The 57,671-nt window shown below is 71.8% G+C and carries 45 protein-coding genes, 1 tRNA gene and 6 pseudogenes (2 of these 52 cut by a window edge); 33 read left to right on the top strand and 19 right to left on the bottom strand.

Going from position 1 to position 57,671, the window contains the following annotated elements:
* The 9 genes from HJD23_RS05265 to HJD23_RS05225 all read left to right on the top strand — a co-directional run.
* Positions 1 to 1,370, top strand: the 3' end of a protein-coding gene (locus HJD23_RS05265) for a ThuA domain-containing protein (RefSeq protein WP_171109496.1). The gene continues 2,353 nt to the left of window position 1, outside the view; the window shows 1,370 of its 3,723 coding nt (coding positions 2,354-3,723); the start codon falls outside the window, past its left edge; its stop codon occupies positions 1,368 to 1,370.
* Between the two features lie 84 nt (positions 1,371 to 1,454).
* On the top strand, positions 1,455 to 2,726 hold the full coding sequence (locus HJD23_RS05260) for an inositol-3-phosphate synthase (RefSeq protein WP_232107953.1): 1,272 nt from the start codon (positions 1,455 to 1,457) through the stop codon (positions 2,724 to 2,726).
* Positions 2,723 to 3,748 carry an SCO3242 family prenyltransferase gene (locus HJD23_RS05255; protein ID WP_171109497.1) on the top strand — a complete coding sequence of 342 codons (1,026 nt, stop codon included), beginning with the start codon at positions 2,723 to 2,725 and terminating at the stop codon, positions 3,746 to 3,748. The genes HJD23_RS05260 and HJD23_RS05255 overlap by 4 nt, the downstream gene beginning before the upstream one ends.
* The gene (locus tag HJD23_RS05250) at positions 3,745 to 4,719 is read left to right on the top strand and encodes a sugar phosphate isomerase/epimerase family protein (protein WP_171109498.1); all 975 of its coding nucleotides are present in this window, start codon (positions 3,745 to 3,747) and stop codon (positions 4,717 to 4,719) included. The genes HJD23_RS05255 and HJD23_RS05250 overlap by 4 nt, the downstream gene beginning before the upstream one ends.
* Positions 4,716 to 5,531: an EboA domain-containing protein gene (locus tag HJD23_RS05245; protein WP_171109499.1), complete on the top strand. Its 816-nt coding sequence runs from the start codon at positions 4,716 to 4,718 to the stop codon at positions 5,529 to 5,531. Before HJD23_RS05250 ends, HJD23_RS05245 begins: the two co-directional genes overlap by 4 nt.
* Entirely contained in the window at positions 5,531 to 6,379 is an 849-nt protein-coding gene (locus HJD23_RS05240) for a TatD family hydrolase (RefSeq protein WP_171109500.1), read from the top strand. The genes HJD23_RS05245 and HJD23_RS05240 overlap by 1 nt, the downstream gene beginning before the upstream one ends.
* Before the next feature lie 3 nt (positions 6,380 to 6,382).
* Positions 6,383 to 7,552 carry a metabolite traffic protein EboE gene (gene eboE / locus HJD23_RS05235; RefSeq protein ID WP_171109501.1) on the top strand — a complete coding sequence of 390 codons (1,170 nt, stop codon included), beginning with the start codon at positions 6,383 to 6,385 and terminating at the stop codon, positions 7,550 to 7,552.
* On the top strand, positions 7,549 to 8,943 hold the full coding sequence (locus HJD23_RS05230; protein WP_171109502.1) for a nucleotide pyrophosphatase/phosphodiesterase family protein: 1,395 nt from the start codon (positions 7,549 to 7,551) through the stop codon (positions 8,941 to 8,943). The genes eboE and HJD23_RS05230 overlap by 4 nt, the downstream gene beginning before the upstream one ends.
* 114 nt (positions 8,944 to 9,057) lie before the next feature.
* Positions 9,058 to 10,257: a sugar phosphate isomerase/epimerase family protein gene (locus HJD23_RS05225; protein ID WP_171109503.1), complete on the top strand. Its 1,200-nt coding sequence runs from the start codon at positions 9,058 to 9,060 to the stop codon at positions 10,255 to 10,257.
* Positions 10,258 to 10,384: 127 nt separating this feature from the next.
* On the opposite strand, the gene HJD23_RS05220 is transcribed toward HJD23_RS05225, so the two are convergent.
* From HJD23_RS05220 to HJD23_RS05205, 4 genes are all read right to left on the bottom strand, one after another.
* The gene (locus tag HJD23_RS05220) at positions 10,385 to 11,773 is read right to left on the bottom strand and encodes an OFA family MFS transporter (RefSeq protein WP_171109504.1); all 1,389 of its coding nucleotides are present in this window, start codon (positions 11,771 to 11,773) and stop codon (positions 10,385 to 10,387) included.
* A gap of 122 nt (positions 11,774 to 11,895) precedes the next feature.
* Positions 11,896 to 14,040, bottom strand: coding sequence for an acetate--CoA ligase family protein (locus tag HJD23_RS05215; protein ID WP_171111553.1), 2,145 nt, complete (start codon positions 14,038 to 14,040; stop codon positions 11,896 to 11,898).
* A 4-nt stretch (positions 14,041 to 14,044) separates the two neighbouring features.
* A complete protein-coding gene (gene frc / locus HJD23_RS05210; protein ID WP_171109505.1) occupies positions 14,045 to 15,277 on the bottom strand; it encodes a formyl-CoA transferase in 1,233 nt (410 codons plus the stop codon).
* Positions 15,278 to 15,286: 9 nt separating this feature from the next.
* Complete coding sequence (locus tag HJD23_RS05205) at positions 15,287 to 16,969, bottom strand: thiamine pyrophosphate-binding protein (protein ID WP_171109506.1); 1,683 nt, start codon at positions 16,967 to 16,969, stop codon at positions 15,287 to 15,289.
* Between the two features lie 176 nt (positions 16,970 to 17,145).
* Between HJD23_RS05205 and sucC the strand changes: the two genes are divergently transcribed.
* The 5 genes from sucC (at position 17,146) to HJD23_RS05180 (ending at position 21,968) form a co-directional block, all read left to right on the top strand.
* Positions 17,146 to 18,276, top strand: a complete 1,131-nt coding sequence (sucC, locus tag HJD23_RS05200) for an ADP-forming succinate--CoA ligase subunit beta (RefSeq protein ID WP_171109507.1) — start codon at positions 17,146 to 17,148, stop codon at positions 18,274 to 18,276.
* A gap of 10 nt (positions 18,277 to 18,286) precedes the next feature.
* A complete protein-coding gene (sucD, locus tag HJD23_RS05195; protein WP_171109508.1) occupies positions 18,287 to 19,171 on the top strand; it encodes a succinate--CoA ligase subunit alpha in 885 nt (294 codons plus the stop codon).
* Between the two features lie 151 nt (positions 19,172 to 19,322).
* Positions 19,323 to 20,864, top strand: coding sequence for an aldehyde dehydrogenase family protein (locus HJD23_RS05190; RefSeq protein WP_171109509.1), 1,542 nt, complete (start codon positions 19,323 to 19,325; stop codon positions 20,862 to 20,864).
* 189 nt (positions 20,865 to 21,053) lie between these two features.
* Positions 21,054 to 21,138 (top strand) — tRNA-Leu (locus HJD23_RS05185).
* Positions 21,139 to 21,251: 113 nt separating this feature from the next.
* Positions 21,252 to 21,968 (top strand): hypothetical protein, encoded by a 717-nt coding sequence (locus HJD23_RS05180; RefSeq protein WP_171109510.1) that lies wholly within the window; start codon positions 21,252 to 21,254, stop codon positions 21,966 to 21,968.
* Here the strand turns inward: HJD23_RS05180 and HJD23_RS05175 are convergent.
* A complete protein-coding gene (locus HJD23_RS05175) occupies positions 21,943 to 22,809 on the bottom strand; it encodes an endonuclease/exonuclease/phosphatase family protein (RefSeq protein ID WP_240980633.1) in 867 nt (288 codons plus the stop codon). The genes HJD23_RS05180 and HJD23_RS05175 overlap by 26 nt on opposite strands.
* A 462-nt stretch (positions 22,810 to 23,271) precedes the next feature.
* The gene (locus HJD23_RS05170) at positions 23,272 to 24,342 is read right to left on the bottom strand and encodes a glycerophosphodiester phosphodiesterase family protein (RefSeq protein ID WP_171109512.1); all 1,071 of its coding nucleotides are present in this window, start codon (positions 24,340 to 24,342) and stop codon (positions 23,272 to 23,274) included.
* 200 nt (positions 24,343 to 24,542) lie between these two features.
* Here HJD23_RS05170 and HJD23_RS05165 point away from each other — a divergent pair, with 200 nt between their 5' ends.
* From HJD23_RS05165 to HJD23_RS05140, 6 genes and pseudogenes are all read left to right on the top strand, one after another.
* Complete coding sequence (locus HJD23_RS05165; RefSeq protein WP_171109513.1) at positions 24,543 to 25,244, top strand: nucleotidyltransferase domain-containing protein; 702 nt, start codon at positions 24,543 to 24,545, stop codon at positions 25,242 to 25,244.
* A gap of 319 nt (positions 25,245 to 25,563) precedes the next feature.
* Entirely contained in the window at positions 25,564 to 27,603 is a 2,040-nt protein-coding gene (fusA, locus tag HJD23_RS05160) for an elongation factor G (protein WP_171109514.1), read from the top strand.
* 129 nt (positions 27,604 to 27,732) lie between these two features.
* Positions 27,733 to 28,269 (top strand): GNAT family N-acetyltransferase, encoded by a 537-nt coding sequence (locus tag HJD23_RS05155; RefSeq protein ID WP_171109515.1) that lies wholly within the window; start codon positions 27,733 to 27,735, stop codon positions 28,267 to 28,269.
* A gap of 3 nt (positions 28,270 to 28,272) precedes the next feature.
* A pseudogene (locus HJD23_RS05150) lies at positions 28,273 to 29,774 on the top strand (ABC transporter substrate-binding protein).
* Between the two features lie 3 nt (positions 29,775 to 29,777).
* Positions 29,778 to 31,591 (top strand): annotated as a pseudogene (locus tag HJD23_RS05145) (ABC transporter permease subunit).
* Positions 31,588 to 32,802, top strand: a complete 1,215-nt coding sequence (locus HJD23_RS05140) for an MFS transporter (RefSeq protein ID WP_171109516.1) — start codon at positions 31,588 to 31,590, stop codon at positions 32,800 to 32,802. The pseudogene HJD23_RS05145 and the gene HJD23_RS05140 overlap by 4 nt, the downstream one beginning before the upstream one ends.
* A 691-nt stretch (positions 32,803 to 33,493) precedes the next feature.
* Here the strand turns inward: HJD23_RS05140 and HJD23_RS05135 are convergent.
* Positions 33,494 to 34,204, bottom strand: a pseudogene (locus HJD23_RS05135) (CDP-alcohol phosphatidyltransferase family protein); the annotation flags it as partial.
* Between the two features lie 109 nt (positions 34,205 to 34,313).
* Here HJD23_RS05135 and HJD23_RS05130 point away from each other — a divergent pair.
* From HJD23_RS05130 to HJD23_RS43450, 5 genes and pseudogenes are all read left to right on the top strand, one after another.
* Complete coding sequence (locus tag HJD23_RS05130; RefSeq protein ID WP_171109517.1) at positions 34,314 to 35,294, top strand: zinc-binding alcohol dehydrogenase; 981 nt, start codon at positions 34,314 to 34,316, stop codon at positions 35,292 to 35,294.
* A 125-nt stretch (positions 35,295 to 35,419) separates the two neighbouring features.
* Positions 35,420 to 35,818 carry a 6-carboxytetrahydropterin synthase gene (locus HJD23_RS05125; RefSeq protein ID WP_171109518.1) on the top strand — a complete coding sequence of 133 codons (399 nt, stop codon included), beginning with the start codon at positions 35,420 to 35,422 and terminating at the stop codon, positions 35,816 to 35,818.
* The gene (locus HJD23_RS05120; RefSeq protein ID WP_240980632.1) at positions 35,815 to 36,987 is read left to right on the top strand and encodes a glycosyltransferase family 4 protein; all 1,173 of its coding nucleotides are present in this window, start codon (positions 35,815 to 35,817) and stop codon (positions 36,985 to 36,987) included. The genes HJD23_RS05125 and HJD23_RS05120 overlap by 4 nt, the downstream gene beginning before the upstream one ends.
* Positions 36,984 to 38,267: a hypothetical protein gene (locus HJD23_RS05115; RefSeq protein WP_232107952.1), complete on the top strand. Its 1,284-nt coding sequence runs from the start codon at positions 36,984 to 36,986 to the stop codon at positions 38,265 to 38,267. Before HJD23_RS05120 ends, HJD23_RS05115 begins: the two co-directional genes overlap by 4 nt.
* A pseudogene (locus HJD23_RS43450) lies at positions 38,264 to 39,193 on the top strand (lysylphosphatidylglycerol synthase transmembrane domain-containing protein); the annotation flags it as partial. The gene HJD23_RS05115 and the pseudogene HJD23_RS43450, both read left to right, overlap by 4 nt.
* 173 nt (positions 39,194 to 39,366) lie before the next feature.
* On the opposite strand, the gene HJD23_RS05110 reads toward HJD23_RS43450, so the two are convergent.
* Positions 39,367 to 40,155: a creatininase family protein gene (locus tag HJD23_RS05110; RefSeq protein WP_171109519.1), complete on the bottom strand. Its 789-nt coding sequence runs from the start codon at positions 40,153 to 40,155 to the stop codon at positions 39,367 to 39,369.
* A 38-nt stretch (positions 40,156 to 40,193) separates the two neighbouring features.
* On the opposite strand from HJD23_RS05110, the gene ribA reads away from it, so the two are divergent.
* From ribA to HJD23_RS05085, 5 genes and pseudogenes are all read left to right on the top strand, one after another.
* Positions 40,194 to 40,853: a GTP cyclohydrolase II gene (gene ribA, locus HJD23_RS05105; protein WP_171109520.1), complete on the top strand. Its 660-nt coding sequence runs from the start codon at positions 40,194 to 40,196 to the stop codon at positions 40,851 to 40,853.
* 98 nt (positions 40,854 to 40,951) lie between these two features.
* A pseudogene (locus HJD23_RS05100) lies at positions 40,952 to 41,338 on the top strand (FAD-dependent oxidoreductase); the annotation flags it as partial.
* A 298-nt stretch (positions 41,339 to 41,636) separates the two neighbouring features.
* Positions 41,637 to 42,041: pseudogene (locus HJD23_RS05095) on the top strand (FAD-binding oxidoreductase); the annotation flags it as partial.
* Positions 42,038 to 43,099, top strand: a complete 1,062-nt coding sequence (locus tag HJD23_RS05090) for a saccharopine dehydrogenase (protein WP_171111556.1) — start codon at positions 42,038 to 42,040, stop codon at positions 43,097 to 43,099. The pseudogene HJD23_RS05095 and the gene HJD23_RS05090, both read left to right, overlap by 4 nt.
* A complete protein-coding gene (locus HJD23_RS05085) occupies positions 43,092 to 44,240 on the top strand; it encodes a saccharopine dehydrogenase family protein (protein WP_171109521.1) in 1,149 nt (382 codons plus the stop codon). The genes HJD23_RS05090 and HJD23_RS05085 overlap by 8 nt, the downstream gene beginning before the upstream one ends.
* Here the strand turns inward: HJD23_RS05085 and HJD23_RS05080 are convergent.
* From HJD23_RS05080 to HJD23_RS05070, 3 genes are read right to left on the bottom strand one after another with little or no spacing between them, the layout of a single operon-like run.
* Positions 44,227 to 45,462 (bottom strand): serine hydrolase domain-containing protein, encoded by a 1,236-nt coding sequence (locus HJD23_RS05080; RefSeq protein WP_171109522.1) that lies wholly within the window; start codon positions 45,460 to 45,462, stop codon positions 44,227 to 44,229. The genes HJD23_RS05085 and HJD23_RS05080 overlap by 14 nt on opposite strands.
* A gap of 60 nt (positions 45,463 to 45,522) precedes the next feature.
* Positions 45,523 to 46,875: an MFS transporter gene (locus HJD23_RS05075; RefSeq protein ID WP_171109523.1), complete on the bottom strand. Its 1,353-nt coding sequence runs from the start codon at positions 46,873 to 46,875 to the stop codon at positions 45,523 to 45,525.
* Complete coding sequence (locus HJD23_RS05070) at positions 46,872 to 47,474, bottom strand: TetR/AcrR family transcriptional regulator (protein WP_171109524.1); 603 nt, start codon at positions 47,472 to 47,474, stop codon at positions 46,872 to 46,874. The genes HJD23_RS05075 and HJD23_RS05070 overlap by 4 nt, the downstream gene beginning before the upstream one ends.
* An 86-nt stretch (positions 47,475 to 47,560) precedes the next feature.
* Here HJD23_RS05070 and HJD23_RS05065 point away from each other — a divergent pair, with 86 nt between their 5' ends.
* The gene (locus HJD23_RS05065; protein ID WP_171109525.1) at positions 47,561 to 47,986 is read left to right on the top strand and encodes a PPOX class F420-dependent oxidoreductase; all 426 of its coding nucleotides are present in this window, start codon (positions 47,561 to 47,563) and stop codon (positions 47,984 to 47,986) included.
* Here HJD23_RS05065 and HJD23_RS05060 read toward each other — a convergent pair whose 3' ends face one another.
* From HJD23_RS05060 to ctaD, 4 genes are all read right to left on the bottom strand, one after another.
* Positions 47,987 to 48,577, bottom strand: coding sequence for a hemerythrin domain-containing protein (locus tag HJD23_RS05060; protein ID WP_171109526.1), 591 nt, complete (start codon positions 48,575 to 48,577; stop codon positions 47,987 to 47,989). It abuts the gene before it with no gap.
* 11 nt (positions 48,578 to 48,588) lie between these two features.
* Positions 48,589 to 49,788, bottom strand: a complete 1,200-nt coding sequence (locus HJD23_RS05055; RefSeq protein WP_171109527.1) for a hypothetical protein — start codon at positions 49,786 to 49,788, stop codon at positions 48,589 to 48,591.
* A gap of 201 nt (positions 49,789 to 49,989) precedes the next feature.
* Complete coding sequence (locus HJD23_RS05050) at positions 49,990 to 50,340, bottom strand: hypothetical protein (RefSeq protein WP_232107950.1); 351 nt, start codon at positions 50,338 to 50,340, stop codon at positions 49,990 to 49,992.
* 30 nt (positions 50,341 to 50,370) lie between these two features.
* Complete coding sequence (ctaD, locus tag HJD23_RS05045) at positions 50,371 to 52,083, bottom strand: cytochrome c oxidase subunit I (protein WP_171133987.1); 1,713 nt, start codon at positions 52,081 to 52,083, stop codon at positions 50,371 to 50,373.
* A 182-nt stretch (positions 52,084 to 52,265) separates the two neighbouring features.
* Between ctaD and HJD23_RS05040 the strand changes: the two genes are divergently transcribed.
* A complete protein-coding gene (locus tag HJD23_RS05040; RefSeq protein WP_171113903.1) occupies positions 52,266 to 52,754 on the top strand; it encodes a DUF1360 domain-containing protein in 489 nt (162 codons plus the stop codon).
* A 58-nt stretch (positions 52,755 to 52,812) separates the two neighbouring features.
* On the opposite strand, the gene HJD23_RS05035 is transcribed toward HJD23_RS05040, so the two are convergent.
* Positions 52,813 to 54,327 carry an MFS transporter gene (locus HJD23_RS05035; RefSeq protein WP_171113902.1) on the bottom strand — a complete coding sequence of 505 codons (1,515 nt, stop codon included), beginning with the start codon at positions 54,325 to 54,327 and terminating at the stop codon, positions 52,813 to 52,815.
* A 133-nt stretch (positions 54,328 to 54,460) separates the two neighbouring features.
* Positions 54,461 to 54,763, bottom strand: a complete 303-nt coding sequence (locus HJD23_RS05030; RefSeq protein WP_232107949.1) for a hypothetical protein — start codon at positions 54,761 to 54,763, stop codon at positions 54,461 to 54,463.
* A 248-nt stretch (positions 54,764 to 55,011) separates the two neighbouring features.
* On the opposite strand from HJD23_RS05030, the gene HJD23_RS05025 reads away from it, so the two are divergent.
* Complete coding sequence (locus tag HJD23_RS05025; RefSeq protein WP_171113901.1) at positions 55,012 to 55,743, top strand: DUF1775 domain-containing protein; 732 nt, start codon at positions 55,012 to 55,014, stop codon at positions 55,741 to 55,743.
* Between the two features lie 124 nt (positions 55,744 to 55,867).
* Here the strand turns inward: HJD23_RS05025 and HJD23_RS05020 are convergent, their stop codons facing one another.
* Positions 55,868 to 57,214: an MFS transporter gene (locus HJD23_RS05020; RefSeq protein ID WP_171113900.1), complete on the bottom strand. Its 1,347-nt coding sequence runs from the start codon at positions 57,212 to 57,214 to the stop codon at positions 55,868 to 55,870.
* 148 nt (positions 57,215 to 57,362) lie between these two features.
* On the bottom strand, positions 57,363 to 57,671 hold the 3' portion of the coding sequence (locus HJD23_RS05015; protein WP_171113899.1) for a TetR/AcrR family transcriptional regulator. It continues 357 nt past the right edge of the window; the window shows 309 of its 666 coding nt (coding positions 358-666); the start codon falls outside the window, past its right edge; it ends in the stop codon at positions 57,363 to 57,365.

The raw sequence follows: 57,671 nt of genomic DNA, 5'->3' as shown, positions 1-57,671 counted from the left end.
AGACCTTCCAGAACGTCGACGTGCCGCTGCGGTCGCTGCCCAAGCGCACCACGAAGATCTACCTGGTCTTCAAGGGCGGCGAGGGCGCGCTGTACGACGTGGACGACTTCGAGTTCTCCAAGCAGCCGTTCAAGGACGGCAAGAGGGTCCTGGTCTTCTCCAAGACCGCCGGTTTCCGGCACGACTCCATCCCGGCCGGCATCGCGGCCCTGAAGGAACTCGGCGCCCCGGCCGGCATCACGGTCGACGCGACCGAGGAGGCCCGGCAGTTCACCACGACCAACCTGGCCAAGTACGACGCGGTGGTCTTCCTGTCCACCACCGGTGACGTGCTCAACGCCGAGCAGCAGACGGCGTTCGAGAACTACGTCAAGAACGGTGGCGGCTACATGGGCGTCCACGCCGCCGCCGACACCGAGTACGACTGGGAGTTCTACGGCGGCCTCGTCGGCGCCTACTTCGACTCGCACCCGGCCACCCAGCAGGCCACCGTCCGCGTCGAGGACCACGACCACCCGTCCACCGCGCATCTGGACGACACCTGGGAGCGCACCGACGAGTGGTACAACTACCGCACCAACCCGCGTGAGCAGGTCAAGGTCCTCGCCACCCTGGACGAGACGACCTACCAGGGCGGCACCATGAAGGGCGACCACCCGATCGCCTGGTGCCAGGACTACGGCGGCGGCCGGTCCTTCTACACCGGTCTCGGCCACACCAAGGAGTCCTACGCCGAGGAGGCCTTCCGGGCCCATCTGCTCGGCGGTCTGCAGTACGCCACCGGCCAGGTCAAGGCCGACTGCAAGCCGAGCAAGGGCTACCGGAAGATCTTCAACGGCCAGACCCTGGACGGCTGGAAGCAGGCCGGCCCCGGCACGTTCAACGTCAAGGACGGCACCCTGGAGTCCGAGGGCGGCATGGGGCTGCTCTGGTACCAGGCCAAGGAGCTGACGTCGTACTCCCTGAAGCTCGACTGGAAGATGCAGGGCGACGACAACTCCGGGATCTTCGTGGGCTTCCCCGCCTCCGACGACCCCTGGTCCGCGGTGAACAGGGGCTACGAGATCCAGATCGACGCCACGGACGCGCCCGACCGCACCACGGGCTCCGTCTACTCGTTCAAGTCGGCGAACATCAAGGCCCGTGACCAGGTCCTGCGGCCGCCCGGCCAGTGGAACTCCTACGAGATCAAGGTCCGGGGCGAACGTCTCCAGGTGTTCCTCAACGGAGTCAAGATCAACGACTTCACCAACAAGGACCCCCGGCGGAGCCTGACCGACGGCTACATCGGCCTGCAGAACCACGGCGCCGACGACCAGGTCTCCTTCCGCAACATCCAGTTGAAGGAACTGCCCGTCAAGGGCGACTGAACGGCGGCGGGCGGGGGACGCCGGACCCCCGCCCGCCGTCTCCGTCCCTCCCCCCCGGTTTCGCGCACGACCAGGAGGCTGCCCATGTCCGCGTCCCTCTCCCGACCGCGTGTGGGGGTGTGGCTGATCGGTGCCCGAGGCTCCGTCGCCACCACCGTCGTCACGGGGTGCGCCGCCGTCACCGCGGGACTGCACCCGCCCACCGGCATGGTGACCGAGACCCCGGCGTTCACCGACAGCGGCCTGCCCGCGCTGTCCGACCTCGTCTTCGGCGGCCATGACACCGTCGACTGCCCCCTGCCCAAACGCGCCGAGGCCCTGACCGCCGGCGGCGTCCTCCCGCCCGGCGTCGCCACCGCCGTCGCCGCCGAACTCGCCGCCGCCGACCGGGAGATCAGGCCCGGCGGCTCCACTCCGGGGGACACCAGGAGCGAGGCCGAACTGATCACGGCCTTCGCCGACGACATACGCGACTTCGTGCACCGCCACGACCTGGAGCGGGCCGTCGTGGTGAACGTCGCCTCCACCGAACCCGCGTCCCAGGGGCCCGACGCCCCGCTGCCGGCCAGCACCCTGTACGCGCTGGCCGCCCTGCGCGCGGGCTGCCCCTACGTAAACTTCACCCCGTCCGAGGGCATGCACCACCCCGTCGCCGCCCGCGAGGCCGAGCGGAGCGGACTGCCGTACGCAGGCCGGGACGGCAAGACCGGACAGACGTTGCTGCGGGCCGTGCTGGGCCCGATGTTCGCGCAGCGGGCGCTGAACGTGCGGGCCTGGTCCGGCACCAACCTGCTCGGCGGCGGGGACGGCGCGGCCCTCGCCGACCCGGCCGCCGCGGCGGCGAAGAACGCCGGCAAGGAACGCGTCCTCGCCGACACCCTCGGCACCGTTCCCGAGGGCGAGGTGCACATCGACGACGTCCCGGCCCTCGGCGACTGGAAGACCGCCTGGGACCACATCGCCTTCGACGGCTTCCTCGGCACCCGCATGATCCTCCAGACCATCTGGCAGGGCTGCGACTCGGCCCTGGCGGCACCCCTGGTCCTGGACCTGGCCCGCCTGACCGCCCGGTCCCACGAGGCAGGCCTGACCGGTCCGCTCGGCGACCTGGGCTTCTACTTCAAGGACCCGGTGGGGGACGGACCGGCGGGCCTGGCCGAGCAGTACGCGGCGCTGGGCCGGCTGGCGGAACGGCTCGCAGGTGCGGCTGCCTCCGCCGACCTGGGTACGGGTGACGGTGCGGTGGCGGGCGGCGCCGGTGCGAAGACGGGTGGTGCAGGCGCGGACGCGGTTGCCGGGGCGGAGACGTCCGCGCAGTCGGTCCAGGACGACGCACCCCGGGGAGAGCGGCCATGAGCCGTAGCCGCGCCTGGGCCGAACTGCTGCGGCTTCCCGCCCTGTTCACCGTCCCCGGCGACGCCCTGAGCGGTGCCGTCGCCACGGGTGCCCGCCCCAACCCGCGCACCGTCCTCGCCATTGGTTCCTCCCTGTGTCTCTACGAGGCCGGTATGGCCCTCAACGACTGGGCGGACCGGGAGGAGGACGCCGCCGAGCGTCCCCAGCGGCCCCTGCCCTCCGGGCGGATCCGGCCGTCTTCCGCCCTCACTGCGGCCTGCGCCCTCACCGCAGCCGGACTGGCCCTCGCGGCCCGCGCCGGCCGCCCGGCCCTGGCCGTGGCCACCCCCCTCGCGGCCACGGTCTGGGCGTACGATCTCGCGCTGAAGCACACCCCCGCCGGTCCCGTGGCCATGGCCGCCGCGCGTGGCCTCGACCACCTCCTCGGCGCCACCGCCACCACCGGCCGTCCGTGGGAGGCGCTGCCCTCCGCCGCCCTCCTCGGCACCCACACGCTCGCCGTGACGGCGGTCTCCCGCCGGGAGACCCAGGGCGGCTCGGTACTGGCACCGCTGGCCGCCCTCACCGCGACGGCCGTCCTCACCGGGCTCGTGGCACGCGGCACGAACGGCACGAACGGCACGAAGGACGCTACGTCGACGGGCACCGGGATCGGCACCGGCACTGGCACTGGCACCAGGATCGGCACCGGCGTCGGGTCCGGCACCGGCATCAGGACCGGCACCGGCATCGGCACCGGGCGCCGGAGGTCCGCGCGCGACCGCGCAGGCTCCGCCTTCGACGCCGCCCTGCGCACCGCCCTCGCCACCACCTACGCCGCGACGGCAGGCCGTCCCTACACCCACGCCGCCCTCAACCCCTCACCTCCCCTCACCCAACGAGCCGTCGGCGGCGGCATCCGCGCCCTGATCCCGCTTCAGGCCGCGCTCGCCGCCCGCGCCGGAGCCGGCGTCACCGCCCTCGTCATCGCGGCGCTCGCCCCGATCGGCCGGAAGTACGCGAGGAAGGTGAGCATCACATGAGCCCCCAGCCCAACCCGGCACCGGAACTCGGCCAACCGACCCCGCCGCACCGCTCCCTCCGCTTCGGCTACGGCACCAACGGCCTCGCCGACCTCCGGCTCGACGACGCCCTCGTCCTGCTCGCCGACCTCGGCTACGACGGCGTCGGTCTGACCCTCGACCACATGCACCTCGACCCCCTCGCCCCGGACCTGCCCGCCCGCACCCGCCGAGTCGCCCAGCGCCTCGGCGCGCTGGGACTGACGGCCACCGTCGAGACGGGCGCCCGCTATGTGCTCGACCCGCGCCGCAAACACGGTCCCTCCCTTCTGGACCCGGACCCCGGCGACCGCGCCCGCCGCGTCGACCTGCTGCTCCGGGCCGTCCGTGTCGCCGCCGACCTGGGCGCCCACGCCGTGCACTGCTTCAGCGGCACCCTCCCGCCCGGCACGGACGAGGACACGGCGTGGAAACGCCTGGCCGACAGCCTCACTCCCGTCCTGGACGCCGCGACCGCCGCCGGTGTCCCGCTCGCCGTCGAACCCGAGCCCGGCCACCTCCTCGCCACCCTTGCCGACTTCCACCGTCTGCGCCGCACCCTCGGCGACCCCGACCTCCTCGGTCTCACCCTCGACATCGGCCACTGTCAGTGCCTCGAACCCCTCCCTCCCGCCGACTGCGTACGCGCCGCCGCGCCCTGGCTGCGCCACGTCCAGATCGAGGACATGCGGCGCGGCGTCCATGAACATCTCCCGTTCGGCGAGGGGGAGATCGACTTCCCGCCCGTCCTGGCGGCCCTCGCCGCCACCGGCTACCAGGGCCTGACCGTCGTCGAACTGCCCCGCCACTCCCACGCGGGCCCTCACTGCGCCGAACTGTCCCTCCCGTTCCTCCGTACCGCCGCGCCACCCAACGGGCCGGTCCCACCCCCGACTCCGCCCGTCGCACCCCTCGGCGAGCCCTCCGCCACCCCTGAAGGGAGCACCCCGTGAAGCACCCCCACGCCACCCCGGCGACCCCGGCGGCGAGATCCGACAACGCGACGACGCCCACCGAGGCGGACGACAACACGACGGTCACGAACGCGGCCACGGGCAGGCACAGCCCCACCGCGTCGGTCACCGATGCCGACACAACGACCGAGCACCCCAACCCTGCCCGCACCCGCCTCACCTCCCTCCACGCCCACCTCAACACCCACCTCCCCGGAGCCGTCCGCGCCTGGCTCGACCAGGCCCTCGCCGAGGCCGCCGCCCACCCCGGTGCGCATGGCCCCATCTCCGTGTGGGAGCTGCGCATCGCCGAGGCGGGCCGCCGCTGCGGGGACGAGTACGCCGACGCCGCCCGCGTGCTGATCCTCCATGCCGCCGGGGCCGACCCGGCCGCGCTCAGCCGTGTCTACCGGCAGGGCACCGCCGCCGAGCGCCGCGCCGTCCTGCACGCCCTGCCCCACCTCGTGCCCGGCCCGGACGTCCTCCCGCTGATCGAGGACGCCCTGCGCACCAACGACACCCGGCTCCTCGCCGCCGCCGTCGGCCCGTACGCCGCCCGGCACCTCGACCCGCACAACTGGCGGCACGCCGTACTGAAGTGCCTGTTCACCGGCGTCCCCGTCGACAACGTGGCCGATCTGGAGCGGCGCGCCCACGCTGATGCCGAACTCGCCCGCATGCTCGGCGACTACGCCGCCGAACGCACCGCCGCGGGCCGTCCCGTACCGGAGGACCTGTCCCGCGTCCTGGCCCTGACCGACTCCGCACCAGCACCGCACGGATCGGACACCCCCCACGGCAAGGAGTCCTGATGCGCATCTTCGACCCCCACATCCACATGACGTCCAGGACCACCGACGACTACGAGGCCATGCACGCCGCCGGCGTCCGCGCCGTCGTCGAGCCCTCCTTCTGGCTCGGTCAGCCGCGCACCTCGCCCGCCACCTTCCTCGACTACTTCGACTCCCTCCTCGGCTGGGAACCCTTCCGCGCCGCCCAGTACGGCATCGCCCACCACTGCACGATCGCCCTGAACCCCAAGGAGGCGAACGACCCGCGCTGCCGTCCCGTCCTCGACGAACTGCCCCGGTATCTCGTCAAGGACCAGGTCGTCGCCGTCGGTGAGATCGGCTACGACTCGATGACCCCCGCCGAGGACACCGCCCTCGCCGCCCAGCTCCAGCTCGCCGCCGACCACGAGCTGCCCGCCCTCGTGCACACTCCCCACCGCGACAAGCTGGCCGGCCTGCGCCGCACCCTCGACCTCGTGCGGGAGTCCGCCCTGCCGCCGGACCGCGTCCTGCTCGACCACCTCAACGAGACCACCGTCAAGGAAGCCAAGGACAGCGGTTGCTGGCTGGGCTTCTCCGTCTATCCGGACACCAAGATGGACGAGGACCGGATGGTCGCGATCCTGCGCACCTACGGGACCGAGCAGGCGCTGGTGAACTCCGCCGCCGACTGGGGACGCAGCGACCCCCTGAAGACCCGCAAGGTCGGCGACCTGATGCTCGCCGAGGGCTTCACCGAGGACGACGTCGACCAGGTCCTGTGGCGCAACCCCGTCGCCTTCTACGGGCTCAGCGGCCGGCTGAACCTCGACATCGCCGCGAACGAGGCCACCCACGAAGGCAACTCCATCCTGCGCGGCGGGGAGTGAGCCATGCGCTTCCGCCATCCCGACGGCTCCACGGTGCACCTCGCCTACTGCACCAACGTCCACCCCGCCGAAACCCTCGACGGTGTCCTCGCCCAGCTCCGCGACCACTGCGAACCCGTCCGCCGCCGCCTCGGCCGCGACCGGCTCGGCATCGGCCTGTGGCTCGCCAGGGACGCCGCCCACGCCCTCGTCACCGTCCCCTCCGCCCTGCGCGATCTGCGCGCCGAACTCGACCGGCGCGGCCTCGAAGTCGTCACCCTCAACGGCTTCCCCTATGAGGGCTTCGGTGCCGAAGAGGTCAAGTACCGCGTGTACAAGCCGGACTGGGCCGATCCCGAACGCCTCGACCACACCACTGCCCTGGCCCGCGTCCTCGCCGGGCTCCTCCCCGACGACGTCACCGAGGGCAGCGTCTCCACCCTGCCGCTCGCCTGGCGCACCGCCCAGGACAGCCGGCGGGCCGACGCCGCCCACACCGCCCTGCGCACCCTCGGCGAACGCCTCGACGCCCTCCAGGAACTGACCGGCCGCTCGATCCGCGTCGGCCTGGAACCCGAACCCGGTTGCGTCATCGAGACCACCGGCGACGCCATCGCCCCGCTGACCGCGATCACCCACGACCGCATCGGCATCTGCGTCGACACTTGCCACCTCGCCACCTCCTTCGAAGACCCGCACGCCGCCCTGGACGCCCTCACCCAGGCCGGCGTCCCCGTCGTCAAGTCCCAGCTCTCCGCCGCACTGCACGCCGAACACCCCCATCTCCCCGAAGTCCGCGACGCCCTCGCCGCCTTCGACGAACCCCGCTTCCTGCACCAGACCCGCACCGCCACCGCCGCGGGCCTCCGCGGCACCGACGACCTCGGCGCGGCCCTCCGGGACGCCGCCCTGCCCGACGCCTCGCCCTGGCGCGCCCACTTCCACGTCCCGCTGCACGCGGCCCCTGCCGCGCCCCTCACCTCCACGCTCGCCGTACTGAAGACGGCCCTGGCCCGCCTCGTCGGCGGAGCCGGCCCGCTCACTCACCATCTGGAGGTCGAGACCTACACCTGGCAGGCCCTTCCACCGGAGCTGCGGCCCCGGGCCCGCACCCAGCTCACGGATGGCATCGCGGCCGAACTCACCCTGGCCCGCGACCTGCTGACGGACCTCGGCCTGAAGGAGCTGCCGTGAACGCCCGCGCCGCAGCGCGCCCCACCCCACTCCTCGTCCTCGACGTCGTGGGCCTCACCCCCCGTCTGCTCGACCACATGCCGCACCTGAAGACCCTCGCCCAGTCCGGCTCCCACGCCCCCCTGGGCACCGTCCTGCCCGCCGTCACCTGCGCCGCCCAGTCGACGTTCCTGACCGGCACCATGCCCTCCGAGCACGGGATCGTCGGCAACGGCTGGTACTTCCGTGAACTCGGCGACGTCCTGCTGTGGCGCCAGCACAACGGCCTGGTCGCCGGCGACAAACTCTGGGACGCCGCCCGCCGCGCCCACCCCGGCTACACGGTCGCCAATATCTGCTGGTGGTACGCCATGGGCGCGGACACCGACATCACTGTCACCCCCCGTCCGATCTACTACGCCGACGGCCGCAAGGAACCCGACTGCTACACCCGCCCGCCGGACCTCCACGACGAACTCACCGAGGAATTCGGCACCTTCCCGCTGTTCCACTTCTGGGGCCCCGGCGCGGACCTCGTCTCCAGCCAGTGGATCATCGCCGCGACCCGCCACATCCTGCGCACCAGGCACCCCGACCTGACCCTGTGCTACCTCCCTCACCTCGACTACGACTTGCAACGCTTCGGCCCCGACGACCCGCGCTCCCTGAAGGCGGCCGCCGACCTGGACGCGGCCATGGCCCCGCTGCTGGCCGACGCCCGCGCGGAGGGCCGTACCGTTGTCGTGCTGTCCGAGTACGGCATCACCCGCGTGAACCGGCCCGTCGACATCAACCGCGCACTGCGCCGCGCGGGCCTGCTTGAGGTGCACACGCAGGACGGCATGGAGTACCTCGACGCGATGGCATCCCGGGCCTTCGCCGTCGCCGACCACCAGATCGCCCACGTCTATGTGCGCCGCCCCGAGGACCTGGACGCGACCCGCGCCGCGCTCGACGGACTGCCCGGGATCGAGCAACTCCTCGACGACGAGGGCAAGAAGACCCACCAACTCGACCATCCGCGGGCCGGCGAGCTCGTCGCCGTCGCGGAGCCGGACGCCTGGTTCACGTACTACTACTGGCTCGACGACGCCCGCGCGCCCGACTTCGCGCAGCTCGTCGAGATCCACCGCAAACCCGGCTACGACCCGGTCGAGCTCTTCATGGATCCCCTCGACCCCTACGTCAAGGTCAAGGCGGCGGCCGCACTGGCCCGCAAGAAGCTCGGCATGCGCTACCGCATGGCGGTCGTGCCGCTGGATCCCTCACCTATTCGCGGCAGCCACGGCCGCCTCCCCATGAGCGACGACGACGGTCCGCTCCTCATTTGCTCCACCCCCCGCGCAGTCGACGGCCGTGTCGCGGCCACCGACGTGAAGTCACTGCTGCTCCAACTGGCCGGTCTCGGCTGACGCACCAGCTCATACAGGCGCCGAGATCCAGCTACTGAGAGTGAAACACACGGCACTGACAACGGCCGGTCCCGGCCGCACCGGAACCGGCCACGACCGAGAAGGCAGACACTCGTGACCCTGTATTCCGACCCCTCCCGCACCGAGGCCACCGCCTCCGCCGCCGCCCCGGACGAGGGACTGCGCCGCAGCCTCGGCGTGGCCCGGCGCCGCTTCCTCAGCACCTGCACTGCCGTGGCGGCCGGCGCCGTCGCGGCGCCCGTCTTCGGCGCCGCCCCAGCCCTGGCCCAGGACCGGGGCAGAGACCACGGCCACGGACACGGACATGGCGGGCATGTTCTCGTCCCGCCGCACAAGCGCGGCATCATCCTCTACACCGTCCGTGACGCCACCGGCCGCGACCCCCTCTCCACCGACCTGCCCTCCGGCTTCCGCGAGGTGTTCAAGCAACTGGCCCGCCACGGCTACCGCCAGGTGGAGTTCGCGGGTTACCGCCAGCACGCGAACGCACCCGGCGGCGCCGACCTGGGATCCGTCGCGGGCGCCAAGCTGCTGCGCTGCTGGCTCGACGACTACGGCCTGCGCGCCCAGGGCAACCACGGTTTCATCCCGCCGTCCTGGCCGCTGACCACGGCGGACCTGGACACCTTCAAGAAGCAGCTCGAGATCGCCAACATCATCGGCATGGACCACATGGGCACCGGCGGTGACCCCACCGGCAGCTCCCACCGCGCCGACTGGGACGTGGCCGCCGACAAGTGGAACGCCCTCGGCGAGATCGCCTGTCGCGAGGGCATCAAGCTCTACACCCACAACCACGACGGGGCCTACGGCTTCCTGCTCGACGGCGGCCCGCTGGACGACCAGGGCCGGCCGACCCGCAGCTCGGGCATCCGGAAGCTGGAGTACTTCCTCAAGGTCACCGACCCGAGGGTCGTCTGGCTGGAGATGGACATCTTCTGGGCGCACGTCGCCCAGTACAAGTTCCACACGTACACGGCCCACGACGGCTCCACCCGCAGGAACGTTTTCGACCCGGCCGGCCTGGTCGCCCGCAACAACAAGCGCTACCCGCTGTTCCACGCCAAGGACGGCGTCGTCAGCACCACGAACGGCATGGGCTACGAGATGGTGCCCTTCGGGACCGGAGTCATCGACTACACGACGTTCTTCTCCCGGGTCGGGGAGCGGAACTACCACAACCCGATGGTCGAGGACGACAACTCCCCGAGCGCCACCGACCCCGCGCAGTCGCTGCGCGAGGCCAAGATCAGCTACGACAACCTGGCGGCCCTGCGCAAGCGGCGCCACTGATCCGGACGACGGACCGGGCGGCCCCTTCCCGCGTGCTGCGGGAGGGGCCGCCCGGTCCGTGTGCGAGAAGCTCTGGGGTTGGTTGTGCCTAGGCAGGGACGGTGTGCGGCTCCGGGAATGCGGCCGGTCAGGCCGTCTCCTCGCCGAGCGGTTGCGGGTTGGGGGTGATGCGCTTGGGCCGTGGCCGTCCCGGCGGCTGCAGGAACAGGGCCATGAAGCCCGCGAACAGGGAGATCGAGCCGGCCAGGATGAACGCGCCGGCGTAGTCCCAGGCGGCCACCACCACGGCGCCCATGCCGGAGCCGAGCAGCCCGGAGACCAGCTTCGACGAGTACACCAGGCCGTAGTTGGAGGCGTTGTTGTTCTCGCCGAAGTAGTCGGCGGTCATGGCCGCGAACATCGGGAAGATGGCGCCGCCACCGAAGCCGGAGATGGACGAGAACAGCAGGAACAGCGGCAGGTTGCCGATGTTCCCGGAGAACAGGATCCCGTACTGGGACAGGCCGAGGACGATGCAGACGAAGATCAGGCACTGCTTGCGGCCGTACCGGTCGGAGAGCCAGCCGATGACCCCGCGGCCCGTGCCGTTCACGATCGCCTTCAGGGACATGGCGGTCGCCACGATGCCGCCCGCGAAGCCGGCCTCGTCACCGAAGGGCACCTGGAAGGCGATGCCGAAGATGTTCACGCCCGAGGTGCACAGCAGGCAGAACCACATGAGGGCCACGCGGCCGGTCCGCCACGCCTCCATGGGGGTGTACTGGTGCACGGCCGGGGGGTTCTTCTCCAGCGCGCGCCGGGCACGCGCGTCGTCGGGCTTCTTCAGCGGGTCGACGTCGGCCGGCCACCAGTTCTTCGGCGGGTCGCGGAAGAAGTAGCCCGCCGTGGCCACGACCGCGGCGAGGAAGATGCCGACCGAGACCAGCACCCAGCGGAAGTTGGTGAGGTCCATGTAGCCGGTGAAGAGGAAGACGAACGGCACGGAGCCGTACGCGAAGCCGCCGTTGACGAAGCCCGTCTTGCCGCCCTTGCGCTCCGGATACCACTTGGCGACCATGTTCACGCAGGTCGCGTAGACCATGCCCGCACCCATGCCGCTGAACATGCCGAAGCCGATGTAGGCGACGATCACATGCGGCGCGAAAGCGAGCGACACATAACCCAGCAGGGTGCCGACCGCGCCGAGCATCATCGCCCAGCGGGCGGGCAGTTTGCCGCTCTCGCGCAGCTTCCCGGCCGGGAAGGCGACCGCGGCCTGGAAGAACACCCAGACACCCAGCATCCAGAAGATGTGCCCGCTGCTCCAGCTGTGCGCCGTGTGCAGCGTGTCCTCCGCGGACGCGAAGGCGTACTCGGCCGAGCTGATGCCCATCATGCCGACCCAGGGCAGGATGACCATCCACTTGCGTTTGCGGCCCATGATGTCGATGTCGGACTCGCCGATGCGGTAGACGCGTCCGTTCGCGTCGGTCACCTCACGGTAGGGAGCCGATGTCGGCAGATCGGTGGTTGTCATGTCGTGTTGCACCCCTAGCGTCGAAAGTTCTGGCCAGCGCCCCCTGTCCAATGCCTTTCGTGCGCGCACGGGTCCCGGGGCCGGCCGACGCGCACCGTCGGCCGACCCCTCCCCTGCTCACCTCATGAACCGCCCCCCAACAACCCTGCCGCCCGCGCCCACCGGTACTTCGCACCGAGCACGGCCACCGGCTTCTCCGTCGTGTACGGGTACGCCACGACCCCCCGCTCGTACAGGTACTGGCACGCCTCCTCGACCTCGACATCACCCGCGAGCGAGGCCACCACGGGCTTCTCGATCCCGCGCTCGCGGAAATCGGCCACCACGCGCGCGGTGAGCTCGGCGAAGACCATGGGAGGGGTCACGATGGTGTGCCAGTAGCCGAGGACGAGCGCATGGATGCGCGGGTCCTCAAGACCCAGCCGGATCGTCGCCTCGTACGTCGACGGAGGCTCGCCCCCGGTGATGTCCACCGGGTTGCCCGCGGCCCCGAAGGGCGGGATGAACTTCCGGAACGCCTCGTCCAGATCCGGGGGGATCTCCATCAGGGACAGGCCGTTGTCGGTCACCGCGTCGGACAGCAGCACGCCGCTGCCGCCGGCCCCGGTGATGATCACGACGTTGTCCCCCTTGGGGGTGGGGAGCACCGGCAACGCGCGCGCGTACTCCAGCATGTCGTTCAGCCCGGGCGCCCGGATGACCCCGGCCTGCCGCAGGATGTCGTCGTACACCGCGTCGTCGCCCGCGAGGGCGCCGGTGTGCGACCCGGCGGCCTTCGCGCCCGCCGCCGTACGGCCCGCCTTCAGGACCACCACCGGCTTCTTCGGCACGGTCTCCCGCGCGGCCTCCACGAAGGCGCGGCCGTCCTTGAGGTCCTCCAGGTGCATGGCGATGCACTCGGTGTGCGGGTCCTCGCCGAACCAGGTCAGCAGGTCGTCCTCGTCCAGGTCCGACTTGTTGCCGAGGCCCACGATCGCCGACACGCCCGTCTTCGTGGTCCGGGCGAAGCCCAGGATGGCCATGCCGATGCCGCCCGACTGCGAGGTCAGCGCGACCCCGCCCTTGACGTCGTACGGCGTGCAGAACGTGGCGCACAGGTCCTGCCAGGTGGAGTAGTAGCCGTAGATGTTCGGGCCGAGCAGCCGCGTGCCGTGCCGTTCGGCGATCGCCACGATCTCGGCCTGGAGCTCGTGCTCGCCGGTCTCCGCGAACCCGGAGGGGATCAGCACCGCGTTGGGGATCCCCTTGCGCCCCACCTCCTCCAGCGCCGCAGCGACGAACTTGGCGGGGATGGCGAACACGGCCACATCCACCTCACCGGGAACGTCCGTGACACTCTTGTACGCCTTGCGGCCCAGAATGTCATCGGCCTTGGGGTTCACCGGGTGGATCTCCCCGGAGAAACCGCCGTCGATGAGGTTGCGCATCACCGAGTTGCCGATCTTGCCCTGCTCGCTGGACGCGCCGATCACGGCGACCGAACGCGGCTGCATCAACCGGCGCATGGAGGTCAGGATCTCCTCGCGCGCGTAGCGGCGGCGCTGCTTCACCGGCGCATCGGACAGGATCACCCGGATGTCCGCCGCGACCGCGCCCTCCGGCGTGGCGATCACCGGATTCAGGTCCACCTCGGCGATCTCCGGGAAGTCCGTGACGAGTTGGGACACCCGGCGGATCTGCTCGGCGATCGCCCACCGGTCCACGCCCGCCGCGCCCCGCACCCCGCGCAGGATCTCCGCCGACCGGATCGAGTCCAGCATGGACAGCGCCTCGTCGGCGTCCACGGGCGCGAGCCGGAACGTGACGTCCTTGAGTACCTCGACGAGCACCCCGCCGAGACCGAAGGCCACCACCTTCCCGAACGTCGGGTCCGTCACCGCGCCGACGATGACCTCCTGCCCCTGGGGGAGCAGTTCCTGCACCTGTACGCCCTCGATTCGGGCCTTCGCGTTGTACGCGCGCGCGTTGTCGATGATCGTGTGGAACGCGGCCCGTACGTCGGCCGCCCCCTCGACACCGACGATCACCCCGCCGGCGTCGGTCTTGTGCAGGATGTCCGGCGAGACGATCTTCATCACGACGGGCCCGCCGAACCGTGCCGCGCACGCGACGGCCTCGTCGACGTCGGTCGCCAGCTCCTCGCCGGGTACGGCGATCCCGTACGCGTCCGCGATCACCTTGCCCTCGGGCGCGGTGAGCGCCGTACGCCCCTCGGCCCGGACGGTGTCGAGGAGCGTGCGCACCCTCAGCACCCGGTCTTCGGCCATCACGTCAGATCACTCCGTTCGACTTGAGCAGGCGCAGCTCCTCGTCGCCGAGGCCGAGCTCGCCGACGTAGACCGCTTCGTTGTGCTCGCCCAGCAGCGGCGAACTGGTCACTTCCACGGGGGAGTCGGACAGTTTCAGCGGGCTGCCCACGGTCACGAACTCGCCGCGCTCCGGGTGCGGCACCCGGACGACCATCTCGTTGGCGGCCAGCGAGGTGTCCTCGATGATCTCCTTGGTGGACAGGATCGGTCCGCACGGGATGTTGTGCGCGTTGAGCCGCTCCAGCACCTCCCACTTGGGCAGGGTCGAGGACCACTCCTCGATCAGCTGGAACATCTTGTTGAGCTTGGGCAGCCGGGCCTCCGGCGTCGCCCACTCCGGGTCGTCCGCCAGCTCGGGCCGGCCGATCAACTCGCTGATGGGCTGCCAGCCGACGGGCTGCACGATGACGTACACGTAGTCGTTCGGGCCGCCCGGCGCGCACTTGACCGCCCAGCCGGGCTGGCCGCCGCCGGAGGCGTTTCCCGAGCGGGGAACTTCCGTGCCGAAGTCCTCGTTGGGATATTCAGCAAGCGGCCCGTGTGCCAGGCGCTGCTGGTCCCGCAGCTTCACCCGGCACAGGTTGAGTACAGCGTGCTGCATGGCCACGTTGACCCGCTGCCCACGCCCGGTGCGCTCCCGCTGGTACAGAGCGGCGAGGATGCCCGCCACGGCGTGCACACCTGTCCCCGAGTCCCCGATCTGGGCCCCCGTCGCCAGCGGCGGCCCGTCCTCGAAACCGGTGGTCGACATCGACCCGCCCATGGCCTGCGCGACGACCTCGTACGCCTTGAAGTTGGTGTACGGGCCCTCGCCGAACCCCTTGATGGAGGCATAGACGATACGCGGATTGATCTCCTGGATGCGGTCCCAGGTGAAGCCCATGCGGTCGACCGCGCCCGGGCCGAAGTTCTCGACCATGACGTCGGAGCGCCGGATCAGCTCGGTGAGGAGCTCCTTGCCGCGCTCGGTCTTGGTGTTGAGGGTGATGCTCCGCTTGTTGCAGTTGAGCATCGTGAAGTAGAGGGAGTCGACGTCCGGGAGGTCACGCAGCTGCTTGCGCGTGATGTCACCGGACGGGGCCTCCAGTTTGACGACGTCCGCGCCGAGCCAGGCGAGAAGCTGGGTCGCGGAGGGCCCGGACTGGACGTGGGTCATGTCCAGGACGCGGATGCCTTCCAGAGCCTTTGCGGTCACCGGATCACCTCACTTGTACATGGTCTGGTTCATGGTTCCGGGGGCGTACGCGTCCGGGTCGACCCAGACGTTGATCAGCGACGGCTTGCCCGACTCGCGAGCGCGCCGCAGCGCCGGGCCGATGTCGGCGGGGTCACGGACCTCCTCGCCGTAACCGCCCAGCATCTGGGCGAACTTGTCGTAGTGGACGTCGCCGAGGGTGTTGCCGACCCGCTCGCGCTCCTTGCCGTACTTGGCGGCCTGGCCGTAGCGGATCTGGTTCATGGAGGAGTTGTTGCCGACGATGCCGACGAAGGGGAGGTCGTAGCGGACGAGAGTTTCGAAGTCCCAGCCGGTGAGCGAGAACGCGCCGTCGCCGAAGAGCGCGACGACCTCCTTGTCCGGTCGCGCCTGCTTGGCCGCGAGCACGAACGGCACCCCGACGCCGAGCGTGCCCAGCGGGCCCGGGTCCATCCAGTGGCCCGGTGACTTGGGCTGCACGACCTGACCGGAGAAGGTGACGATGTCGCCGCCGTCGCCGATGTAGACCGAGTCCTCGGTGAGGAAGTCGTTGATCTCGCTGACCAGCCGGTACGGATGGATCGGCGAGGCGTCCGAGCGCAGCTGCGGCAGCCGCTTCTCGAGCGCGGTCTGCTCGGCGGCGCGCAGTTCGTCGAGCCACTCCTTGCGCTTCGACGCGCCCCCGTTGACGCGACCGGAGGCCGCCTCGGTCACCGACTTCAGCACGAGTCCCGCGTCGCCGACGATGCCGAGGTCGATGTCGCGGTTCTTGCCGACGGTCCGGTAGTCGAGGTCGATCTGCACGACGGTGGCGTCCGGTGACAGCCGCTTGCCGTAGCCCATGCGGAAGTCGAAGGGCGTGCCGACGACGACGATGACGTCGGCGTTGGAGAAGGCGTACCGGCGCGACAGCTGGAAGTGGTGCGGGTCGCCGGGCGGGAGCGTGCCGCGTCCCGCGCCGTTCATGTACGCCGGGATGTTCAGCGTGCGGACGAGTTCGATGGCCGCCTCGGTGCCGCGGGTCGTCCACACCTGGCTGCCCAGCAGGATCGCGGGCTTGTCGGCGTGCACGAGCAGGTCGGCGAGCTTCTCGATGGCCTCGGGGTCACCGGCCGAGCGGGTCGAGGCGCGGTAGGCACCGGGCTTCGGCACGCGCGCCTTGTCCGCCGGCACCTTGGCGTCGAGGACGTCGCGCGGGATCTCCAGGAAGGAGGGGCCGGGCGCGCCGTGGTAGCACTCGCGGAACGCCATCGACACCATGTCCGCCGCGCGTGCCGTGTCCGGCACGGTCGCCGCGAACTTGGTGATCGGCGTCATCATGTCGACGTGCGGCAGGTCCTGCAGGGACCCCATCTTGTGCTGGGTGAGGGCCCCCTGACCGCCGATCAGCAGCATCGGGGACTCCGCGCGGAAGGCGTTGGCGACGCCGGTGACGGCGTCGGTCGTTCCTGGGCCCGCGGTGACGACCGCGCAGCCGGGCTTGCCGGTGATCCGCGCGTAACCGTCGGCGGCGTGCGCGGCGACCTGTTCGTGACGGACGTCGACGACTTCGATGCCCTCGTCGACGCAGCCGTCGTAGATGTCGATGATGTGGCCGCCGCACAGGGTGTAGATGCGGTCGACCCCCTCGGCCTTCAGGGCCTTGGCGACGAGATGACCGCCGGAAATGACGTCCTGGGTGTCGTCGGGCATGGCGAAGTCCTGTCCCTTCCTAGGGGGTTGGAACGCTCTCGCGGTACATTGCATACAGTCGACGAATACTGTATGAAGCTTGTTATCCCGCATCCGGTGGGTGGTGTCCAGGGGGCGTGCGGCAGTTTTCGGGAGTCTCGGGGTCGCCCCGGAAGACTCAGGAGTCAGGAGCCGAGATGGACCTGTACGAACACCAGGCAAGGGAACTCTTCGAAGAACACGGCATCTTGGTGCCGCGGGCCGAGGTCACCGACTCGCCCAAGGAGGCGCGTGAGATCGCCCGCCGGCTCGGCGGCCGTGTCGTGGTCAAGGCCCAGGTCAAGACGGGCGGGCGCGGCAAGGCGGGCGGCGTGAAGCTCGCTGCCGACCCGGCCGCCGCCGAGTTGACGGCCCGCCAGATTCTCGGCATGGACATCAAGGGCCACACGGTCCGCAAGGTCATGCTGGCCCAACCGGTCGACGTAGAGGCCGAGTTCTATGTCTCCTACGTCCTCGACCGCGCCGCCGGCCGCTTCCTTGCGATCGCCTCCGCGGAGGGCGGTATGGAGATCGAGGAAGTCGCAGCGAGCAGGCCCGAGGCCGTGGCACGCATCCCTGTCGACCCGGCCGAAGGCGTCACCTCCGCCAGGGCTGGCCGGATCGCCGAGGCGGCCGGACTGCCACCGCAGACGGTCGACGTGCTCGTACGGCTGTGGGAGGTACTGGTCCGCGAGGACGCCCTGCTCGTCGAGGTCAACCCGCTGGTCCGCACGGCACAGGGGCAGATCCTCGCCCTCGACGGCAAGGTCACGCTCGACGACAACGCACGTTTCCGGCAGACCCGTTGGGGTGCCGAGGGTGCGCAACACGACGACCCGCTGGAAGCGGTGGCCGCCGAGCTGGGGCTGAACTACGTCAAGCTCGACGGCGAGGTCGGCATCATCGGCAACGGCGCCGGACTGGTCATGTCGACGCTCGACGTCGTCGCGGGGTGCGGTGCCCGCCCCGCCAACTTCCTCGACATCGGCGGCGGAGCCTCCGCCCGGATCATGGCCGACGGCCTGTCCGTCATCCTCTCCGACCCGGCGGTGAAGTCGGTCTTCGTCAACGTCTTCGGCGGCATCACGGCATGCGACGCGGTCGCCGACGGCATCGTGCAGGCGCTGGACACCGTCCAGTTGACCAGGCCGCTGGTCGTCCGGCTCGACGGCAACAACGCCGCACGCGGCCGCGCGATCCTCGACGAACGTGCGCATCCCCTGGTCCAGCAGGCCACCACCATGGACGGCGCCGCACGCAGGGCCGCCGAACTCGCCAACGCCGCCTAAGGAGACGGACATGGCCATCTACCTCACCAAGGAGAGCAAGGTCCTCGTCCAGGGCATGACCGGCGCCGAGGGCATGAAGCACACCCGGCGCATGCTCGCCGCCGGCACCGACGTCGTCGGCGGCGTCAACCCGCGCAAGGCGGGCCGCACCGTCGACTTCGACGACCGTGCCGTGCCCGTGTTCGGCTCGGTGCGCGAGGGCTTGGCGGCGACCGGAGCGGACGTGACCGTCGTCTTCGTGCCACCCGCCTTCGCCAAGGCGGCGGTCGTCGAGGCCGCCGACGCCGGCATCGGCCTCGCGGTCGTCATCACCGAGGGCATCCCGGTCCACGACTCCGTCGCCTTCACGGCGTACGCGCAGCAGAAGGGCACCCGGATCGTCGGCCCCAACTGCCCCGGCCTGATCACCCCCGGCCAGTCCAACGCGGGCATCATCCCGGCCGACATCACCAAGCCCGGCCGGATCGGCCTGGTGTCCAAGTCCGGCACGCTGACGTACCAACTCATGTACGAGCTGCGCGACATCGGCTTCTCCACCTGCGTCGGCATCGGCGGCGACCCGGTCGTCGGCACCACGCACATCGACTGCCTGGCCGCCTTCCAGGACGACCCCGACACCGAACTGATCGTGCTGATCGGCGAGATCGGCGGCGACGCGGAGGAGCGGGCGGCCGCCTACATCCACGAGCACGTCACCAAGCCGGTCGTCGGCTACATCGCCGGTTTCACCGCCCCCGAGGGCAAGACCATGGGACACGCCGGCGCCATCGTCTCCGGCTCGTCCGGCACGGCGCAGGCGAAGAAGGAGGCACTGGAGGCGGTCGGCGTGCGGGTGGGGAGCACACCGACCGAGACGGCCCGCCTGGTGTTGGCCGCGCTGGAAACCGCCGAGTGACGTCACTCATAGTCGCCGACCGGTGACTGTCGCGTTTCTTGACGCGTCAGTAGCTTCCTTCGTACGACGCCCCGCACGGCAGTGCGAGCCGTGCGCGGCGTCGCGCCATGAACAACCCGCCCCGACTGTGCACCGAGAGCGGAGAAATACGATGGCACCCACCCTCACCCTCAAATCAGGCACCTCCTGGGCCGACGCCTGGCAGCGCTGCCTCGCCGTCGCCCCCGAGGCCTTCCGGGACGACCGCGTCCTCAACCACTGGAACGCCACCTGGCAGGCGGACGGCCATGCCCTGCCCGCCACCACCCCCGTCGACGGCACCCCCATCGCGGGCCCGCCGCGCCTGGACCGCGCCGCCGCTCACCAGGCCGTCCGCGCCTCGCTCGACCAGCACCGCGCCTGGCGGCACATCCCGCTCGACGAACGCCGCGTCCGCGTCGCCGCCACCCTCGACGCGCTCACCGAGCACCGGGAACTGCTCGCACTGCTGCTCGTCTGGGAGATCGGCAAGCCGTGGCGGCTCGCGCAGGCGGACGTGGACCGGGCCATCGACGGGGTGCGCTGGTACGTCGACGGCATCGAGCCGATGCTCGCCGGGCGGGCCCCGCTGGACGGGCCGGTGTCCAACATCGCGAGCTGGAACTACCCGATGAGCGTGCTCGTTCACGCAATGCTGGTGCAGGCACTGGCAGGCAATGCGGTCATCGCGAAGACCCCGACCGACGGCGGTGTCGCCTGTCTGACCCTGGCCTGTGCGCTCGCCGCCCGCGAGGGGCTGCCCGTCACCCTCGTCAGCGGCAGCGGAGGCGAGCTGTCCGAGGCGCTGGTGCGGGCGCCCGAGATCGGCTGCGTCTCCTTCGTCGGCGGTCGCGACACCGGCGCCGCGGTGGCCACGGCCGTCGCCGACCTCGGCAAGCGGCACATCCTCGAACAGGAAGGACTCAACACCTGGGGCATCTGGAACTACTCGGACTGGGACGCGCTCACGGCGGTCGTGCCCAAGCTCTTCGACTACGGCAAACAGCGCTGCACGGCCTACCCGCGCTTCGTCGTCCAGCGTGCGCTGTTCGACGAGTTCCTGTCGGCGTACCTCCCGGCGGTCCGCACGCTCGTGGTGGGACACCCGCTCGCCGTCGAGAAACATGACGACCCCTACCCGGCGCTGGACTTCGGGCCGCTGATCAACGCCGCCAAGGCCAAGGAGCTGCACGACCAGGTGGCCGAGGCCGTCGACCGCGGCGCCGTCCCGCTGCACCGCGGCAAGCTGAGCGACGCCCGCTTCCTGCCCGGCCAGGACACCTCGGCGTACGTCCAGCCGGTCACGCTCCTCAACCCGCCGCCGTCCTCCCCCCTGCACCACGCGGAGCCCTTCGGCCCGGTCGACACCATCGTCCTGGTCGACACCGAGGCCGAGCTGCTCGCCGCCATGAACGCGTCCAACGGCGCGCTGGTCGCCACCCTGTCCACGGACGACCGGGCGACGTACGAACGGCTCGCCCCACAGATCCGCGCCTTCAAGACCGGCCACGGCACGCCGCGCTCCCGCGGCGACCGCGCGGAGCTCTTCGGCGGCTTCGGCGCGTCCTGGCGGGGCGCGTTCGTGGGCGGTGAGCTACTGGTGCGGGCGGTGACGCAGGGGCCGGCGGGGGAGCGGCTGCCGGGGAACTTCCCGGAGTACCACCTGATGCCCTGACGGGCGACTACCTGCTGTGACGGCGGGGTCGCCGCCGGTTGCCGTCGCGACCCCGGTCAAGCCTGGGTCGATTGCCTGGTCGGCACACCCTCCCCGGGGACGGAAACGCAGGTGAAGGGCACTCCGAAACCTTGGTATTGTTGTCCCTGTCGCCGCGCGGAACACCTCCGGCAAGGCGGCGGACACCTCGTCCGGGTGGCGGAATGGCAGACGCGCTAGCTTGAGGTGCTAGTGCCCTTTATCGGGCGTGGGGGTTCAAGTCCCCCCTCGGACACGCACCAGCGAAATGGTGGTCGGGAGTGATCCCGGCCACCATTTTCTGTTGTGGCTGCTGAAGGCGTGGGCAGGCCGGGACACAGCGCCGTCCCGCTGTGCTGCACTGGGCCCATGCGCGCACGGGTGATCGGTGTGGATATCGGTTCGGTGACCCTGGGCAGGTTCGCCTGGGCCGGGATCGACGCGCCTGCGCTGTCCAACACGGGGCAGGGGAGTGACCCGGAGTCGGCGGTTCGGGCCCTCGCCGCCGGGCTGGCCTCGCGGGGCCGGGCCGTGCTGGTGGTGGAGGCGCCGGTGGCCGTTCCGGTCCCCGCGGCCGACCGGGCCGACGCCTGGCAGGCGTTGGGCCGGGCACGGGCCGGGGAGGGGAACCGGCCGTGGTCGGCCGGGGCAGGCGCCGGCGTGCTGGCCACCGGGCTCGCACAGCTCGCGTGGATGCTGTCACGACTGGCCCAAACAGCCACCGATGTGGCGGTGACCACCCTGCCCGACCGGTGGGCGGCCCCGCACGGGCCACGCCTGCTGCTCGCCGAAGCACTGGTGTCCGGTGGGGGCAAGCCCGTACCCACCTCGGCAGGACCCCACGCCGCCGACGCCGAGGCTGCCGCCCGCGCTCTCGCCGAACGCATCCCCGCACTCCCCGGCGCCACGTCGGACGTGCGCTGCGCCCCGCACCGGCCGTTCAACCTGCTCGCCGCGGCCGCCATGTGGGCGGGCCTCGACATCCTGCCCGACGAACTCCACCAAGACGTGCTGGTCGTACGCGCCCGGCCGGCCCGCCCTGCCGAGGAGGGACCCGCGCTCAGGCGCCCTCGCCCGCCAGCTTGATCCGCGCCACGACCGGCAGATGATCACTGCCGGTCCCGGGGAGAGTCCGTACGTCGACGACAGCGGCTCCCCGCGTCATCACCTGGTCGATCCTAGCCACGGGGAAGGATGCGGGCCAGCTGAACTCGAACTCCTCGTCGGCCCAGTCCAGCTGTGACGTCACAGGCGCCAAGCCGCGGTCCCGCACCGTGCCGTTGAGATCGCCTGCCAGGATCACGGGGGTCGAGTCCTCGCCGGTGATTCTCTCGCCCAGCAGCGCCGCGCTCTCGTCACGCCACCGTGTGTCGAATCCGCTGCCCGGCCTGATTCTGACCGACGGCAGATGCGCCACATAGACGGCGATGTCGCGCTGCGGCGCGATCCGTACGACCGCCCGGAGCCCTCGGTTCCAGTCACCCGTCACCGCCTTGGGCCTGATGTCCGCCTGTTCCGCTTCCGTCAGCGGAAACCGCGACCAGAGCCCGACCGTCCCGACGACCACATGGTGCGGGTAACGACTCCGGAGCGCCCTTTCATACGCCGGGAGCGCGCGCGGCGTCAGCTCTTGGAGCGCCACGAGGTCGGGATCGGCGGCGATGAGCGTGCGTGCGGTGGCCGCCGGGTCCCGGTTCTCGTCGCTCACGTTGTGCTGCACCACCGTCAGGTCGTGTGCCCCGGGACTGCGGGGGAGCAGGGAAGGGCCGAATACGGCGATCCAGACCACCGCCGCCGCAAGGACTGCCGACAGCGCGCCGGCCGAGCGGCGCAGGACCGCCAGAGCGAGCAGGGGCAGGATCGGCACTCCGAGCCAGGGCAGGAAGTTCTCGATCAGACCGCCCGGATTTCCCAAGCTGCTGGGCACGAGCGAGGGAAACAGCAGGAGAAGGGTGACCAGGAGGGCCAGGAATGCGCACACGCGTCCACGGGTCCACGCGGTCCGCCCGCGCGCATCCCGCCGCCCCCGGCTCAGGACCGCCGCCTGAATATCGGCCTTTCTGATGGCCACCCTCCACGCCCCTCTGACGGCCACCCTCCACGCCGCTCTGACGGCCACCCTCCATGCTGCCGTACGGCCTACCGGCCCAAACGCGCGATCACAGCTGGTCGAGGACCGCGAAGGGGTCTGCCGAGTCCCTGGTGTCGACGGCGACGATACGCCGTCGCAGGGCGAAGGCCGCACCGGGCGGCAGGGTGACCTGCCGCCGGCTCGTGATCCAGGTGCCGCAGGCGTAGGCGGTCGCCGAGTGCCTGGTCGCTGCGGTACTGGCGGGTGTCCAGCCACATTGAACTGGGCGAGCCGGCCCATACCGCGGGACGCCGTATCTCAGTGGCGCGGGAAGTACGCCTTCGGCAGCCGCATCCCGCGGTCCGCCATGATCTTCCGCACCCGGTCCGGGTAGTTCGTGATGATGCCGTCGACGCCCATGTCCATCAGCGCCTCCACCGTGGCCGGGTCGTCGCAGGTCCACGGGACGACCTTCAGGCCCCGGGCGTGCGCCTCGGTGATCATCGTGCGGTCGGGGTAGAAGCGGAAGCCGGGGTCGCCGATCTTGCCGTTCTGCGGGAAGCCGTAGTTGGGCGAGAGGGCATTGACACCGGGGATCGTCGCGGCGGCCTTCACGAAGTCGCCGTCGTAGTCGTCGGCGTCGATCCCGCCCAGCCAGGGGGAGGCGCCGGGCTTGCCGACCTGGAGGAAGTCGTAGTTGGTCAGCGCCACCAGCGGCCACCTCGGCGCCAGCTTGTGCATGGCCTTCAGCGCACCCCAGTCGAAGGACTGGATCGTGACCTGACGCTCCAGGCCGGAGGCGCGGATCTCCTCGAACACCCGGCGCACGAACAGCTCACGCGGGGCGGTCTGCTCGGGCGCGCCCGCCTCGACCTTCGTCTCGATGTTGAGGGTGACCTGCCGGGCCTTGTAGCGCTTGACCAGGTTCAGCACGTCCCGGAGCTCGACCATCCGGGCGCCCTTGATCTGCTCCTGCTCGGGGTGGCCCGGCAGCTGCTGGTAACCGCAGTCCATCGTCCTGATCTGCGCCAGCGTCAGATCCTTGATGTACTTGCCGACGTACGGGTACATCGGGTCGCCCGGCACGACCGGCGCCGTGTCCCGGCACTTCTGGGTGCTGACCTGCCGGTCGTGCGTGACGACAACCTTGCGGTCCTTGGTGACCTGGGTGTCCAGCTCCAGCGTGGAGACCCCCAGCCGCAGCGCCTTGCCGAACCCCTCCAGAGTGCTCTCGGTCGTCATGCCGAGGCCGCCGCGGTGGGCCTGCAGGTCGAAGCGCGTCGTATGGGGGTAGGCGCCGGGGGCGTCCGTCGGCGTCGCGTGGGCGGCCGTCGGGGCGGCGAGCACCGGCACCAGGACCAGGCCCGCGAGGACATGTCGTACCGACATCGAAACCTCACTCGTTCGGGTTGGGGCGACCCCAGGACGCTAGTCCGGCACCGGGGCGCGCCCGAAGACCTGGATGTGATCCGGCTGTGAACGCCGGCGGAACCCGAGGGTGATGCCGCCCGGAAAATAGCAGGCCGCCCGGCCGCCGGACGCTGCATCATGACGGTCCGCCGCCCGTCGTACACCGGGCGCGCGTCCGAGTGACCGTGACCAACATCCTGCTGTCCGGCGTCGTCGGCTCGACCGCGTACGGACTCGCCCACGCGGGCTCCGACGTGGACCGGCTCGGCCTGTTCGCCGCCCCCACCGAGACCCTGCACGGCCTCCACGGCCCGAAGGAGTCCCACGTCACCACGGCACCCGACCGCACCCTGCACGAGGCGGCGAAGTGGTGCCGCCTCGCCCTCGGCGGCAACCCCACGGTCATGGAACTCGTCTGGCTGCCCGAGGAGTTGTACGAGGTGAGGACCCCCCTCGGTGACGAGGTGATCGGCATCCGGTCGTCCTTCCTCAGCGCCCGCCGGGTCCGCGACGCCTATCTCGGGTACGCCACGCAGCAGTTCCGCAAGCTCGTCAGCCGCGGCGACGGCTCGTTCTCCGCGGACACCCGCAAACGCACCGCCAAGCACGCCCGCCACCTCAAGCGGCTGTGCACCCAGGGCTACGAGCTGTACGCCACCGGCCGGTTGACGCTCCGGGTCGACGATCCCGAGAGCTACCACGCCTTCGGCGAACGGGTCGCCGCCGACCCGTCGGCCGCCCTGCCGCTGCTGCGCCACTTCGAGGCGGCCTTCGACGACACGCGCGGCGTGCTGCCCGAACAGCCCGACGACAGGGCCGCCGAGGCATGGCTGCGGCGGGTACGGCAGCACTTCTACACACCGGACGCCGTGCCCGCGTAACCCCGGGCGCCGGCGCTCGGAAAATCCCGTGCAGCGCACGGGCCTGCCTCCCTACACTCGCCTCGTTGTCGAACAGCGAGTCGAGTGAGGGGAGCCGGGCCGTGCGTGACCGCACCGCTGTCGTCCCGCTCCCGCTACGAGGTGATCCTCGTGTCTCCGGCCGCCCGGTGCCCGCTGCGCGGCCGGCACCGGAGGACCGCGACGAACGTCTGAGCGCAGGCAGGAGTCAGCACTTCACGCCCGCCTGCCGCCGCCCTCGCCGTCCGTCCGCACATCGCGCTGCCCTCTCACACCGCATCACCTCGAAAGGCCAAGGGCCGTGCGCACCGCACCGAACCGACACCTCACCACCGTCCGCAACCTCGGCATCCTCGCCCACGTCGACGCCGGCAAGACCACCCTCACCGAACGGATCCTCTACGCCACCGGCACCACCCACCGGCGCGGCGAGGTCCACGACGGCACGACCGTCACCGACTTCGACCCGCAGGAACGCGACCGGGGCATCACCATCTTCGCCGCGGCCGTCAGCTGCGCCTGGGACGGGCACCGGATCAACCTGATCGACACGCCCGGGCACGTCGACTTCGCCGACGAGGTGGAGCGATCGCTGCGGGTGCTCGACGGGGCGGTCGCGGTGTTCGACGCCGTCGCGGGCGTCGAGCCGCAGAGCGAGTCCGTGTGGCGGCAGGCCGACCGGCACGGCGTACCGAGAATCGCGTTCGTCAACAAGCTGGACCGTGCGGGCGCCGACCTGGACGCCGCCGTCGCCTCCATCCGAGACCGGCTGCACCCGGCCCCGCTGGTCGTGCAGTTGCCGATCGGCGCGGAGGACGGCTTCACCGGCGTCGTCGACCTGGTGCGGATGCGGGCGCTGAGCTGGTCCGACGACGCGGAGACGGTCGTACCGCAGCCGGTTCCACCGGGCCTGCGCGACGAGGCGCACCGGCGGCGACGGCTCCTGGAGGAAGCGGTCGCCGAGCTGCACCCGGACGCGCTGGAGGAGTTCTGCACGGCCGGGGCGCTGTCCGACCAGACGCTGGCCGCGGCACTCCGCGACGTGACCCGCACCGGCGACGGCGTCGTCGTCCTGTGCGGCTCGGCGTACCGCAACCGGGGCATCGAGCCGCTGCTCGACGCGGTCGTGGCGTATCTGCCGTCGCCGCTGGACGTGCCGCCGGTGCGCGGCACCGGCGGAGAGGAGCGCGCCGCCGACCCGGAGGCGCCGCTCGCGGCGCTGGCGTTCAAGGTGAGCGCCACACCGACGGGACGGCTGACGTACGTCCGGCTGTACTCGGGGACGATCGAGAAGGGAGACACGGTGTGGGACACGGCTGCGGGGCGCGCCGAGCGGATCGGGCGGATTCTGCGCGTGCGGGCCGACCGGCACGCCCAGGTGGACCGGGCGGTCGCCGGTGACATCGTGGCCGTGGTCGGGCTGAAGTCCGCCCGCGCCGGGTCGACCCTGTGCGCGCCGGACGCGCCGCTCGTCCTCGAACCGCCCAGCACGGCCGAACCGGTCGTCACCGTGGCCGTCGAAGCCCGTACGTCCACCGACACCGACCGGCTGGCCACGGCACTGGCCCGGCTGGCCGAGGAGGATCCGTCGCTGGTCGTGCGGACCGACCCCGAGACCGGGCAGACCGTGCTGTCGGGCATGGGCGAACTGCACCTGGAGGTGGCGGTGGAGAAGATCCGGCGCGGCCACGGGCTGGACGTGGGCGTCGGCCGGCCGAGGGTGACGTACCGGGAGACGGTCGTGCGCGGTGTGTCCGGGCATGTCCACCGGCATGTCAAACAGGACGGCGGGGCGGGCCAGTTCGCCCATGTCGTCCTGGACGTCGAGCCCCTGGAGGCCGGGTTCGAGTTCCGCTCGACGGTCGTCGGCGGGCGCGTACCGCAGGAGTACGTCCGTGCCGTCGAGGCCGGCTGCCGGGACGCCCTGACCGAGGGGCCGCTCGGCGGGCATCCGGTGACCGGGGTGCGGGTGACGCTGACCGACGGGGCGACGCATGTGAAGGACTCGTCCGAGATGGCGTTCCGGACGGCGGCCCGGTTCGGCATGCAAGGTGCCCTGCGCGGCTGCGCGATGACCCTGCTGGAGCCGGTCGTCGAGGTCACGGTCACCGTGCCGGAGGACGCCGTGGGCGGTGTCCTCGGTGACCTCGCCGCCCGGCGCGGCCGGGTCTCCGGCTCGGTCACCCGGGCTGGCTCGGCGGTCGTCACCGCCACCGTGCCGCTGGCCGAACTGTTCGGCTACGCGACCCGGTTGCGCAGCCGCACCCAGGGCCGGGGCACCTTCACGGCCCGGCCCACCGGCTACGCACCGGCGCCGGTGACGGCAACGGCCGCCCGGTAGCGCGGTCGGCGGCCCCGTCCTCATGCGGGCGGGGCCGCCATCACTCGTCGTCAGGCATGGTCCCCCCGTGCGCCGACCCGGACTTGGTTGCTGTGATCCACTCACGGCTCTAATGCATATGATGTGCAAGTGCGTGACTACTGCATCCGAACCGCAACCCCCGAAGACCTCGACGGTGCGCGAGCCGTGATGCTCGACACCGTCTACCGGGACTTCGGGACCGGATACGTGCCCCGGTGGCACGGGGACATCATCGACCCGGCCGCCGCCTATCTCGGATCCGCGCGGCACACCCTCCTCGTCGCCGTCGATCCGGTGGAGGCAGACGTCGTCGCCACGGCCGCCCTCGACTCGCGCGGCCCGACGTACCCGCCGAACCCGCGGCATGTCGCCGAGCGGTTCCCCTCCGGGTGGACCGCTCAGTTGCGCCGCGTGTACGTCCGGCCCGAGCACCGGCGGCGCGGGCTGGCGCGGCGGCTGGTCGAGGAGTTGACGGCGTTCGCCGAGGCCGATGGTGGATATCGGGCCGTCTATCTGCACACCGACCCGAGCGTGCCCGGCGCCGAGGGGTTCTGGCGGTCGCTGGGGAAGGTCGTGCACGACGAGCGCGAGGAACGCGGCGGCGGGCAGGGGATCATGCACTTCGAGATACCGATGGGGAAGTAGCCGATGCGTTCACTCTCGTCCGTCCGGCTGCTTGCCGCGCTGCTCGCCCTGCCCCTCCTCGCCGGGTGCTTCTCCGCCAGTCCGGAGACAGAGGGCGCCGCCGGTGACTCCGCCGACGGGGCCCGGCTGCGCGTCGCCCTCGCCTTCCCGCCCGCCGAGAACCTCTCCCCGTACGGCGCCGACGCCACCATCCTCAGCCGCCTCGGCGTCACCGAGGGCCTGACCGCCCTCGACGCCAACGGCGCCGCCGGTCCCGCGCTCGCCGCCTCCTGGCAGCGCGAGGACGACCGGAGTTGGCTGTTCACCCTGCGCGAGGCCACCTTCCAGGACGGCACGGACGTCACCGCGTCCGCCGTCGCCGCCTCCCTCACCCACGCCACACAGGCCAGGCCCGAGCCCGCCGCCCTCACCGGCGTCACCCTCACGGCCAAGCCCGAGGGCAGCCGGCAGGTCAGGATCACCACCGAGGAACCCGACCCCGTACTCCCGTTCCGGCTCGCCAGTCCCAGCCTCGCCATCCTCTCGGGCAAGGCCTATGAGGAGGAGGGCCGCGTCGATCCCGTCGGCACCGCCACCGGGCCGTTCGCGCTCACCGAGGTGGGCGGCACCAGCTCCGCAACCCTCACCCGCTACGACGACTACTGGGGCGGCCTCGCCCAGGCCTCCGGTATCGACGTGAAGTTCATCGCCGACGGCACCGCCCGCTCCGCCGCCCTGCGCACCGGGCAGGTCGACATCGCCGAGGCGATTCCCGTCGCGCAGGCCGCCAGTCTGGAGCAGAACACCCTGCGGGAGACCGCGACCACCCGCACCACCGGTCTGCTGCTCAACAGCAAGTCCGGTGCCTTCAAGGACGCGGGGCTGCGCGCCGCCGCGCGCGCCGCCGTCGACACCTCCGCGCTGGCCGACGGGGTGTACGAAGGGCACGCCGACGCCGGTGTCGGGATCTACGGGCCCGCCGTCACCTGGGCCGAGGGCAAACGGCAGCAGCCCGTCGGGCGGGCGAAGGCAGGCAGCCCGACGGTACGTCCATCACCCTCGCCACCTACGACAACCGGCCCGAGCTGCCCGAGGTCGCCCAGGTACTCAAGCAGCAGCTGGAGAAGGCCGGGTTCAAGGTCAGGCTCGACGTCCGCGAGTACTCGCGGATCGAGAGCGACGCGCTGGCCGGGAAGTTCGACGCCTTCGTGCTCGCCCGCAACAGCCTGGTCGACACCGGCGACCCGGTCGCCGTCCTCGCCGGCGACTACACCTGCGACGGCGGCTACAACCTCGCGCTGCTGTGCGACAAGGACGTCGACCGGGCCGTCGCCGAGGCCGAGGGCACGGCGGACACCGGCAAGCGGCAGGACGCCGCCATGACCGCCGAGGCGGAGATCCTCGGCACCGACGCGGTCGTGCCGCTGGTCCACCAGCGCATCCTCACCGGCGTCGGCACCTCCGTGCGCGGTGTGCTCCTCGACCCGTACGAGCGCACCCTCGTCGACACCGGGACGCGGCGCTGAGTCATGCTCCACCACCGACGGGCGGTCCCCCTCCTGTGGCGGGCCGCCCTTGCCGCCGCCCTCCTCTGCGTGATCGGCCTGCTGCCCTGGCTCGCGCACACCGACCCCGCGCACACCGTGCTCAAGGCGCGGTCGATGGACCGCGACCCCACGCCCGAGGTGCTGGCGGACATCCGTGCACAACTCGGCCTCGACACCGGCCCGCTGCAGCTGCTCGGGCAGTGGCTGGCCGGACTGCCGCGCGGGGACGCCGGACGGTCGTGGATCTCCGGCGCCGAGGTGACGCCCGCCGTCCTCCAGGCGTTCGGAGTGTCCCTGCTGCTCACGGGCGTGGCGCTGGTGGTCGCGGTCCTCACCGCGGCGCTGGTCTGCGCCCGCACCCTCCGCGCCGGCGCACATCGACGGCTCGGCGCGCGGAAGACCAGCGGCACCCTGTCCGCCGTACTCGCCGCGCTCCCCGAGTTCCTCACCGCGTCCGTGCTCGCCACCGTCGTAGGAGTGCAGCTCGGCTGGCTGCCCGCGCTCGGCTGGTACGGGCCCCAGTGGACGGTGCTGCCCGCGCTCGCCCTCGGGCTGCCCGCCGGGGCCGTGCTCGGGCGGATGCTCGACGATCTGCTGCCCGGCGCCTTCGCCGAGCCCTGGGCGCTGGCCGCGGCCGCGCGCGGACTGACGGGTCGGCGGATCGCGGGTCAGGCGGTACGGCGCTGTGTGCCCGCCCTGTTGCCGAACGCCGGGCTGTTCGTCGTCGGCATCACCGGCGGTGCCGTCGCCGTCGAGCAGATCTTCGACATCCCCGGCCTCGGCCGCACCACCCTCCAGGCCGCCCTCGCCCAGGACCTGCCCGTCCTCCAGGCCGGCACCCTCACCCTTCTGCTGCTCGCGGCGGCGGCCACCGCACTGGCCCGGCTCGGCGTCCGGCTGCTGATCGGCCCCGCCCTGCGCGACGACGCCCTGCCCACCCTGCACCGGCCCACCCCGCCCGCGCGCCGCGTGCTGCCCCTGGTCATCGCCGCCGTGCTGCTCGGCGTGATCGCCGCCGGACTGCCCCGCGACCCCCTCGCCCTCAACACCGCCGAGCGCCTCCAACCACCCTCCTGGACCCACCCGTTCGGCACCGACGCGCTCGGCCGGGACCTGCTCGCCCGGGTCGGCCACGGCGCCCTCGACACCCTGCTGCTCGCCCTCGTCATCGGCGCGGTCGCCCTGCTCACCGGCGTACTGCTCGGGCTGCTCCCCGGCTGTCCGGGCCGCTCGTCGACACCGTCAACGCCGTGCCGCCCGTCCTCGGCGCCCTCCTCGTGACCGCGGTCGCGGGCCGCGGGCCCGGCACGCCCGCGCTCGCCGTGAGCGTCGTCGCCTGGGCGCCGCTCGCCGCGCACACCTCCGCACTGCTGCAGCAGGAACGCGCCGCCCTGCACATCACCGCCACCCGCGCCCTGGGCGCGGACCGCTGGTATCTGCTGCGCCACGCATACCTGCCCGCAGTCCTTCCGCCTGTCACCCGCCACGCCCTGCTGCGGCTGCCCGGCGTCGCGCTCGCCCTGGCCTCGCTCGCCTTCCTCGGCCTCGGCGCGCAGCCGCCGGCACCGGAGTGGGGTCTGCTCCTCGCCGAGAACCAGCCCTACGCCGAGCGCGCGCCCTGGGCCGTCCTCGCCCCCGCCGCCGTACTCGCCCTGCTCGGGGCGCTGGCGGTGACCGCGGCGGGCGGGGTGCGGTGGCGGCCCGGCAGGCGGCCGGGGCGACAGCGCACCGCGGGGACCGAACAGCCGGTGGAGAAGAGCCGGTTGGTTCCGGTGGGAGTAGGGGAGAGCCGATGACCGTGATCGCCGCCGCCCCCGTACGTACCCGCCTGTCGCCCCTGCTCCGCCTGCTCATCCTCACCCAACTCGCCTTCAACATCGGCTTCTTCGCCGTCCTGCCCTTCCTCGCCGAGCACCTGGGACAGGCGATCGGCATGGCGGGCTGGCTGGTCGGGTTCGTGCTGGGGCTGCGGACGTTCAGCCAGCAGGGGCTGTTCGTGGTGGGCGGGGCGCTGGCCGACCGGTACGGGATCCGGCCGGTGGTGCTCGCCGGGTGTGCGCTGCGGATCGTGGGGTTCGTCTGGCTGGGGTACGCCGAGCGGACCTGGGCCGTGATCGGGGCGGTGCTGCTGATCGGGTTCGCGGCCGCGCTGTTCTCACCGGCCGTGGAGTCGGAGGTCGCCCGGCAGGCGGTGCTGTGGGAGGAGGAGAGCGGGGGCTCGCGTACCCGGGTGCTGGCGTTGTTCACCGTGGCCGGGCAGGCGGGGGCGTTCGTCGGGCCGCTGCTGGGCGCGTTGCTGCTGGCGGTGGACTTCCGTACGGCGTGTCTGGCCGGGGCCGGGGTCTTTGTGCTCGTCCTCGCAGGGCACGCCTGGCTGCTGCCACAGCGAGTTCCTGGACGGGAACCGACCCGGATCCGCGGGGGTGCGGGGGCACTGATACGCAACCGGCGCTTTCTGGCGCTGTGTTGTGCCTACGGCGCGTATCTGCTCGCGTACAACCAGCTCTACCTCGCCCTCCCGGAGGAGGTGGAACGCGTCGCGGGCTCACAGGCGCCGCTGGCCTGGCTGTTCGCGCTGTCGTCGCTGCTGGTGGTGACCACGCAGTTGCCCGTGACCCGCTGGGTGGGGGACCGGCTCGCGCTGCGCCGGTCGATGGCGGCGGGGCTGGCGCTGATCGCCGCGGGGTTCGCGGTCGTGGCGGTGGCGCGGCCCGCGGAGTGGACCGGCGTCGTGGGTCTGTTGCCCGCGGCCGGGTTCGTCGTCCTGCTCACGGTCGGCCAGATGCTCGTCGCACCGGCCGCCCGGGCCTGGATCCCGGACCTCGCGGAGCCCGGCCGACTCGGCCTGTACACCGGGGCTCTGTCCTCGGTCTCCGGCCTGATCGTGCTGGCGGGCAGCGCGGCCACCGGCCTGCTGCTCGACGCGGGTCTGCCGCCGGCGGTGCCGTGGCTGGTGCTGGCCGGGGTGTCAGGGGCGGCGGTGGGGTTGCTGCCGCGCCGTTCGTGAGCGGCTGCGGGAGAGGTGCCACCCGGGCCGGGACCGGGCTGGGGCTGCCGCCGTGTCGCGCCTGAGTGGACGGTGAGATTGCTGCCGCCCCGGCCGTGACCGGCCGTCGGCTTGTTGCCGCGCTGTTCATGACCGGGCTGCGCCGCATCCTGACCAGGCGTCACCCGGCGACCGGCTCCAGCACCCGCCCGGCCCGCTCGGCCTTCCTGCCCCGCCTGGCCAGCTCAGCCTTCCCGCCTCGCCCGGCCCGCTCGGCCTTCCCGCCCCGCCTGGCCTTCTCGACCGCGGAAGCCGCCCCGGGGGTGGCCTCGGCGGACCCTCCGGGAGCCGTCACGGAAGCCGCCTGGTGAGCCGCCGGGGGAGTGGCCTCGGCGGGCTCTCCGGGAGCCGCTGCGGAAGTTGCCACGGAAGCCGTTGCGGGAGCGGCCTGGTGGGCCGCCTGGCGAGTGGCCTCGGCGGGCTCTCCGGGAGCCGCTGCGGAAGTTGCCACGGAAGCCGTTGCGGAAGCCGCCTGGTGAGCCGCCCGGGAAGTGGGCTCGGCGGACTTTCCGGGAGCCGCTGCGGAAGTTGCCACGGATACCGTTGCGGAAGCCGCCTGGTGAGCTGCCTTGGCGGACCCTCCGGAAGCCGCCCCGGCAACCACCTGGGCAGCCGCCCCGGAAGCCCTCTCCGTCCCCCGGCCCCGCCCACCCCGCGACGTCCGCCACAGCCACAGCACATCCCGCCCGAACGACCACACCAGCAGCCCCAGCGCCAGCCACGCCACCGCCGCGTTCGCCGCCCACGGCAGCAGGTCCGCCCCCGCCACCAACAGGAACACCCCCTGCACCGCGGCCACCGTCTTGCGTGCCGTGCTCGGCGGCAGTGGTGCGTTCAGCCACGGCAGGAAACGGGCCGCGGCGACGAAGGCGTACCGCATGGCGCCGATCAGCAGCACCCACGGCCCCAGCGACATCGACACGTACACACTCAGGACGAGGATCAAGAACGCGTCGACCTCCATGTCGAACCGCGCCCCGAGCGCCGACGACGTGCCCGTGCGCCGCGCGACCTTGCCGTCCACCCCGTCGAGGATCAGCGCCACCGCCGTCAGGCCGACCAGCAGCGTGACCGGAGGCGCGCTCTCGAAGGAGTCGGCGACCAGCGCGGTCACCCCGCCGACCAGCGTGGCCCGGCCGAGGGTGACCCGGTTGGCCGGGCCGAACGACCGCAGCCCCGACCGGTGCAGGGCCCGCGAGAGCACCGCCCAGGTGGCGATCGCGAAGGCGAGGCCGGTCAGCCAGCCCGCCGGTCCCATGCCGATCGCCGATCCGAGCAGAGCCAGCAACAGGATCTGCACGCCCGCACCCACGGCAGTCTCCTGCTGGACCAGCCTCGCGTCATACGTGTTGTTCAGGGCCACCGCACATTCCTCCGGCCAGGTGACAGAGTCGATCAAGGCCGCGTACTGTGCGCGGCCTGTGCACACCTCGGTACGTGAACCACTTGCCGATCGTTCAGGAGGCCCGCCGATGATCCGCGCCGCACGTGCGTTCTGGCTCAGTTCCCCGGGCCGGGGAGAGCTGCGGGACGTCGAGCTTCCGGATCCCGCCGAGGGCCAGGTGCTGGTCCGCACGCTCTACTCCGGCGTCAGCCGGGGCACGGAAACGCTGGTCTTCCGGGGCGGGGTGCCGCAGAGCCAGCACACGGCCATGCGGGCGCCGTTCCAGGAGGGCGACTTCCCGGGACCGGTGAAGTACGGCTACCTCAACGTCGGGGTCGTCGAGGAGGGACCGGCGGACCTCACCGGCCGTACCGTCTTCTGCCTCTATCCGCACCAGACGCGGTACGTCGTCCCGGCGGCCGCCGTGACACCGGTACCGGAACACGTGCCCGCGGCCCGTGCCGTACTCGCCGGCACCGTCGAGACCGCCGTCAACGCGCTGTGGGACGCGGCGCCGCTGATCGGCGACCGGATCGCCGTGGTCGGCGGCGGCATGGTCGGCTGCTCGGTGGCCGCGCTGCTGGCCCGCTTCCCCGGCGTGCGCGTGCAGTTGGTGGACGCCGACCCCGGGCGGGCCGAGGTCGCCGAGGCGCTCGGCGTCGACTTCGCCGCACCCGCCGACGCGCTCGGCGAGTGCGACCTCGTCGTGCACGCCAGCGCGACCGAGCAGGGCCTCGCCCGGTCACTGGAACTCCTCGCCGCCGAGGGCACGGTGATCGAGCTGAGCTGGTACGGCGACCGGCGCGTCGCCCTCCCGCTGGGCGAGGCCTTCCACTCCCGCCGCCTGACCATCCGCAGCAGCCAGGTGGGCACCGTCTCCCCGGCCCGTGCCGGCCGGACGTACGCCGACCGGCTCGCCCTCGCCCTCGACCTGCTCGCCGACCCGGCGCTCGACGCGCTCGTCACCGGCGAGTGCGCCTTCGAGGAACTCCCGGACGTGCTGCCCCGGCTGGCCTCCAAGGAGATCCCGGCGCTCTGCCACCGGGTGCGGTACGCGGACGACGCCTGACCCGAACGGACATCGCCTGTCCTGAAAGCGCCTGGCCTCGGAAAAGACGTACGAGCCGCTGAACAAGGGAAGGACAGCAGCCGTACTACTCGGCATCCATGCCCCGCACCTGGAGGGTCGTTTCGTTGTTCAGTGTCACCGTCCGCGATCACATCATGATCGCCCACAGCTTCCGCGGCGAGGTCTTCGGCCCCGCGCAGCGCCTGCACGGAGCGACGTTTCTGGTGGACGCCACGTTCCGGCGGGAGCAGCTGGACGACGACAACATCGTCGTCGACATCGGTCTGGCCACGCGGGAACTCGGCGCCGTCGTCAGCGAGTTGAACTATCGCAATCTGGACAACGAGCCCGATTTCGCCGGGATCAACACCTCCACCGAGTTCCTGGCGAAGGTCATCGCCGACCGGCTCGCCGAGCGCGTGCACAAGGGCGCGCTGGGGGAGGGCGCCAAGGGGCTCGCGGGCATCACGGTCACCCTGCACGAGTCGCATGTCGCCTGGGCGAGTTACGAGCGTGCCCTGTGACCGACACGACCGTGGCGAAGCTCTCCTACGTGCCCGCCCAGGCGGCCCCCAGGAACGGCGAGATCATCCCCATGTCCCTGCGTACCGTGCACTTCGTCATGCCGGGCGGCGTGGACGACCCGGCCACGCCCAGCGGCGGCAACGCCTACGACCGGCGGGTCTGCCTCGACCTGCCCGGCTTCGGCTGGCGGGTCCACAAGCAGCTGGTGGACGGCTCCTGGCCGCGGCCGGGCGCCGCCGCCCGCACCGAACTCGCCCGGACGCTGCGGGACTTGCCGGACGGCGCGGTGGTGCTGCTCGACGGGCTGGTCGCCTGCGGCGTACCGGAGATCGTCGTCCCCGAGGCCGAACGGCTGCGCCTCGCCGTCCTGGTGCACCTGCCGCTCGGCGACGAGACCGGACTCGACCCCGCGGTGGCCGCCGACCTGGACGCCAGGGAACGTACGGTCCTGCGGGCCGTCGGCGCGGTGATCGCCACCAGCGACTGGGCGGTCCGCAGACTCGTCTCCCACCACGGCCTCGACCCCGACCGCGTCCATGTCGCCGCCCCCGGCGCCGACATCGCGCCCCTCGCCTCCGGCACCGACGGCGTCTCACGCCTGCTGTGCGTCGCCGCCGTCACCCCGCGCAAGGGGCAGCACCGGCTGGTGGAGGCGCTCGCCGGGGTGACCGACCTGCCGTGGAACTGCCTGTGCGTCGGCGGACTCGGCCAGGACCCGGAGTACGTCGCTCATCTGCGGGACCGGATCACCAAGTACGGCCTGCAGAACCGCATCCACCTCGCGGGCCCCCAGTCCGGCGCCGAACTCGACGCCAGCTACGCCGCCGCCGACCTCATGGTCCTCGCCTCCTACGCCGAGACCTACGGCATGGCGGTCACCGAGGCACTCGCGCGCGGCATCCCCGTGCTGGCCACGGACGTCGGCGGCGTCCCCGAGGCGGTGGGCCGCGCGCCCGACGGTGGCGTCCCCGGCATCCTCGTCCCGCCGGAGGACCCCGCCGCGCTCGCCGCCGAACTGCGCCACTGGTTCGGCGAGGCCGACGTACGCCGCCGTTTGAAGTCCGCCGCCCGCAGTCGCCGCGCCGCACTCGGCGGCTGGGCCACCACCGCGAAACACCTGGCCGGCGTCCTGAGCCGGCTCCCCGACGAACCCCGGAGGGCGGCATGAACGGAACGACGACGGCTGCACAGGACACGGGGAACACCGGAAGGATCCCGCCCCAGCCGGGGGCGGGGAATGCGGCGAACGCGGGGAAGGGCCCGGCGAACGTGCCGCTGACCGCGCCGGTCACGAGCGGCCCGGGGGAGGGCGGACCGGCGGGCGGACGGGAGCAGCGGGAGCCCGCCACTGCCGACGGTGCCCCACAGGCCGGGCCTCCCCAAGGGCAGCCGGTCACCGAGGCCGTCCGTGGCTCCGGCCCGCAGAACAGCCCGGTCGGCTCCCGGGCCGGTCGACAGGGGACTGCCGCTGTTTCCGGGCCCGCTCCGCAGGCCGCCGCGCGCCCCGCCGAGTCCGCACCCGCTCCCACCCCGGTTGTCCCCGGTGCCGGTCCCGCCTCTGCCCGCCCGGGCGAGCGGCCCACCGTGCGGCTGCGTGACGCGGAACCCGGTGACGAGCAACCCCGGTACGCCCCCGAGTGGCTGGAGCTGCGGGAAGGGGCGGATGCGGCCGCGCGGGCGCACGAGTTGCTGGATCCGTTGCGGATCCGGCTGGCCAATCTGCCCGGGCGGGCCGACGGGCTCGTCGTGCACGACCTGGGGTGCGGCACCGGGTCGATGGGCCGGTGGCTCGCGCCCCGGATCGACGGCGCCCAGCACTGGATCCTGCACGACCGCGACCCCTACCTCCTGCACTTCGCGGCCGTCGCGTCCCCGCGGTCCGCCGCCGACGGCAGCCGTGTCACCGTCGAGACGCGGCGCGGTGACGTCGCCCGCCTCACCCCGGACGCCCTCGTCGGTGCCTCCCTGGTCACCGCCTCCGCACTGCTCGACGTCCTCACCCGCGAGGAGGTCGACACGCTCGCCGCCGCCTGCGCCGAGGTCGGCTGCCCGGCGCTGCTGACGCTCTCCGTGGCGGGCCGGGTCGACCTCACCCCGGAGCATCCGCTGGACGCGGAGATCACCGAGGCGTTCAACGCCCACCAGCGCCGCACCGGCCTGCTCGGGCCGGACGCGGTCACGGCGACGTGCGAGGCGTTCGCGGAACACGGCGCGACCGTCCACGTACAGCCGAGCCCCTGGCGGCTCGGCCCGGGGGAGGCCGAGCTGACCGCGCAGTGGCTGCGCGGCTGGGTCGGCGCGGCCGTCGAACAGCGCCCGGAACTTGCGGCGCCGGCCGAGAAGTACCTGGCCGCCCGCCTGGCGGCCTGCGCGGCGGGCGAGTTGCGCGTCACCGTCCACCACAGCGACCTGCTGGCGCTGGCCCGCCCGACGGGCGGAGCGTCATGAGCGCGCCGACGGTGAGCGCCGGTACGGCGAGCAGTGTGGCCTACGTCCCCCCGCGTACCCGCCCCCGCCTCACCGCCCGCGCCCTGCGCACCCACCTCGGCACCCTCGCCGGTGTCGCCATCCTCGCCGTCCTGCTGTGGCGTATGGGCACCGGCGTCTTCCTGGACGGACTACGCCGGATCGACGCCCCCACGCTGCTGGCGGCCCTCGGGATCGGCCTGGTCACCACCGCGTTCAGCGCCTGGCGCTGGCAACTGGTGGCGCGCAGCCTGCACATCCGGCTGCCGCTGGGACCGGCGCTGGCCGACTACTACCGTGCCCTGTTCCTCAACGCCGCCCTCCCCGGCGGCGTCCTCGGCGATGTGCACCGGGCGGTGCGGCACGGGCAGAGCGCAGGCGACCTCGGCCGGGGCGTGCGCTCGGTCGTCCTGGAACGAACCGCCGGTCAGGTCGTACTGGCCGTGGTGGGGTTGGCGGTCCTGCTGACCGTCCCGTCCCCGGTGCTCGCCGAGACCCGGCACATCGCCCTGCTGCTGATGTTCGCCGTGGTGGGCGCCCTCGCGATCGGCCTCGCCGTGCGCATGAACCGGACGCCCGCCGCCCGCCGGCGCCGCGCCCTCCTCGACGAAGCCCGCGAGGCCCTGCTGTCCCGCCGCAACGGGCCCGGCGTCATCGCCTCGTCCGTCGTGGTCCTCGCGGGATACGTGGCGATGTTCCTGCTCGCCGCCCGGGTCACCGGCACCGCCGCCTCCGTGACCGTACTGCTGCCGCTCGCGGTACTCGCCCTCCTGGCCATGAGCCTGCCGCTCAACGTCGGCGGCTGGGGGCCGAGGGAGGGCGTCACCGCCTGGGCCTTCGGCGCCGCCGGCCTCGGCGCGGCCAACGGCCTGTCCGTGGCGGTGGTCTACGGCGTCCTGAGCTTCACAGCAAGCCTCCCAGGCGCCCTCGCCCTCGCAACCCGCTGGTACACGCCCCTGAAGACCACCCCAAACCACTCCGGCTCGCCCACTGCCGCTTCGGACACCGACGGCCCTCGCGCGTCCGCTGCCGCTCCGGACCGCGACGGCCCTCGCCCGCCCTCCGCCGCACCGGTCCCCGCTCACCCCCGCTCGCCCTCCGCCCCCTCCCCCGTGAGCAGCGAGAAATACGTCCCGAACGATTCCGCCAGGCTCCCCAGCAACACCTTCCCTTTTTCCGCATCCCCCAGCGAAGGACGGCCTATGACCCCCGAATCCGTATAGCCGGACATACCCAGGCTGAGCAGATGACGCCGGTCGTCCGCGACGAAATCGGCGGTCTCATGACCGGGCCTGACCAATTCCGGATGAGTGTGCAGAAGGATGGAGGTCTCGATTTCCCCCGCATGCATGTCGGTGAGCAGCGAGGTCCGCACCCCGGCCCGCTCCCGCGCCGTCTCCCAGTCCTCCGCGGCCGGGAACAGCGCCATGCGCTCACCCCGCGCGGAGGATTCCTGAACGACGTTTCCAAGGACGTAGTTTCCGCCGTGCCCGTTGACGAGGACCAGGGCCTCGACGCCCGACCGGCGGAGCGACTCGGCTATGTCCCGTACCACCGCGTGAAGGGTCACCGAGGAAATGCTGACGGTCCCCGGCCAGGCCGCGTGCTCGTGCGAGCAGGAGATCGTCACCGGAGGAAGGAGGTGCACCGGGTAGGTCTCGGCGATCTCCCGCGCGACGGCGCAGGCGACGAGCGTGTCCGTCGCCAACGGAAGGAACGGACCGTGCTGTTCGAAACTCCCCACGGGAAGGACGGCGACCTGCCGTGAGACATCGGCCCCCCGCTTCCGTACGTCCTCCGTGGTGTCCCCGGGCACCAGTCCGTGCCGCACCGCACCGGATCCCGCCGGCCGAATTCCCGAACCACTCATTTCTTCACGGCCTTTCGTCTCTGCTTAGGAACCAGATCATGACAGAAAACATCGGCGTCATAGACAAGAAGTCAGCGCAGCGCACCGGCGTGGAACGCGTCGTGAATGCGCCCCTGCCCACGGTGTACGGGCAGTTCCGGGCGGTCGGCTACCTCGACCACGACCGCGGCGACGAACAAGTGGCCCTGGTCTACGGCGACATCGGCACCGACGACGTCCTCACCCGGCTGCACTCGGAGTGCCTGACCGGTGACGCCTTCGGCTCCCAGCACTGCGAGTGCGGCGACCAGCTCGCCTCCGCGCTGCGCGCCGTCGCCGCCGAAGGACGCGGCGTGGTCGTCTACTTGAGAGGGCACGAGGGCCGCGGCATCGGCCTGCTCGCCAAGCTGCGTGCGATGGCCCTGCAGGCGGAGGGCCTGGACACCGTCGAGGCCAACCTGGCGCTCGGCCTGCCGGTGGACGCCCGCGACTACGGCGTCGCCGCGGAGATCCTGCGCGACCTGGGGGTGGCGAGCGTCCGCCTGATGTCGAACAACCCGCGCAAGCGTGAGGCGCTGCTGCGGCACGGCATCGAGGTCGCCGAGCAGGTGCCGCTGCTGATTCCGCCGTGCGAGAACAACATCACGTATCTGCGGACGAAGCGGGAGCGACTGGACCACCATCTGCCCCACCTGGACGCGGTCGCGCACTGGTCCTGACCCGGAACGGGAAGTGTCCTGAGGGGGTGGGCGGGGGACACGGGAGAGCAGCCCCGGCGGCCGGGCCGGGGCGACCCCCGCTGCCGGAAGGAGCGCGCGTGGTGAAACAGGCCTCGGTCGTCGTCATCGGCGGCGGCGTGATGGGCACCAGCATCGCCTGCCATCTCGCCCGCGCCGGTGTCCCCGATGTCGTGCTGGTCGAGCGGGACGAACTGGCCTCCGGTTCCACCTCGAAGGCGGCCGGCGGGGTGCGGGCGCAGTTCTCCGACGAGCTCAACATCCAGCTCGGCGCCCGCAGCCTGGAGGCGTTCGGCCGCTTCGAGGAGGACACCGGGTACGACATCGGACTGCACCGGGTCGGATACCTCTTCCTGCTGTCGACGCCCGAGGAGGTCGCCGCGTTCGAGGCGGGCGTACGGCTGCAGAACGACCTGGGCGTGCCTACGCCGCCGCGCGGGGTATGCGAACAGGTGCTCCGGCAGTCGCCCATACTGACGAGTGGGTGTGCAGGCAGGGCGTGGCAACGGGTACCGTCGCCGTGTCAGTCCGTGAGCCCTAGAAGGCACGAACCGGCGAGCGCCGGGGACACGGTTGTGCGTGGCGTCGACCGGGCTGGCGTCATCGGCCACTGGCCGATGTGGGTGAACGTCACCGCACCCGCACCCTTGTCTTGCCACAGGGTGGATGCGACCCGTGACCGTCCTGCCGTAGGGGGCAGTCGGGAGTGCGACGAGGTGTGGACGATCGAGTCTGTGGGCGCGGCCGTGCACGACCGAGGTGGTGACCACCAGCCTCTACTTCCTCATGGGGCCCGGCCTCCTCGTGGTCAGAGCAGACCGCGAGGAGTTGTTCGGCTTCGCCACCGACCCCCACGACCGCTGGATCCCCGCCCTGTGCGAGGCCATGGCCCGGCGCGCCCCCGCCCTGCTCGACCTGCGCCGCACCGGCGGCTGGGCGGGCCTGTACGAGAACACGCCGGACCACAACGCCCTGATCGGCGAGGCCGCTTCACCGTCCCGCTTCCTGTACGCGACCGGCTTCTCCGGCCATGGCTTCCTCCAGGGCCCGGCCGTCGGCGAGGTCGTCCGCGACCTGTACCTCGGCCGCGTACCCTTCGTGGACGTCCGCCCCCTGAGCGCCGACCGCTTCGCGGCCGACGCCCCGCGCCCGGAGGCCAACCTCGTATGACCGAGCTCCACCTGTGGCTGCGCCACGAGACCCGCCCCACCGAACGCCGCACGCCGATCGTGCCCACCGACGCCGCCCGGCTGATCGAAAGCGGCGTCGCCGTCACGGTCGAGGAGTCAGCCGAGCGGGTCTTCCCGATCGAGGAGTACGAGGCGGTCGGCTGCCGTGTCACGGGCCCGGGCTCCTGGGTGTCGGCGCCGCCGGACGCCGTGATCCTCGGTCTGAAGGAACTTCCCGAGCAGCCGCAGGCCCTGACCCACCGGCACATCTACTTCGGCCACGCCTACAAGAGCCAGCCCGGCGCGGCCGCGCTGCTGCACCGCTTCACCGCGGGTGGCGGCACCCTGCTCGACCTGGAGTACCTGGTCGACGACCACGGCCGCCGCCTGGCCGCCTTCGGCTTCTGGGCGGGCTACCTGGGCGCCGCCCTCGCCGTCCTCCAGCACCGTGGGCGGCTCGCCGCACCCCTGACGCCCACGCACAAGGAGGCGCTGGACGAGGCCCTGCGCCCCGCCGCCGGGGACGCGGACTTCACCGCACTCGTCATCGGCGCCCTCGGCCGCAGCGGCCGTGGCGCGCGCGTCGCCTTCCAGACCGCGGGCATGGAGCCCACCTGCTGGGACCTCGCCGAGACCCGCGCCCTGGACCGGCGGGCCCTGCTCGCCCACGACGTCCTGGTCAATGCCGTGCTCGCCACCACCCCGGTCCCGCCGTTCCTGCGCGAGCAGGACCTCGACGACCCCGACCGGCGGCTGCGCACGGTCTGTGACGTCACCTGTGACGTCGGCTCGCCGCTCAACGTCCTGCCGGTCTACGACCGCGTCACCGACTGGGCCGAGCCCGTACGGCGGCTGCGCAAGGAGCCCGAGCTCGATCTGATCGCCATCGACAACCTGCCGTCGCTGCTGCCGAAGGAGTCCAGCGCCGACTTCTCCGCCGCGCTCACGCCCCAGCTGCTCGACTTCCACACGGGCGGGCCGTGGGGGCGCTGCCGGGAGCGGTTCCATGCGGCGGTCCGCGAACTGGCCATCGTGGAAGGGGAGCCCCGAGGTGACTGACCAGCGCGTTCCCGCGAGCGGCACCGTCCACTGGGTGGGCGCGGGACTGTCCACCGGCAGCGGTCTGGCCATGCTGTGCGACTCCGCCGAGCGGGTACGGCTGTGGCACCGCACGCAGGACCGCGCCGCCGGGGCGCTGGCCCGGCTGGGCCTCACCGGCCGCGCCGAGCCCCGTCCGTTCACGCTCCCCGCGCTCACCGCCGAACTGGCGCCCGGCGACGTCGTCGTATCGATGCTGCCCGCGACCGAACACGCCTGGCTGCTCGGGGCCTGCGTCGCACAGGGCGCCCATTTCGCCTGCTCCAGCTATGTGTCCGAAGCGGTGCTGGAGCAGGTGCCCACGGCCACGGGGGCCGGGCTGGTCGTGCTCACCGAGGCGGGTCTCGACCCGGGGATCGACCACCTCTTCGCGCACAGCCTCGTCGTCCGGGCGCGTGAGGCGATCGGCGCGGCGACCCCGGCGTCGTACCACCTCACCTCGTACTGCGGTGGACTACCGGCGGTGCCGAACGACTTCCGGTACCGCTTCAGCTGGGCGCCCGCCGGGGTGCTGGGCGCCCTGCGCTCGCCCGCCCGTTACATCGAGGACGGTGTGGAGACCGTCGCCGAGCGGCCGTGGGAGGTGACACGGCCGCATGGCGTCGGCCGCGAGACCTTCGAGGTCTATCCCAACCGGGACAGCGTGCCGTTCATCGCCCAGTACGAGCTGCCGCCCGCCTGGACGCCGGCGACCTTTGTGCGGGGCACGCTGCGGCTGGAGGGCTGGCTGACGGCCTGGGCGGAGGTGTTCGAGGAGCTGAAGCGCGGTGACGACGACCGGATCGGGGCGCTGGCGCGGGAGTTGGCGCAGCGCTATCCGACCACGGACGCCGACCGGGACCGGGTCGTGCTCGCCGTGTCGCTTCAGGTGCGCGGCGCGGAGGGACTGACCTGGTCGGGCGGTTACCTCCTGGACCTGGTGGGGGACGAGGAGGAGAGCGCGATGGCCCGGTGCGTCTCCCGCCCGCTGGCCGTGGGTGTGCGGCACATCCTGGACGGCTCGCTGCCCCCGGGCCTCAGCCGTGCGGCCGGTACGGCGGCCCGGTCCGAGGAGTGGCTCGACGAACTCGCCCGTGAGGGGATCCCGTTCACGCGTCCTTGATCGCCTCGTGGACCAGCTGCTTGAGGTCGCGGAACATCGTGTGCGAGGTTCGCGGCCGTACCTGCGTCATGAACTGCACGGTCAGATCCCGGCTCGGGTCGACCCAGAACGTCGTGGTCGCGACCCCGGTCCAGCCGAAGGCGCCGAGCCCGGCGGGCGCGAGCGTGCGGGCCGGGTCGATCACCACGGAGACGCCGAGTCCGAAGCCGACGCCGTCGTTGCCGGGCTCGTCATGGGCCGGGCGGCTGCCGAAGGAGCGCAGGTCGGCGCCGCCGGGCAGCTGGTTGGCGGTCATCATGTCCACTGTCTCCGGCGCGAGCAGCCGCACGCCGTCGAGTTCGCCGCGGCGGCGCAGCAACTCCATGAAGCGGTGCATGTCGTACGCGCCGGCCACCATGCCGCCACTGCCCGACAGGAAGCGCGGCCGGCCCCGCAGCGGCAGTCCGGGGATCGGCTCGATCCCGGTGCCGTCCTCCTTCTCGCCGTACATCTCGGCGAGCCGGACCGCCTGTGCGTCGCTGACCTCGAATCCGGCGTCCGGCATCCCGAGCGGGCCGAAGATCCGCTCGGCGAAGTGCACGTCGAGCGGCTGCCCCGACACCACCTCGATCACCCGGCCGAGCACATTGCTGGCGACCGAGTAGTTCCACTGCGTGCCCGGCTCGAACTGCAGCGGCAGGCGCGCGTAGACGTCGATCGCCTCGGCCAGGTTCGCGCCCGGCGGCACCGACGACTCCAGACCCGCCTCGCGGTAGAGGGCGTCGACGGGGTGAGTGTGGTAGAAGCCGAAGGTCAGGCCCGAGGTGTGGGTCATCAGGTGCCGGACGAGTATCGGCCCCTCGGCCGGGCGGGTCCGGGTCTGCGCCCCGGAGCCGCTCTCGTACACCCGTGCGTCGGCGAAGGCCGGCAGATGCCGGGCGACCGGGTCGTCCAGCGACAGCCGTCCCTCCTCCATCAGCATCAGCGCGGCGACCGAGGTGACCGGCTTGGTCATCGAGTAGATCCGCCACAGCGTCTCGGGCTCGACGGGCAGGTGGGCGGCGGTGTCGCGGTGGCCGTGCGTGGTGAGGTGGGCGACCCGGCCGCCGCGGGCGATGGAGACGAGGAAGCCGGGCAGGCGGCCCTCGTCGACGTAGTGGGCGAAGTGCTGGTCGAGCCGGTCCAGTGCCTTCCCGTCCAGTCCCACCTCGCGCGGGTCCACCTCTTGTCGCAGCAGCGCCATCGCTCTACCTCCGCCTTCGTTCGTCGAGGTGCGATCGGAGATACCCGCGCCCATGTGCCCTCAGACCTCATCGTCGCGCAGGAATACGCAAAGGGTCGGCAGGATGATCAGGATGTGCCCGACTAGCGGTCTTCGTCCCGGCGCGCCCGGCAGCAGGAGAGCCGCCACCGCACCGGCCACGGCGACTCCGGCCAGGGCGAGCAGCGGCGCACGCCCCGCGCCCATGAGCGTCGTGGCCATCGCCACGCCGAGCACCGGCCCGACGTTCATCGCCGTCTGCTGCAGACCGCCCGCCACTCCGGCCGACGCCACGGGCGCCTGCCGTACGACGACATGGGTCGCCGCCACCATCACCGTGCCGAACCCGGCGCCGAGCAGCGCGAAACCGACGCCGAGGGGCAGCGGGCGGGCGGCGGGGACGAGCACGAGGATGCCCACGGCGAGGACGGTCATCGCCGCCACGGTCGTACGGCGGGCGCCCGTCCGGCGCAGCAGCACCGCGCACACGGGCGCCGCCGCGATCATCAGCACCGCGAGCGGCAGGCTGAGCAGGGCGCTGCGGAGCGGGTCGAGGCCGAGGGCGCGCTGCAGGACGTAGGTGCCGACGAAGAGCGTGCCCGACAGGGCGGCGGACGCGGCGGTGAGCACACCGAGCGCGGCGGCGACGGGGGCCGAGCCGATGACGTCCGCAGGTATGAGGGGGTGTGCGGTACGGCGCTCATGGCCGGCGAACGCCACGGCGGCGAGGGCCGCCACGACCCAGGTCGAGGGCGTCCGGGTGACCAGGGCGTGCACCAGGCAGGCCAGCGTCAGCGCGAGCAGCAGCGCGCCCGGAAGGTCCAGGCGGACCGCCGACGTGCGCTGTTCCTGCCCGCTCCCCCTGAGCGCGAGCACACCGAGGACCAGCGCCGGAACGACGTTGAGGAAGAACACGGCCCGCCACCCGAAGGAGTGCACCAGCGCCCCGCCCACGACCGGCCCCGCGGCGGCCGCCAGCCCGATGGCTGCCGTCCGCACCGCGAGCGGCCTGCGCAGCCGGTCCGCGGGGAACGCGGCACGCAGCATGCCGAGCGCGGCGGGCTGGAGCAGCGCGCCGAAGACGCCCTGCGCGACCCGTAGCCCGATCACCCAGCCGACGTCGGCCGCCCCACCGATACCGGCCGACGTGGCGCCGAAGCCGAGCATGCCGAGGGCGAACAGGCGCCGGTGGCCGTACCGGTCGCCGAGGCGTCCGGCGAACACCAGCAGCGCGGCCACCGCGATCAGATAGCCGGTGCTGGTCCACTGGACCTGCGCGTAGGACGCGTCCAGGTCCCGTTGCAGGGTGGGCTGCGCGATGGTGAGCACGGTGCCGTCGAGCGCGACGACCACGGCACCGGCCACGCTGCTCGTCAGGGCCAGCCGGCGGTTCACCGCTCGCCCTCGGGGCCGAGGTGGGCGTCGAGCGCGGTGTGCAGGAGGTGGGTGAAGTCGTCGGCGCCGGTGGCAAGTTGGAGGCTGCCCCAGGTCCACAGCTGGGCGAGGCCGTGCAGCTGCGCCCAGAGGGCCCCGGCGACGGCCCGGGCGTCGGCGTCGGGGCGGACCTGGCCGACCAGCTCCACCAGGACGCCGAACAGGGGGAGGCTGGTGTCCCGCAGCCCCAAGTGGCCGCTTTCCAGCAGGTCGTGGCGGAACATCAGCTCGTACATGCCGGGGTTGTCCAGGGCGAAGTCCAGGTAGGTCCGGGCCAGTCGGCTGATCCGTGTGCGAGGGGTGTCGCCGGTCGCCGTCGCCGTCCGGGCGGCCAGTTCGGCGAAGCCGCGCCGCGCGATGGCCGACAGCAGTTCCAGGTGGGTGGGGAAGTAGCGGCGCGGGGCCCCGTGCGAGACGCCGGCCCGGCGGGCGATCTCGCGCAGGGTGAGCGCCTGGGCGCCCTCGCGGGTCAGCAGGTCGACGCCGACGTCGATGAGGCGGGCGCGCAGGCCGGTCGTGGGTTCACTGGTGTCGGGTTCGCTCGCCTCGGGTTCTCGCACAGACAGTGTCTACTAAACAACCGTAGACACTGTCTACTCCTGCCGGTGCGGGAATGTGAAGACATCAGGCGGAGGTTGAGCCAGTCATGAGTGACGACGCACTGCTGAAGCTGCTCTCCGAAACCCACGGCGGGGTGCTGGTCACCCTCCGGCGCGACGGCCGACCTCAGCTGTCGAACGTCATGCACGCCTACTACCCCGACGAGCGGACCATCCGGATCTCCGTCACCGACGACCGCGCCAAGACCCGCAACCTGCGCCGTGACCCCCGCGCCTCGTACCACGTCACCACCACCGACCGCTGGGCCTACACCGTCGTCGACGGTACGGCCGACCTGACGCCGGTGGCCGCGGACCCGCACGACGACACGGTCGAGGAACTCGTCCGCCTCTATCGCGACATCAGCGGTGAACACTCCGACTGGGACGACTACCGCGCCGCCATGGTCCGCGACCACCGCCTCGTCGTCCGGCTACGGGTGGAGCGGGCGTACGGCGCCCCCCAGGGCTAGTCAGTCCTTGCCCATGGCTTTGCGGACCGCGTCCCTGGTGCGGTCCATGAGGGCGGCCACGGGGCCGACGGCCACGTTCGCGGCGGCCGACTCGACGCCGGGATGCGGGTGCGTCGGGGCCATGGCCTCCGCCGCCTTCACCGCTTTGGCCATGGCGGCGAGGTTGGTGACGTCGGTACTGCGGCGGATGTGCGCGAACTCGTAGCGCTCCTCCGCCCGGGCGTGCTCCTGTACATCCGTTCGCAGGGCCCTCAGCCGGGGCAGGAACTGGGGGTCGTCGGTGTCCATGTCGTCCAGCTCGGCGAGGGTCTCCTTGGCCGCGCGCTCCTCGGCGAGGCGGTCTTCGACGACCTGCTCCCCGCCTGACAGCGCCCGCCGGGCGAAGGGGTGGACGACTTCCTCCTCCGCGGTCTCGTGGACGGCCAGCAACCGCACGAGGCGGCGGAAGGCGTCGCGGCGGGCCTCGCCCTGACTCTGCTCGACCTCGTCGAACAGGTTGCGGATGTCCCCGTGCTGGCGCATCAGCAGCGCGACGACGTCCACGTCCTTGGCCCGGTCGGCACCGGCCTGGGGGGTGTGCAGCTCGGACATGTGCGACCGCCTCACTTCTCGCGCATCGCGGGGTCGGGGTGCTCGCCCTCGGACTGCACGCGGTACTCACGTCCGAACATCGCGTCGTGTTCGGCGATGACCCGCTCGCTCGGCGGCTGCTCACCGCCGTGGATCCGCTCCTGCATCTGCTCGAACCGCTCGTGCGCCTCGCGCACATAGCCCGCGCCCAGCGTGGTCAGGTCCATCTGGGTGTCGAGCAGTTCGCGCACGTACTGCTTGTTCGGTTCGAAGGTGAGCACGTTCGGCAGCGCGGGCGCCACGATCTCCTGCGGCTCACGACCGTCCTGCCGGCGCATCAGGTCGCAGGCCTGGTGGAGGTGTTCCAGCTCCATGTTGAGGTGGAGCTCCCAGATCGCCTTGACCTTCGGGTCGCTCTCCTGCTCCATGAAGGAGTAGTACAGGTAGCACTCGTTGTACTCGTGGTTGACCAGCTGTTCCCACCACGTCTCACCCGGGTCGACGAGGGACTCGTAGTGCGTGACGTGCTCCTCCTCGATCAGCCCGATCTCCTGGTAGAGCTGACGGGCGATGGGCTCCATGTAGGTGGGGCCGGTGTTCATGTAGAAGTTCATCGTCTGCTGCTCCGCGGACATGACGGTCAGTGCGTGCAGCTTCGACAGCGGGTTCGTGGCGTCCTTGTCGTAGGGGTCGCGCACGTTGTCCACGGGGTTGCGATGGTGGTACTTGGTGGGGCGGCCCGGCATGACCTCGGTGAGGTTGTCGACGATCGACTCCGCCTTGCGGTGCTCGATCATCTCGTACAGGTTCGCGTACCTGTACAGGTGGTCGAAGTCCTCCAGCACCCCGAACTCGTACGCCTGCTTCAGATACGGGTCGGGTTCCATCCGGGCGACCCACGCCGTCAGGTCCACCGCGACCTGCTCGTAGGCGATCGTCGTCTCCAGCACCGACGACACCCCCGGCAGCAGCCAGTTCACGGCCTTCTGCTGCTGGTGCTCGATGTAACGCGTCTGGGCCAGCTGCCGTTTGATCTCCGGATCAACCGTGTTGCGGGCCAGCTGGTGGCTGAACAGGATCGCCTCCACCTCGATGCCGTTCATGGTGATGATCCGGCACCGGGTGTAGGGGTCGCAGCGGTCGGGGTCGATGGGCTGTACGTTCAGCTCCCGCCAGTTGCGCAGCTGGCGGTCCAGCGGGATGCCCCGCTGTTCGAGCGGATTGAAGGTCATGCGGCCTCCTGGAGAGTGGCGCGACTCGGACGCCTGCGGGTGCCCCGCCTCGGACGCCGAGCACAGGTCTGCACTTGAGTCTGTGCGTCATGGATGTGTTCCGGCCACCGCTGGCACCCGGGGAACCCCATGGTTCCCCCTGGTGGGTCACCCGGCGCGCAGAGGGACCGGCACGCGCCATGGCCGCAAGAACGGCGCGGCTCACCCGCACCCGCCTCCTGCCCTCAGCGCCCCAGCACCCCCGCCGCGGCACCGATGGCGGTGGCGCAGGGCACAGGCGCACGCCGCGTGGCGTCTGAGGAGGGTGCGCCGCAGCTCCGCGTACCGCGCCTCGTACGCCTGGTGCAACTGGTCGGCTCGCCGGGCCGAGCGGCGCAGGATCCGGCGGGTGACCTCCAAGCGCTGTTCGATGTGATGGCGTGTGAGGTCCTCGGCCTGTGCGGTCAGCCACGCCAGACGGGCGCACAGCTCCTCGGCCTCACGTCGTGCCTCCTCCTGCTCGGCGCGGGCGACGAGACAGCCCTCGACCTCGTTCGCGGGCGCGTCGGCCATCCGGCGGCGATCTCCGTCGGGCCGCTCCTCTCACCGCTGGTCGCCCTCGTGGTCGGCCGGTTCCACGACGTCGCGCCTGCCGGTGTACTGCTGCTGCTCCAGTTGGGCGATGTCCGGGTGGTGGAGGTCGAAGGCGGGGGATTCGGAGCGGATCCGCGGGAGCGTGGTGAAGTTGTGGCGGGGCGGCGGGCAGGAGGTCGCCCACTCCAGGGAGCGGCCGTAGCCCCAGGGGTCGTCGACGTCGACCTTCCGGCCGTACTGGGCGGTCTTCCAGACGTTGTAGAGGAACGGCAACGTCGACAGCCCGAGCAGGAACGAGCCGATGGAGGAGACCATGTGCAGGGCCGTGAAGCCGTCGGCGGCGAGGTAGTCGGCGTAGCGGCGGGGCATGCCCTCGGCGCCCAGCCAGTGCTGCACCAGGAACGTGGTGTGGAAGCCGACGAACAGCGTCCAGAAGTGGATCTTCCCCAGCCTCTCGTCGAGCATCGCGCCGGTCATCTTGGGCCACCAGAAGTAGAACCCGGCGAACATCGCGAAGACGACGGTGCCGAACACCACGTAGTGGAAGTGGGCGACGACGAAGTACGTGTCCGTGACGTGGAAGTCCATCGGCGGCGAGGCAAGGATCACCCCGGACAGACCGCCGAACAGGAACGTGACGAGGAAACCGGCCGACCACAGCATCGGAGTCTCGAAGGAGAGCGAGCCGTTCCACATGGTGCCGATCCAGTTGAAGAACTTCACGCCGGTCGGCACGGCGATCAGGAAGCTCATGAAGGAGAAGAACGGCAGCAGCACCGCTCCGGTCGCGAACATGTGGTGCGCCCACACCACCACGGAAAGCCCGGTGATGGCGAGGGTGGCGGCGATCAGCCCGGCGTAGCCGAAGATCGGCTTGCGGGAGAACACCGGGATGATCTCCGTGACGATCCCGAAGAACGGCAGCGCGATGATGTAGACCTCGGGATGGCCGAAGAACCAGAACAGATGCTGCCACAACAGTGCCCCACCGTTGGCCGGGTCGAACACCTGCGCTCCGAAGCGCCGGTCGGCCTCCAGCACCAGCAGCGCCGCCGCCAGGACCGGGAAGGCCAGCAGTACGAGCACCGAGGTGAGCAGCACGTTCCAGGTGAAGATCGGCATCCGGAACATGGTCATGCCGGGGGCGCGCATCCCGATGATCGTGGTGATGAAGTTGACGGCGCCCAGGATGGTGCCGAACCCGGACAGGGCCAGACCCATGATCCACAGATCGCCGCCCAACTGCGGGCTGCGCTGGTGCAGGCTCAGCGGGGTGTAGGCGGTCCAGCCGAAGTCGGCGGCGCCCTCGGGTGTGAGGAAGCTGCCGAGCACGATCAGTCCGCCGAACAGGAAAAGCCAGTACGACAGCATGTTCAGCCGTGGGAAGGCGACGTCCGGAGAGCCGATCTGCAGCGGCATGACGGCGTTGGCGAACCCGGCGAACGTCGGGGTGGCGAACAGCAGCAGCATGATCGTGCCGTGCAGGGTGAACGCCTGGTTGTACTGCTCGTTGGAGAGGATCTGCAGGCCGGGGCGGGCCAACTCGGCCCTGAGCGCCAGCGCCAGCGCGCCCGCGACCGCGAAGAAGACGAACGAGGTGATCAGGTACAGATGCCCGATCTTCTTGTGATCCGTGGTGGTCAGCCAGGACACCACCACGCGGCCCGGGCCACGGCGGCCCTCGACCGGCACCAGCGTGGAGGGCTCCGCTCCAAGGGCCATGAGTTCCCCAAACCGTGATGAAAGCCAAGAAGTCGCATTGCAGCCACCAAGATTGCGCAACTCGGACGATCGCGCACGTTCATCGTGTGCGCGGTCTGCCGTGTCCCCTCATCGCGGGCCATGTCGGCAGTCCCTACCGGGCGGGCGGGTACTCGGCGCACTGAGCCGAGGAAGGAAGGACCATGAGTGAAGATTCGCGGTACGACACCACTGGTGAGGTCCCCCTCAAGGGCTACGCCGTGCTCGCCGGCACGTTCGCCGCGGGCGTCGCGCTGTTCGCCGTGACCGCGCGACGCCGAGGAGTACAACTTCCCGACCGGATTCCGCCCTGGGATCTGGCGCTGCTGGGCACGGCCACGTTCAAGGCGTCGCGGATCCTGTCCAAGGACAAGATCACGAGCTTCCTCCGCGCCCCCTTCACCCGCCGCGAGGAGGACGCCCAGGCCGGCCAGGTCATGGACGCACCGCGCGGCGGCGGAGTCCGACGCGCCCTCGGGGACCTGGTCGCCTGCCCGTTCTGTACGTCCACCTGGGTGGCCGGCGCTCTGATCGGTGCCTACGTCGGTGCCCCGAGGGCCACCCGTTTGGTGTGCGCCGGGCTGAGCGCCGTCACGGTGAGCGACTGGCTGCAGTACGTGTGGAGCGCGACGGAGCAGCGCGTGGAGGGGTGAGCGGCCGGAAGCGCCCGGTCCCCCGGGCAGCCGCCATGAGCGCGGGCACCGGCACGTCTCAGCCCTGGCCGGCGTGCGTGGGGCTGTGCGCGAGCTCGTCGGGGCAGCCCCGGGCGTCGCTCGCGCGGTCACGCAGCCAGTCGCGGGCGGCCAGCGCGAGCGCGCCCAGCACCGGCAGGATGCCGCAGCCCACGGCGAGCGCGACGGCGGACCGGTAGTGGGCGGGGTCGCCGCCACCGAGAGCCATGTAGAAGAGGCCGGGCAGCGCCGCCGTGCCCACGGCACCGCCCAGGCGCTGACCCGTCTGCAGAGCACCCCCTGCTGCGCCCGCCATCCACACCGGGACCTCCCGCAGGGTCATGGTGATGTTGGGTGAGATGACACAGCCGCTGCCGAGACCGCCCAGGAGCAGCGCCGGGGTCTGGAGCCACACCGCGATGTCGTCGGGCGCCCACCGAAGGATGAGGACGGTCCCACCCAGGCCCACGGCGACGGCGGCCAGCCCGCACACCGTCAGCAGCCGTCCCAGCCGCTCCACCAGCCGTCCGGCCACCGCCGCGGCCACGGCGGAACCGATCGCGAACGGCGTCACGGCGAGCCCGGAACCCAGGGGTGAGTAACCCAGCCCGTTCTGGAAGAACAGCGCGAACACCAGCCACACCCCGCTGAAGCCCACGAAGTACAGCGTGGCGATGGCGGCGCCTGTGACGTATCCGCGGGTCGACGTGGCCAGCCGGGGGTCGAGGAGCGGCTGACCGTGCCGCGCGGCGACACGCCGTTCCCAGCGGGCGAAGACCACCAGGAGGGCCGCCCCCACGGCGAACAGCCACCACAGCGTGCGTACCCCGCCCGACTCCGCCAGCACCAGGGGCAGCATCAGAGCCAGCACTCCCGCGCCGAGCAGTGCGACGCCGGGGAGGTCCAGCCGCCGGCCGCCGGAAGGCGCCGTCGTGGGCAGCAGGCGCAGGCCGAGTACCAGCGCGATCAGACCGACCGGCACGTTGACGTAGAAGATCCAGCGCCAGCCCCCGGGGCCGTCCGCGAGCGTCAGGATCAGTCCGCCGACCACCGGGCCGACGGCGCTGGAGACACCGACCGTGGCACCGAACAGACCGAAGGCCCGGCCCCGCTCGGCGCCCCGGAACATCTGCTGGATGAGAGCGGAGTTCTGCGGCGCCAGGCAGCCCGCGCACACGCCCTGGGCGATGCGGGCCACGACGAGCGGCACGATGGACGGCGCCGCTCCGGCGCAGGCGCTGCAGAGCACGAAGCCGCCGAGCGCGATCAGGAAGATGCGCCGCCGGCCGATCGTGTCACCGACACGGCCCGCCGTGACCAGGACCAGGGCGAAGGCGAGGGCGTATCCGGAGACGACCCACTGGATCGCGGGAGCCGACGTGTGCAGGTCGCGCTGCATGGACGGCAGCGCGACCGCGACGATCGTGACATCGAGCAGACTCATGAACCCGGCCACCAACGTGACCCACAGCGCGCTCCACCGCCTCGGATCGGCTTCGTCGGCCGCCCCGGCCGACGGTCCGCCGCTCCCCTCGGGCCGCGCCTGCGCCGACATCACCACTCCCTCCTGCCGCCGCCTGCCGCCGTATCGGTGCCGACGTGCGGGTTTCCAGACTGCGGGCCGGACACACCGCCCATGGTCCCGTGATCGGCCAGGTGGCGGCTGCACAGACCCTTCGACGATGCGTTCAGGCCGCGAGAGCGGACCCTGTCACCGTCCGCAGGGGCTTGGCCGGGGTGCGCGTGGGACGGACCCGGTAGGTCGTCTTCGCCGGATCGACGACGGGTTCGCCGAGGGTGATCCGGCCGGCCGCGTGGAGCCGGTCGCACTCGTCGGTGGGCAGGGCGACGTAGCAACTGCCCCGACCCGTCCCGGCGTCGTACGCGCGCCAGTAGCCGTAGCGGCGGCGGCCGTTCGCGTGCACGGTGACGAACACCGGGGTGCTCGGGTCGGAGATGAGGCGCGCTATGTCCTTGCCGGTCAGCATCATCGGGACCTTTCGCGGGTGTGTGAACGAGACCGACTACCCGGCACGCCGTTGTTGATCTCCCTGCGCGGCATTCTGCGGCAAGGCACTGACAATCGGTACGGCACTGACAATGGGCGGCACCTGGAGCCGATCCGAGTGACGCAGGTCACTTCCTCGGCGGGGAACTCACCCGCGGAGCTCTCCGACTCCCTGAGGAAACCGCTGCTGTCACCCGTCGCCTCCCGCACCCACACCACTCGGAGTCCGTTGTGCACCATCCCGGCCGAGCGCGCGTCGCGCGCCGTCTCACCACCGTCAGCGCGACCCTCGTGGCGGCCGTCCTCGCCGCCGCCGGTCCAGCCTTCGCACACACCGAGGTCGAGGCGGAGAACGCCCGGGCCCTCGCCCAGAACGTCACCCTGACCTTCTCCGCGGCGTCCGAGTCCTCCTCCGCCGGCATCACCGGCCTGGAGGTGTTCCTCCCCGACGGGATCACCCCCACCGACGTCACGTACGAAGACGGGCCGAAGGGGTGGAAGTTCGCCACCACCGGCCGCGGGTACAAGGTGTCGGGCCCCCAGCTCGCCGTCGGCGAGGACGCCGAATTCTCCGTCGCGGTCCGCCAGTTGCCGGACGCCGAGGAACTCGTGTTCAAGACCCTCCAGAGCTACAGCGACGGCCGTGTCGACCGCTGGATCGAACTCGAGGACTCGGGCGACGGACACGGCCACGGGCACCCGGCGCCGAAGCTGGAGCTGGGGCCCGCCGAGCCGGGCGCGAAGCCGGTGAGCCCGACCCCCACCGAGACCGCGACGCCCGGGGCCCCGTCCGGCGCCGCATCGGCCGACGCGGCGGCGGAGCCGACGGCCACCCCGTCGCCGAGGGAGGCCGCCGGCGAGGACGACGGGGTCTCCCCGGTCGTGCTGACCGCCGGGGGCGCCGTCGTGCTGCTCGGCGCCTGCGCCGGCGTGTGGTGGTTCAGACGCCGCACCGACGCCTGACCCACGCTCGACGCCGGCGCCCGGCAGCGCCGAGTCGGCCGCAGGCAGGGCGGTACGGCGGAGGACGCCCCTACGACGAGAGCCCCCGGAGCCGCTTGGGAATCCGGGGGCAGGGCACCTGGGATCAGGTCGTCACCGTCTCCCGCTGGGCGGCCTCGCGGGGGTTCCGTACGCCCAACGCCTCGGTCGGCACCTTGTGCGTCTCCCGGGCCGACAGCGCCGCGATGACCGGCGGGACGCACAGGGCCGCGGTGAACAGGGCCACCGAGGACCAGTCGTCGCCGTTCGGCCCGGCGATCTGCGCGGCGAAGGTCACCGCGAAACCGGCGACCGCGAAGCCGATCTGGGTGCCGATCGCCATGCCGGACAGCCGGACGCGGGTGGAGAACATCTCGCCGTAGAAAGCGGGCCACACCCCGTTCGCGGCGCTGTAGACGACACCGAAGGCGAGGATGCCCAGCAGCAGGGTCAGCGGGTAGGAGCCGGTGGAGATCGACCACAGGTACAGGAACATCGTCACCGCGCTGCCGGCCGCACCGATCAGATACACCGGGCGGCGGCCGACGCGGTCCGACAGCGTCGCCCACAGCGGGATCGCGGCGAGCGCGACGAGGTTGGCGAGGGCGCCCACCCACAGCATGGACGAGCGGCTCATGCCGACCGAGTCGCTGGTGGCGTACGACAGCGCCCACACCGTGAAGATCGTGCTGACCGAGGCGATCAGCGCGCCCGCGATCACCCGCAGCACGTCCGCCCAGTGCTCCCGCACCAGCACCGCCAGCGGCATCTTCACGACCCCCTCGGTGGCGGCCTGCTGCTCGAACGCCGGGGTCTCCTCCAGCTTGCGGCGGATGACATAGCCGGCGACGGCGACGGCGATGCTCAGCCAGAACGGCACGCGCCAGCCCCAGGACATCAGATGCTCCTCGGGCAGCGCGGCGACCGGGATGAAGACCAGCGTGGCCAGCAACTGGCCGCCCTGCGTGCCGCTGAGGGTGAAGCTGGTGAAGAAGCCCCGCCGGCGCGGTGGCGCGTGTTCCAGCGTCATGGAGTTGGCGCTGGCCTGCTCACCGGCCGCCGAGATGCCCTGCAACACGCGGCACAGCACCAGCAGGACGGGCGCGAGCGTGCCGACCTGGGCGCGGCTGGGCAGACAGCCGATGAGGAACGTCGAGATGCCCATCAGCATCAGCGTGAACACCATGATCTTCTTACGGCCGACCCGGTCGCCGAAGTGGCCCAGGAAGAGCGCGCCGATCGGGCGGGCGGCGTAGGCGACGCCGAAGGTGGCCAGCGACAGCAGGGTCGCCGTGGCCGGGTCGGACTCGTCGAAGAACACCTCGGGGAAGATCAGCGCGGCCGCGCTGCCGTAGATGAAGAAGTCGTAGTACTCCAGGGCGCTGCCGATCCAGGCGGCGGTCGCGGCTTTCTTCGGCTGCCCGGGCGGGGCGGCGGGGGCGGGGACGGACACGGCGGCTCCTTTGAGGGAACTCCAAGTCGGGCGGAGTGAGCGGCGGGGAGAGATCTTCGGCTAATTAACCCACTGGATAGTTAGTCTGATGGGTAGGGATGTTGCGCCCGCGTTTCCCTGCTGTCAAGGGGTTGTACCCGTGCTGCGTTCAGTCCGCCGCGCGGTCCGCCGTGAGGTAGGCGATCACCATGTCGCCGAGCATCGTCCGGTAGTGCTCGCGCTGCGCGGGGTCGACCAGGTCGCGGCCGAACAGGGCGCCGAAGGTGTGCCGGTTGGCCACCCGGAAGAAGCAGAAGGAGCTGATCATCGCGTGCAGGTCGACCGCGTCCACGTCGGCCGTGAACAGGCCGGACTCCTGGCCCGCCCGAAGGATCCGGCGGATCACCTCCAGCGCCGGTGAGCCGATCTTCCCCAGCTTCTCGGAGGCCGCGATGTGCTCGGCGCCGTGGATGTTCTC

It is taken from the genome of Streptomyces sp. Z423-1 (assembly GCF_013009255.1).
In the GTDB taxonomy this organism is placed as follows: domain Bacteria; phylum Actinomycetota; class Actinomycetes; order Streptomycetales; family Streptomycetaceae; genus Streptomyces; species Streptomyces gossypiisoli.
Note: the sequence above shows the minus strand (reverse complement) of the source record. Positions and strands in the feature narration are given on the sequence as shown.

What these genes read in the sequence shown, in the direction of transcription:
- HJD23_RS05260 (WP_232107953.1), top strand. Translation starts at nt 1,455, where the DNA reads ATGTCCGCGTCCCTCTCCCGACCGCGTGTGGGGGTGTGGCTGATCGGT.
- HJD23_RS05255 (WP_171109497.1), top strand. Translation starts at nt 2,723, where the DNA reads ATGAGCCGTAGCCGCGCCTGGGCCGAACTGCTGCGGCTTCCCGCCCTG.
- HJD23_RS05250 (WP_171109498.1), top strand. Translation starts at nt 3,745, where the DNA reads ATGAGCCCCCAGCCCAACCCGGCACCGGAACTCGGCCAACCGACCCCG.
- HJD23_RS05240 (WP_171109500.1), top strand. Translation starts at nt 5,531, where the DNA reads ATGCGCATCTTCGACCCCCACATCCACATGACGTCCAGGACCACCGAC.
- eboE (WP_171109501.1), top strand. Translation starts at nt 6,383, where the DNA reads ATGCGCTTCCGCCATCCCGACGGCTCCACGGTGCACCTCGCCTACTGC.
- HJD23_RS05220 (WP_171109504.1), bottom strand. Translation starts at nt 11,773, where the DNA reads ATGACAACCACCGATCTGCCGACATCGGCTCCCTACCGTGAGGTGACC.
- HJD23_RS05215 (WP_171111553.1), bottom strand. Translation starts at nt 14,040, where the DNA reads ATGGCCGAAGACCGGGTGCTGAGGGTGCGCACGCTCCTCGACACCGTC.
- HJD23_RS05205 (WP_171109506.1), bottom strand. Translation starts at nt 16,969, where the DNA reads ATGCCCGACGACACCCAGGACGTCATTTCCGGCGGTCATCTCGTCGCC.
- sucC (WP_171109507.1), top strand. Translation starts at nt 17,146, where the DNA reads ATGGACCTGTACGAACACCAGGCAAGGGAACTCTTCGAAGAACACGGC.
- sucD (WP_171109508.1), top strand. Translation starts at nt 18,287, where the DNA reads ATGGCCATCTACCTCACCAAGGAGAGCAAGGTCCTCGTCCAGGGCATG.
- HJD23_RS05190 (WP_171109509.1), top strand. Translation starts at nt 19,323, where the DNA reads ATGGCACCCACCCTCACCCTCAAATCAGGCACCTCCTGGGCCGACGCC.
- HJD23_RS05180 (WP_171109510.1), top strand. Translation starts at nt 21,252, where the DNA reads ATGCGCGCACGGGTGATCGGTGTGGATATCGGTTCGGTGACCCTGGGC.
- HJD23_RS05170 (WP_171109512.1), bottom strand. Translation starts at nt 24,342, where the DNA reads ATGTCGGTACGACATGTCCTCGCGGGCCTGGTCCTGGTGCCGGTGCTC.
- HJD23_RS05140 (WP_171109516.1), top strand. Translation starts at nt 31,588, where the DNA reads ATGACCGTGATCGCCGCCGCCCCCGTACGTACCCGCCTGTCGCCCCTG.
- HJD23_RS05130 (WP_171109517.1), top strand. Translation starts at nt 34,314, where the DNA reads ATGATCCGCGCCGCACGTGCGTTCTGGCTCAGTTCCCCGGGCCGGGGA.
- HJD23_RS05115 (WP_232107952.1), top strand. Translation starts at nt 36,984, where the DNA reads ATGAACGGAACGACGACGGCTGCACAGGACACGGGGAACACCGGAAGG.
- HJD23_RS05110 (WP_171109519.1), bottom strand. Translation starts at nt 40,155, where the DNA reads ATGAGTGGTTCGGGAATTCGGCCGGCGGGATCCGGTGCGGTGCGGCAC.
- ribA (WP_171109520.1), top strand. Translation starts at nt 40,194, where the DNA reads ATGACAGAAAACATCGGCGTCATAGACAAGAAGTCAGCGCAGCGCACC.
- HJD23_RS05090 (WP_171111556.1), top strand. Translation starts at nt 42,038, where the DNA reads ATGACCGAGCTCCACCTGTGGCTGCGCCACGAGACCCGCCCCACCGAA.
- HJD23_RS05080 (WP_171109522.1), bottom strand. Translation starts at nt 45,462, where the DNA reads ATGGCGCTGCTGCGACAAGAGGTGGACCCGCGCGAGGTGGGACTGGAC.
- HJD23_RS05065 (WP_171109525.1), top strand. Translation starts at nt 47,561, where the DNA reads ATGAGTGACGACGCACTGCTGAAGCTGCTCTCCGAAACCCACGGCGGG.
- HJD23_RS05060 (WP_171109526.1), bottom strand. Translation starts at nt 48,577, where the DNA reads ATGTCCGAGCTGCACACCCCCCAGGCCGGTGCCGACCGGGCCAAGGAC.
- HJD23_RS05055 (WP_171109527.1), bottom strand. Translation starts at nt 49,788, where the DNA reads ATGACCTTCAATCCGCTCGAACAGCGGGGCATCCCGCTGGACCGCCAG.
- HJD23_RS05050 (WP_232107950.1), bottom strand. Translation starts at nt 50,340, where the DNA reads ATGGCCGACGCGCCCGCGAACGAGGTCGAGGGCTGTCTCGTCGCCCGC.
- ctaD (WP_171133987.1), bottom strand. Translation starts at nt 52,083, where the DNA reads ATGGCCCTTGGAGCGGAGCCCTCCACGCTGGTGCCGGTCGAGGGCCGC.
- HJD23_RS05040 (WP_171113903.1), top strand. Translation starts at nt 52,266, where the DNA reads ATGAGTGAAGATTCGCGGTACGACACCACTGGTGAGGTCCCCCTCAAG.
- HJD23_RS05035 (WP_171113902.1), bottom strand. Translation starts at nt 54,327, where the DNA reads ATGTCGGCGCAGGCGCGGCCCGAGGGGAGCGGCGGACCGTCGGCCGGG.
- HJD23_RS05030 (WP_232107949.1), bottom strand. Translation starts at nt 54,763, where the DNA reads ATGATGCTGACCGGCAAGGACATAGCGCGCCTCATCTCCGACCCGAGC.